This window comes from Micromonospora sp. NBS 11-29, from assembly GCF_002140155.1.
Taxonomy (GTDB): Bacteria; Actinomycetota; Actinomycetes; order Mycobacteriales; family Micromonosporaceae; genus Micromonospora.
The window spans coordinates 689,837-745,518 of the sequence record NZ_NAPR01000004.1; the positions used below are offsets into that span (position 1 = coordinate 689,837).

Below are 55,682 nucleotides of genomic sequence, written 5' to 3' on the forward strand. Positions count from 1 at the left end.
CCGTGAACCGATCGACCGCCTGCCACCCGAGGACAGGCGGTCCGCTGCCGACACCGGGTCCCCCGCTGCCGACACACCATCGCCCGCTGCCGACACAGCACCGCCCGCTGCCGACGGCGGGCCGGGCCGGGACAGACGGGCCGTGCGATCGGCCGGCGCGGCGGCGGTGCGGGCCGCGTTCCGGCGGCAGCGACGCGGCGAGCGGCTGGACGACGACGAGGTGGCCTGGCTGACCGTGCTCCTCACCCATCTGGCGGTCCGTGACCACGCCTGGTCACGGACCGACGGCCGAGACGCCGACATCAGCCTCTGGACCGACGTGCTGCGCCGGGCCGAACCGGATCTGATCGCGGCGCCGGGCACACTGCTCGCCTTCGCCGCGTGGCGGGCCGGGCACGGCGCGCTGGCCGCGGTCGCGCTGGAAAGGGTGCTCGCCACCCACCCGGAATACCCGCTCGCGGTCCTTCTCGACGACGCTCTCCGGCGAGGCCTGGCCCCATCCGAGCTGGACGGCTGGTCCGCCGCCGGTCCGGCGGTGCTGCGTCGCCGCCGGCGTCGTCCGCGCCGATGAGCGGTCACGCCGGTCACTCGGGCAGGCGGTGTGCCCCGGTGTAGACGTTCATGGTCGGTCCCCGCAGGAAGCCGACCAGCGTCATGCCGGCCTCCTCGGCCAGCTCCACGGCGAGTGTGCTGGGCGCGGAGACCGCCGCGAGCAGCGGTACGCCGGCCATCCATGCCTTCTGCGTCAGCTCGAAGCTGGCCCGTCCGGAGACCATCAGCAGGTGCCCGGCGAGTGGCAGGCGGTCCGCCCGCGCGGCCCAGCCGATCACCTTGTCCACGGCGTTGTGCCGGCCCACGTCCTCGCGCAGCACCACCAGATCGCCGTCCGCGGTGAAGAGGCCGGCAGCATGCAGCCCTCCCGTACGGTCGAAGGCGCGTTGGGCGGCGCGCAGCCGGTCAGGCAGTTCGGCCAGCAGTTCGGCGGTCACCACCAGCGGGTCCCCGTGCACGGCGAATCGCGAGCGGGTACGGACCGACTCGATGCTCGCCTTCCCGCACACCCCGCACGAGCTGGTGGTGTAGAAGTTGCGCGTCGGGTCGGTGGCGGGCTCGGGCACACCGGGGGAGAGCACCACGTCGACCACGTTGTAGGTGTTCGGAGTCTCCGCACCGGAGCAGAGCTGCGCGGTGTGCACGTCCTGCGCCGACCGGATCAGCCCCTCGGTGAGCAGGAAGCCGATCGCCAGGTCCAGGTCGTCACCGGGCGTACGCATGGTCACGGCGAGCGGCCGGCGTCGGCCCGGACCGCCCGGTCCGACCCGGATCTCCAGCGGCTCCTCCACGGCCAGCGTGTCCTGCCGACGGATCCGGGCCCGGCCGTCGTCCGCCGCCCCGAGGTCGATCCGCAGCACGCCCCGCCGGTCTGTCGCCCGTCCCATGCCGCCATCCTCCCCCGCCCGCAGCCCCACCCGCACCTCCACCCGAATGGCCGCCGCCCAGCGCCCCAGCCGCCATGCCTGCCGCCGCCCACGCCGCCATCCCTGGCGCACGCCCAGTGCCCGCGCCTGCGCTGCCGCCGCCCGAGCCGCCGTCCCTGCCGTGCGCTCAGTGCCCGCGCCTGCGCTGCCGCCGCCCGAGCCGCCATCCCTGCCGTGCGCCCAGTGCCCGCGCCTGCGCTGCCGCCGCCCGCGCCGTCCCTGGCGCCGAGGCGGAGACGTGATCAACCACCGGTTCGCCGAAGTGGCGGCAACAGAGAGCCCGCGATGCCACCACTTCGGCGAAGTGAAGTGGATCAAGCGGGGAGGCCGAGGAGAGCGGGGAGGCCGAAAAAGCGGGGCGGCCGAGGAGGCGAGGAGGCCGAGCAGCCGGTGCGCCCTCGGAGCCGGTGGGGGTGCGGTGGCCGTGGATAGGGTGGAGCGGTGACGGGGTACGCGGCGGTGCTGCTCGCCGGCGGCTCGGCCCGGCGGATGGGTGGGACGGACAAACCGGCCCGCCCGGTCGGTGGCCGACCGATGCTGCACCGGGTGCTGGGCGCGGTGGCCGACGCGGACGAACGGGTGGTGGTCGGCCCGGCGGGTCCGCTGCCCGACGGGGTCCGGTCGACGCGGGAGGAGCCGCCCGGCGGGGGCCCGGTGGCCGCCACGGCCGCCGGGTTGGGCCTGCTGCGGGCCGGTACGACCACGGTGGCCCTGCTCGCCGCCGACCTGCCCCTGTTGACGGCGGCGGCGGTGACCGAGCTGAGGCTCGCGCTCGACCGGTCGGCCGCCGGGGTGGCCTGTTTCGTCGACGGTGATGGCCGCCGGCAGCAGCTCTGCGCGGTCTGGCGGCTGCCGGCGCTGCGTACGGCTCTCGACCGGCTCGCGGTGGAGCGGGGCGGCGCGCTCGACGGGGCGCCGGTGCGCGGGCTGCTGGCCGGCACCACGGTCCGGGAGGTGACCTGGTCCGGTACCGGGCCACCGCCCTGGTTCGACTGTGACACTGACGAGGACGTACGCCGGGCGGAGGAGTGGGTGAGATGACGGTGCTGGACGACTGGGTCACCGCGGCGTGCGCGGAGTTGGGGCTGGACCCGGCCGGGGTGCCGGTGCCGGCCGTGCTCGACCTGGCGCGGGACGTGGCGCACCAGGTGCTCCGGCCGGGGGCGCCGGTCACCGCGTACCTCCTGGGGGTGGCGGTGGGTCGTGGCGCGGACCCGGCGGCGGCGGCCGCCCGGCTCAGCGCGCTGGCCGGGTCCTGGCCGGTCGACCTGGACGGGACGGTCCCGGCGGGATAGGCGTGTCCGATCCCGGTCGGGCCTGATTCGGTCGCCCGCGCCCGTGGGTAGGGTGGCGGGAACGGACGGAGGCGATCATGACGGCAGACCACCCCTCGACGCCGATCGACCAGCCTTCCGGCGGTACGCCGGAACAGCACGAGTCGATCCTGCTCGACGAGCCGACCACGGCTGATCTCCGGGCCAAGGTGACGGAGGCGTGGCGGGAGTTCGCCCGGGCGCTGGCCGACCGGCTGCGCGGGCTGCCCGCCGGCGGGCACCTGGAGGTCACGCTGGACCCGACCGCCTCGGGTACCGGGGACGCCGTCTACTCGGTGAGTGCGGATGCCGACGAGGAGGGCCGCCTGTCGGCCCGGGCGGTGGGTAACGCCACGCTCCCGCCGGGCTATCGGCTGGACCGGGGCGCGGTGGCCGACATGGTCGCGCTGGGCTGGTCGCCGCCGGGGGTGGTGTCCGGTTCCGGCGAGCAGTTCGGCCTGGACTGCGGCGTGGACGAGGCGAAGCGGTTGTCCGCGGTGCTCTCCCGCACGCTGCGGGACGTCTACGGCGCCCCGCACCCCGCCTTCCTCGTCTACCTGGTGCAGGACGCCGGGGGCGAGCCGTTGCCGGTGGAGCCGTTGGGCACCGCCCGCAGCGAGTCCGGCCCGGACCTGGACGCGGAGGCCGACCTCGACGAGGCGTTGGCCGCGGCGGCGGCGGCCCAGTCCGGTGAGAAGGACGTGCTGGCGTTGGAGGAACGCGTCCGCACGGTGGTGTCGACGATGTTGAAGTCCAACTCCGATCAGGTGCAGGTCGACTCCGACGGTGACATCAACATCCGGTCCGGCTCCGCCATGGTCTTCGTGCGGGTCCGTGACAATCCGCCGCTGGTCGACGTCTTCTCCCCGGTGTTGACCGAGGTCGAGCCGACCGAGCGGCTCTACGTGAAGCTCTCCGAGTTGACCAACCGGATGCCGATCGGCCGGCTCTACTGCGCCGACGACACGGTCTGGGCCTCCATCCCGGTGTTCGGCCGCAACTTCCAGGCCACCCACCTGATGCTGGCCGTGCAGGTGATGACCGGTCTCGCCGACGAGTTGGACGACCGGCTGCACGGCGAGTTCGGCGGCAAGCGCTTCTTCGGTGAGGGTGACAAGCCGTCCCGGGCGCAGGAGCACCGCACCGGCATGTATCTCTGACCCGCCGGCTCGGGGTCAGGTCTTCGACGGCCCGACGCCGGGGGACTCGACCAGCCGGGAGAGCACGATGGTGCTGCGGGACGAGGTGACGAAGGACTCGGCGCGCAGCCGTTCCAACGCCTCCTCCAGGTGCGAGATGTCGGCGGCGCGCAGGTGCACCAGCGCGTCCGCCTCGCCGGAGACGGTGTAGGCGCCGACCACCTCGGGGTGCCGGCGGACGGCGGCGCCGATCTGCGCCGGGGTGGTCCGGCCGGCGCAGAACAGCTCGACGAACGCCTCGGTGGTCCAGCCCACGGCGGCCGGGTCGACGACCGCAGTGAACCCGCGGATCACCCCGGTGGCGCGGAGCCGGTCCACCCGGCGCTTCACGGCGGGGGCGGAGAGTGACACCCGGCTCCCGATGTCGGCGTACGAGGCGCGAGCGTCCGCCACGAGTAGCGCAATGATTCGCTGGTCGACCGCGTCTATCTGCAACGTTCCGCCTCTGGGAAGCAATATTTTTGGCTGTTACCAAAGTTCTAGCGTACCTACTCTTGGTGACCGTGAACCAGCAGCGAGTCTCGCGAAAGCGGACATATCTCATGTGCTCTCCGGAGCGCTTCGCGGTCGAGTACGCGATCAACCCGTGGATGGACGTGACCACGGCGGTCGACGTCGACCTGGCGGTCAAGCAGTGGGAGCGGCTGCGCGAGACGCTGGTCGGGCTCGGTCACGAGGTGCACCTGCTCACGCCGGAGCCCGGGCTGCCGGACATGGTCTACGCGGCGAACGGCGCCTTCGTGGTCGACGGCACGGTCTACGGCGCCCGGTTCAAGCACGAGCAGCGGGCCGCCGAGGCCGCCGCGCACCGCGCGTTCTACGAGACGCGGGGCTGGCGGTTCATCGCACCGAGCGAGACCAACGAGGGCGAGGGCGACTTCGCGTACCTGCCGGAGGCCCACGGTGGGCTGATCCTCGCCGGTCACGGCTTCCGCACCGAGCCGGCGGCACACGCCGAGGCGCAGGAGGCGCTCGGTCGGCCGGTGGTCTCGCTGCGCCTGGTCGACCCGCGTTTCTACCACCTCGACGTGGCGCTCGCCTCGATCGACGACGAGAACGTCGTCTACTACCCGGGTGCCTTCTCCGCGGCCAGTCAGCGGGTGCTGACGCAGCTCTTCCCGGACGCGGTCGTGGCGGACGACGAGGACGCCCTCGCCTTCGGCCTGAATCTGGTCAGCGACGGGCTCAACGTGGTGCTGAACAGCGAGGCGACCCGGCTGGCGGGCACGCTGAAGGCAGCCGGCTACCACCCGGTGCCGGTGGAGTTGGCCGAGCTGAAGAAGGGCGGCGGCAGCGTGAAGTGCTGCATCGCCGAACTGCGGCACTGACCGCGGTGTGACCGGGGGCGGCCTCCCCACCGGGAGGCCGCCCCCGTCGACTCAGCCGAGCGTGGCCAGCTCGTTGATCACCACGTTCGAGAGCATGCGGCCATCGAGCTGCACCTTGCGCAGGTACCACTTCTGCTGCGGGGTACGCGGCTGGTTGAACTGCCAGGAGCCGCGCGGGCTGTCGATCTGCCCGATCTTGCCGAGCGCCAGGTTGACCTGCTGCGGGGACAGGTTCTCCCCGGCCACCCGGATCGCCTTGTCCAGCACCAGCGCGGCGTCGTACGAGGCCATCGAGTAGGTGGACGGCGAGGTGTTGAACCTCTTGCGGTACGCCGAGGCGAACACCCGGTTCGCCGTGTTGTTCAGGTCGGCCGAGTAGTTCAACGCGGTCTCGATCCCGTACTGCTCGATGAGCTGCCGCTCCCGGCCCTTCTCGCCGTCGTCGAGCTGCTCCAGCACGGTGCCCTCGGTGAGGAAGCCGGGCGCGTAGATCGGCCCCCGGTAGCCCTCGGCGTAGAGCTGCTTGACGAACTGCACCGCCTGCGCGCCGGTGTAGTGGCAGAACACGGCGTCCGGGTTGCGCCCCAGCGCCTTGCGGATCGGCCCGACGTACACGCCCTTGCCCGGGTTGGGGTAGTCCGGGGTGAAGATCGGGTCCTCGGTGAGCCGGCGGCCCTGCTCGTAGCCACGCCGCAGCCCGTCGATGACGTCCCGGCTGCCGGAGCCCTGGGTGCCGAAGATGGCGATCCGACTGGACGCGTCCAGGTTCTGCCGCAGGTACGCCCCGAGCGCCAGGCCCGGTTCGGTCAGCACGTACGAGGTGCGCCAGATGTAGACGACGCCCTGCAACGTGGCGGGGGAGGCGTTGGAGCCGACCAGCGGCACCCGCGCCTTCTCGACGGCGTCCCTGATCCCGGTCATCACGGTCGGGCTGACCACGCCGGTGAGCGCGAGCACGCCCTCCTTGAGCAGTCGGTCGACGGCCGCCTGGCCGGTCGCGGCGCTGTCGCCCTCCTCCGCCGGCACGAGCGTGACCGGGTGCCCGCCGAGTTGCTGGGCGTGCGTGGCGAGGAAGAGCTCGAAGCCGTTGGTGATCTCGTCACCGATGACCTTGTTCGGGCCGCTGCCCGGCACGATCAGTCCGATCTTGATCGGGGTGCCGGGCGCGGGTTGATCCGTGGTGTCGTCCCCGGGCCCGCAGCCCGCCGCGAGGCCGGTGGTGCCCAGTGCGGCCAGCAGTTGCAGGGCTCGCCTGCGGTTCATCCGTGCCACCGACTTCCTTCCCGCCGGGGTGGCCAAGGTGCACACCCCTTCGGCGTTCTACCTGGTCGGCGACGTTGCGTCAATGGTGGGACGATCACCGTGAAGGGACCGCAACGCCTCGACCACCCGGGGCCAGGCGGTCGAGCCGGGTGCGATCAGCCCGAAATGCTCGCACTCCGAGAGCTCCACCAGCGTGGACGTGCCCCCGGCGGCCCGGTCTGCGGCCACCCACGAGCGGCTGGTGGACACCGGCACCTGGCGGTCGAGCAGTCCGTGCACCACTACGATGCGTGTCCGGATCGGTACCAGTACCGAGGGGTCCGACACGGCGTACCGGTCGGGCACGTCCGCCGGACCGCCGCCCAGCAACGCGGCCACCGCCCCGGCGTCCAGATCGAGCCGGTACGCCTCGGCGAGGTCGGCGATCGGGGCCAGCGCGAGCACACCGCCGACCGTGTCCGGGGCGTGTGCGGCCACGTACAGCGTCAGGTGCCCGCCGGCGGAGTGGCCGATCAGGATCGGCGGGCCCGGCGCCACCCGGCCGGGCAACGCGGCGGCGGCCAGCCCCGGCAGGGCGGCGACGCCGGCGAGCACGTCGGTGAGCGTGTGCGGCCAGCCGCCGTCCGGCTGGCCGGTCCGGCGGTATTCGAGCTGGGCCACCGGATGACCGAGCGCGGCGAGTTCCGCCGCCATCGGGCCGGTGTGGGTGCGGTCGTACTCCGCCCGCCAGAACCCGCCGTGCACCACGACCACCAGCGGTCGTGGCGGCCCGTCACCGGCCGGGCGACGCAGGTCGGCGCACTGGTCCGGATGGTCGCCGTAGGCGACGGTGGCGTCCGGCGGCGGCGCCGGCCGGGTCAGCACCTCGCGCGGGTCGGTGGCCATGGGGGGACGGTAGCCTGCCCGGTCCTGGGCGCGTACCCGTGGTCGGGGTGGGGAAAGATGGGTGCCATGACCGAAGCGCACTCCGCCGGACACGACGACGAACAGGGCAACGATGGCATCCCCGGCACCGTGGTGGTGGTCGGGCCGGACGGCCGACCGGTCGGCACGGTGCAGACCGACGAGGGCAAGGGCGAGGACCCGACCCGACTGGTCGAGCAGCCGGCCAAGGTGATGCGGATCGGCAGCATGATCAAGCAGTTGCTGGAGGAGGTGAAGGCCGCCCCGCTGGACGACGCCAGCCGGCACCGGATGCGGGAGATCCACGAACGCTCGATCGTCGAGCTGAAGGAGGGCCTCGCCCCCGAGCTGCGGGACGAGCTGGAGCGGATCTCGCTGCCGTTCACCGAGCAGCAGGCGCCCAGCGAGGGCGAGTTGCGCATCGCCCACGCCCAGCTCGTCGGCTGGCTGGAGGGGCTGTTCCACGGCATCCAGGCCGCGCTGGTCGCCCAGCAGATGGCCGCCCGCGTCCAGCTTGAGCAGATGCGCTCCGGCCGGCAGGCGCTGCCCAGCGGCCCCGGCGGGGTGATCCCGGGCATGCCGGGGATGCCCGGCGGCACCGAGGGCCACACCCCCGGCCAGTACCTGTGACCCACCGGTCGGGGCGCGTCACGCGCCCCGACCGGTCAGTCCACCCCGAAGACCTTCTCCAGGTACGCGGCGACGCCGTCGTCGGTGTTCGCCCCGGTCACCTCGTCCGCGATCTCCCGTACGGCCGGGTGTGCGTTGGCCACCGCCACCGCCCGCCCCGCCCAGGTCAGCATCGGTACGTCGTTCGGCATGTCGCCGAAGGCCACCACGTCCCGCTCGTCGATGCCCAGGCGGGCCGCGTACCAGGCCAGACCGGCCGCCTTGGTCACGCCCGCGGCGGAGATCTCGATCAGCCCGCTGTACGACGAGTGGGTCGCCTCGGCCAGCCCGGCGAGCGCGCCGGCCACCACCCGGACGAACACGTCCGGGTCCTGCTCGCCGGCCCGCACCAGCAGCTTCACCGCCGGCGCGGCGAGCAGCTCCTCCGGCGACTCGACGGCCCGGATCGCCTCCGCGTCGGCGTCCCAGCGCAGCGGGTAGTGCGCCTCGTGCCGCATCTGCCGGCTGTCCACGATCTCCACCGCGAAACTCACCCCCGGCACCTCGGCACGCAGTCGCCGGGCCACCTCGGCCAGCAGCTCCGGGGCGAGCGGGTCGGCGCGCAGCACCTCGTCGGTGACCGGGTCGTACACCACCGCGCCGTTGGCACAGATCGCCGGCAGGGGCGCGTCGAGCTGGTCGTACACGAGTTTGAGCCAGCGGATCGGACGGCCGGTGACCAGCACGACCGGCGTGCCGGCGGCGACGATCCGGGCCAGCACCCCCGCGGTGCGCGGGCTGAGCATCCGGTCGTCGCGCAGCAGCGTGCCGTCGATGTCGGTGGCGACGAGCCGAGGTGGATCTCCCATCACCGGGACAGTAGTCGGTCCAGGTAGACCGCGACGCCGTCGTCGTCGTTGCGCAGGGTGATCTCGTCCGCGGCGGCGCGGACCTCCGGGTGGGCGTTCGCCACCGCCACCCGGGCCCATCCGGCCCAACCGAACATCGGCAGGTCGTTGGGCTGGTCCCCGAAGACGAGCACGTCGGCCGGATCCACCCCGAGCCGCTCGGCGACGACGCTCAGCCCGGTGGCCTTGTCCACCCCGGGTGGGCAGATCTCGACGAAGCCGAGCCCGGCCTGGGTGAGCGTGGCCGTCTCCGGCGGCACGATCCGGCGGGCCGCCGCCAGCAGTTCGTCGACGTGGTGGTCCTCGGTCCGGACGAACGCCTTGACCACGTCGCAGGAGAGACACTCCGCCCGGCTGCGCGCCTCGAAGCGGTCCGGGTAGGGCCAGCTCGGGTGGTAGTCGCCCCAGAGCGGCGCGTCGTGCTCGCCGGACGCCTCCACCATCACGGTGAGCGGGCCGACGGCGGCTTCCAGGTCGGCGAGGAGGCGGGCCAGCACCTCGGCGGGAAGGCGTTCGTCCCGCAGCACCAGCGGGCCGGCCGGGTCGCTCTGGTCGACCACCCAACCACCGCCGGCCATCACCAGGAAGTCGGCGGCGCGGATGTCGTTGCGGCTCAGTTCGGCCAGCCGGGGGCCGCGTCCGGTCGCGCCGACCACCGGGATGCCGGCGGCCCGCACCCGGTCCAGCACCCCGTGGGTGTACGCGGAGACGGTGTCGTCGCTGCGGACGAGCGTCCCGTCGAGGTCGGTGGCGATCAGCTTGGGCAGGCCCGGGCGGGTCATCGTTCCTCCTTCGCCCGCGCCGTCACGCCGGCCGACCAGGCCTCGGTGCCGCGACCATCGGACGGCGGGCAGCAACCGTATCTCGCGCCGAGGGTGCCAACCATGGCTTTCCGGCGAATCGGTCGCGAATGCCCGGGGACGCGCCGGTGGCCGGCGCGGTGCGGTCACCCGACCCGGTCAGCGGGACCGTTCGGGCCCGGCGAAGGGCACCGTGGGCTGCACCGTCAGGTCCGCCGGTGCCGGTGGCGCGTCGTCGTCGGTCAGCCGGCGTCGGCGACCGGGCCGCCCGTCGGGGGCGCCCCCGGACGGTTCGTCGGGGGTCACCTCGGCCCGTCCACCGGCCCGCCCGGCCAGGTGCAGCGCGGCCGCCAGCAGCGCGACGGCGAGGAAGGCGGTGACCAGCCCCCGCCCGTGCTCCACCGGGAGGTTCCGCTCGGTAGGGAAGACCAGGATGCGCCGGGCGAGCTGCTGGAGCGAGGCGGCGGTCGCGACCAGCACGCCCAGCATGGCCGCCGCGAGGGCCAGGCCGGCGATCCGGGCGTGGTGCCGCACCGCCGGTGCGCCGCGAAGCGCCAGCGCCAGCGCCGCCGACAACCCGAGCAGACCCACGAGGTACGCCACGCCGAAGCCGCTCGTCTCGGCGATGCCGCGGGCCAGCCGGTTCGGGGCGTCGCCGTCGCGGGCCCCGTCGGGCACCGTGAGCACCAGCCACTCGCCGACCAGCGAGGCGAGCGCGGCGACCGCGCCGAGCCCGGCGAGCACCGGCGGTAGGCGGTGGTCGCGGCCCAGGCCGGCCAGCGCCCGGCCCACCCGGCCGGGTGGGTTCGCCTCGGTGTCGGCGTCCCCCCACTCCACCACCGTGGTGCCGTCGGCACGGTCGTCCTGTCTGGGGATGGGGAGATCCTGCGACATGGGCCACCCTTCCCGTGCGCGGGCCTGCGTCGAATCATCGCACAGCCGGCACCGGTGCACCCGGCCCCGAAGGCGGGGGGAGCGGTGCGACGCGGGCCGCTTTCGGTTAGCGTCGGTGCCATGCCTATCCGTACCGCATCCGCTCGCTGGCAGGGAAACCTCACCGAGGGGTCCGGCACCGTCCGCACCGGCAAGGGCGGCCTGTCCGGCAACTACTCCTTCAAGTCCCGCTTCGAGGAGGGCGAGGGCACCAACCCCGAGGAGCTGATCGGCGCCGCGCACGCGAGCTGCTTCTCGATGGCCCTCTCCAAGCAGCTCGCCGACGCCGGCGTCACCGACACGTCGGTGGAGACCACCGCCAAGGTGCACTTCGACAAGACCGACGCCGGCATGACCGTGACCCGCATCGACCTGGAGACCGTGGGCCAGGCCCCGAGCCTCGACGAGGCCGGGTTCACCAAGCTGGCCGAGGCCGCCAAGGAAGGCTGCCCGATCTCCCGGCTGCTCTCCCCGGGCGCGGAGATCACCCTGACCGCCCGCCTGGCCTGACACCACGTACGACACGGTGGGGGCGCTCTCCGGGGCGCCCCTGCCGTCCGCCGGTGGCGAACGTGAGGAAGTGAGCGGGCCGCGTGGCCGTGGAGATGAGCCGGGACCGGTTCGAGGAACTGGTCGGCGAGGCGCTCGACGAGGTGCCCGAGGAACTGCTCGGGCTGATGAGCAACGTGGTCATCCTGGTGGAGGACGACCCACCGCCCGGCGAGGACCTGCTCGGCCTCTACGAGGGGCACGCGCTCACCGCACGCGGCTGGGACTACTCCGGCGTGCTGCCCGACCGCATCCTGATCTACCGCAACCCGATCCTGGCGATCTGCGACACCGACGAGGACGTCGNGACGAGCGCCTGCACGCCCTCGGTTGGGGTTGAGCGGCCGGTCCCCGTGGTTGCGCCCGTCCCCTAGCCTGCGGTGCAGGCACATCCCGATGCAGGAGGAAACCCCCATGCGCAGCGCGCTGTTCTCCGCGGAGAACCTTGAGAAGGAGTCCCAGCAGCCGGGCATGCGGCTGCAGAACTCCAAGATGCTGAAGATCGAGCTGAACGGCGAGGCGATGGCCCGGGTCGGGTCCATGGTCGCCTACCAGGGTCAGGTGCAGTTCCAGGCCCTCGGCTCCGGCGGCATCGGCAAGTTCATCAAGCAGCGGCTCACCGGCGAGGGCGTGCCGCTGATGAAGCTCTCCGGGCGCGGCGACGTGTTCCTGGCCGAGCTGGCCAAGGACGTGCACATCATCGACCTGGAGCCCGGCGACGCCCTGTCCATCAACGGCTCCAGCGTGCTGGCCTTCGACTCCACGCTCCAGTACGACATCAAGATGGTCAGCGGCATGGGCGTGGNACCACCAAGGGCACCCCGGTGGTGCTCAACGTGGACGCGCCGACGTACGTCGACCCGCAGGCCGCGGTCTGCTGGTCGGCCAACCTCCAGACCGGCTACCACCGGGCCGAGCAGCTCGGCCTCGGCACGCTGCTCGGGCGCAGCACCGGGGAGGCGTTCACGATGAGCTTCGCCGGTCAGGGCTTCGTCGTCGTGCAGCCCTCGGAGGAGCCGCCGGTGGCCGGCAGCGGTGCCCAGCAGCAGCAGGGCGGCCTGCTCGGCGGCCTGCTCCAGTGACCGGCCGCGCCGGGTGCGCCCTGGGGGAGCACCCGGCGCGGTCAGCTCAGCTCGCCGGCGCGTAGCCGGGCCAGCCAGGCCACCGCGTCGGCGTAGTCGGCGTCGGAGAGACCGGCCGGCGCGGGCGTCGGCCGGTTGCCGTCCGCCGTGCTCCAGCGGTGCCGGGGGTACGACCCGAGGAAACGCACGTCCGCGCAGACCCGACGCAGCCCCTGGAGCGCCTCCCCGAGGCGTACGTCGGCGACGTGCCCGGTGCAGTCGAGGAAGAACACGTAGCGCCCGAGCGCCTCACCGGTCGGGCGGGACTCGATCCGGGTCAGGTTCACCCCGCGCACGGCCAGCTCCATGAGCACCGCCAGCAGCGCGCCCACCCGGTCGTGCGCGATGTAGACCGCCAGCGAGGTGAGGTCGTCACCGGTCGGCGGCGGGGGTGGCCCGGGGCGGGACAGCAGCGCGAACCGGGTCACCGCGTCCGGGTGGTCGGCGATCTTGTCGGCGAGCACGGTCAGCCGGTGCCGGGCGGCGCCGATCGGGGCGCAGATGGCGGCGTCGTACTCGCCGGTCGCCGCGCCGGCCGCGGCGGCGCCGTTGGAGAGCACGTCGACCACGGTCGCGTCGGCCAGGTGGTCCCGCAGCCAGCCACGGCACTGGGTGGACGCCTGCGGGTGCGCCGCCACGGCGCGTACCTCGGTCGGCGTGACGCCGGGGCGGGCGGCGAGCACGAACTCCACCGGCAGGACCACCTCCCGGGTGATCACCAACGGGTCGCCCTCGGCCAGTTCGTCGAGGGTCACCCCGACCGCGCCGCCGATCGAGTTCTCCAGCGGCACCAGGGCGGCGTCCGCCTCACCGGCCCGTACGGCGTCCAGCGCCTCGCCGACGCTGCGGGCCGGTGTCCGGTCCCCCCGCTCGGCCGCGGGCACGGTGCGCAGGGCCTGCTCGGCGAAGGTGCCCTCGGGGCCCAGGTAGACGAAGCGGGTTGGTGGTGTTCCCGGCATGGCGACCAGCCTACGCACCCGGGGTGCCGTCACAGGCCAGGGCGCGCACGCCGGTCGGCGCGGTGGCCCGCACCTCGACGCCGCACACGTCCGTCCCGGCGGTCACCAGGACGGTCGCGCCGGCGCGACCGCGCGTGACCACCTGGAGTTCCTCGTGCCCGGCGACCGCCAGCACGGTGTAGTGCCAGCCCTCCGCGCAGAGCGGCCCGGTCCGGACCGTGACCCGGACGTCGCGGGGCAGCACCCCGGCGGCGCCACGCAGCAGCGCGACGATCCGGTCGCCGGAGGGCGTGCCCCGGCAGGGAACGGCGACCGGAGCGGGGGTCGGGGCGGGCCGGGTCGGCGCAACCGGGGGAGGCGAGGCGGCCGGCGTCGGGGTCACGCTCGGGGCGGGTGTGGCCGACGTCGAGGCGCGCGGGCCGGCGGTCGCCGGCTCGTGCAGCTCGGGCGGGGCGCCGCAGGCGGTGAGCGCGAACAGGGCCAGCAGCGTCAGGGGAACACGCCGGAGGTGGAACGGGATGCGGGGCACGGTGCAGTCCTCGACATCGAGGGGCGTCGACGGGGCCCGAGGGCCGAGCCCATCGTAGGAGGCGCAGCGGTCGGGGAGAAACCTGCCGTCAGAGCACCGAGAAGAAGGTGAGCGAACCGGCCACCGCGGTGCCGCTGAGCACCGGCGTGGAGATCGCGTCGACCGTCGTCCCGGCGTCGGAGCACCCCGGCCCCTGGACCCGGAGCAGGCCGCGGGCGAGCCGGCCGGAGAGGAGCGCGAGCAGCGGCGGGATCTTGTCGGTCTCCTGCTCGGTGAGCTCGCTCGGGCTGGCGGTGAAGTCGACCAGGCGCAGCCCACCCTCCAGCAGTGGCAGGCCGACCACGTCTTCCGGCGCGCCCAGGCAGAGCAGGGCGCAGCCGGACGAGGAGATCGCCACGACGGTGGTGTCGGCGTCGATCAGCAGGCACGGCTCGGCGGCCCGGGAAACCGTGCCGGACCACCGCCCGAAGTTGTCGGGCTGCTGCTCGGTCGTCGTCTCCGCCGGGGACGCGAACACGTCCGAGAGTGAGAGCTCGACGTGGGCCACCGCGCCTCCTATGTACACCGACGGTCTGTCCACGCTAGCCGGTCGGCACGCCGACCTTCCGGCCGCGCTGAGCTTCCCGACCACCGGTGCCACCCGTGGCACCGGGCGGCTCGGGGGCCGGTGGACAAGCGTCGGTGCGGTGGGAGCCCCGGATGCCGGGCGCCAGCGACGACGCGGACCGACGGGACCGGTCGGGGGCGGAGCCGCGACCGCGTGGCGTCGTCGGAGACGTTACCGGCGGGCGGCCCGCTTGTCAGCGGCCGTTCGGCCCTCGTCATACCACCGGTAGTCGGCGGATGGACGGTACGTGCCGTTGAACCACGTCGACGGCGTCTGGGCGACCCGCGAAAGTTTCTCGGCGGTGGCCGGGCTGATCCGGTTGCCCGCGGCCACGAGCATCCGGTCCAACTCCCGGTGGGTGGCCATGAGGCAGTCCTTCGGCAGGCCGTAGACGCTGATCACGCCGGAGCCGACGAACGTCAGCACCGGCGTCACCGGGATCGGCAGGCCGACCGCTTCGGAGAGCGCCTTGCTGGCCCGCTTCGCGTCGCGGCGTGCCTCGGCCACATAGGGCGGACGCTTGCCGTTGATCTGCACGACGTCGCCCGCGACCAGCACGCGGGCCCGGCCGTGGTCGGCGATGGTGACCGCGAAGAGGCCGCTGGGCCCGATCGCGAGGAACCCGGCCCGGTCCTCCCGGACGCGGTCGAACAACGCGTCGGTCGGGTCCGTCCGGGGCCAGTCGACCACGTGCCAGGCGGGACCGAGGTGGTCGAGTTGCCCCAGGGCGCGGGCCCCGGCGGCTTCCAACCTGCGGGCACCCCGATCGGCTCGACGGCGGCGTGCCCACTCCAGAGGAGTCGGTCTGGCCGGCTCGAGCACCGAGGTGGTCTCGATCCCAGGAGGCGTCCCGTGGGGCGGCAGTGCCCGACTCGGTACGGCCCGACGAGCGGGAAAGACAGTCATCGCGACCTCCGGCAAAAGGTCTCTCGAAGTTATGTCTCCACTACCCTACGTTGCACACCCGGGGGCTCGGCAAGTTGGAGCGCCGGAATGACTGTGGATGAATGCCATATTCATTCACACTTCTTGTCCGGATGGTGCGGAAGCCTGCCCTAGGCTGCGAGGGTGACGCACTACGTGGACAGCGAAGTGGCCCGGCTCGGCACGGTGCTGCTGCACCGCCCGGGGCCGGAACTCGCCCGCCTCACCCCACGCAACAACGACTCCTTGCTCTTCGACGCTATCCCATGGGTGGGACGGGCGCAGGAGGAGCACGACGCCTTCGCGGCGGCCCTGCGGTCGCGCGGGGTGGAGGTGCTCTACCTGGCCGAGCTGCTGGCCGAGACGCTCGCCGTGCCGGACGCCCGCACCGAGCTGACCGAACAGGTGCTGCGGTCTCCCCGACTCGGCGACACCCTGCGCCGACGGGTCGCCGACCACCTGGCGTACCTCGACCCGGCCGCCCTGGCCGACGTGTTCACCGCCGGGCTCGCCCACGAGGAACTGCGGATCGGCGGCGAGCGGCGCGGCGGTCTGGTCTGGACACTGATGGACCGGCACGACTTCGTCATCGACCCGCTGCCCAACCTGCTCTTCACCCGCGACTCGTCGGTGTGGATCGGCGACCGGGTCGGCGTGACCAGCCTGGCCATGCCGGCGCGGCGGCGGGAGACCACCCTGACCGACGCGATCTACCGCTACCACCCGCGCTTCGTCGGCACCGAGTTCGTCTACCACCCCGGGCTCGAACCGCTGGAGGGCGGCGACGTCCTGCTGCTCGCCCCGGGTGTGCTCGCGGTCGGCGTCGGCGAGCGCACCACCCCGGCCGGCGCCGAACGCCTCGCCCGGCAGGTCTTCGCCGCCGGGTTGGCGCACACCATCCTGGTGGTNACGTGGACGCCGTGCTGATGTACCCGAACATCGCCAGCGAGCTGTCCGCGTACACCGTGGTCGCCGGCGCGGACGGCGACGACCCACGGGTCGACGGCCCGGCGCCGTTCCTGCGGGCCGCCGCCGACGCGATGGACCTCGACCAGCTCCGGGTGATCGACACCGGCCTGGACCCGGTCACCGCCGAACGCGAGCAGTGGGACGACGGCAACAACACCCTCGCCCTCGCGCCCCGGCTCTGCGTGGGCTACGAACGCAACGTGGAAACCAACGCGCAGCTCGAACGCGCCGGCATCGAGGTGATCGCCATCGCCGGCTCGGAACTGGGCTCCGGCCGGGGCGGCCCCCGCTGCATGTCCTGCCCCCTCGTCCGGGAGCAAGGAGGGGCCCCTTCTTAACACCTACGTGTGAGAAGGTGCCCCTTCTCTACCGGAGGCGTTAACAAGGGGCCCCTCCTTACACCTCAGCGCAGGGTGAGCTGGCGGCCCAGCAGGCCCTGCCGGGAGCGGCGGCCGGCCGCGTCCAGCGGCTCCGGCTCCGCCACCGCCTCGGCGTAGCGCCCGGCGAACTCCGTGACCGGGCCCTCCCACTCGGTGGCCGGGGTGTCCTCCGGCAGGTCCCAGACCGGCGTCAGGCGACCGTGCGCCCGGAACATGCCCGCGAACCGGGTGTCGTCGCCGAGGGTCAGCGTGCCGGCCGCGGCGAGCCGGGACAGGGCGTCCAGCGCCACGTCCTCGTCCTCCGGCAGCACCCAGCGGACGTGGGCCTTCTCCGGCACCCGGCACCAGTACGCGGCCCGCGCCGACGCCAGCTTCACCGTCGGGTAGACGGCCGCGTTGGCCCGTTCCAGGGACGCCTGCACGTTCGGGTCGTCGGCGGCGCCCGGGTCGAGCCAGAACTCGAACCCCTCGTGCATGCTGATCTCCAGCGGGCCGTCCACCAGGATGTCCTGGAGGCGGGGGCCCGGTCCGGGCAGCGGCGGCACGTCCACCTGGCCGCCCGGTTCGGTACGCAGCGCGCTGAGCAGCGCGTCGGCGAGGTCCCGGGAGACGTCGCCGGACTGCTGGTGCCGCTGGAGGCCGATGAGGATCCGCCCGTCCGGCTTCGTCACCACCGGGGCGGCCATCGGCAGGACGGTGGCCAGGGTGACCGGGCGGTCGCCGTACTCCTCGACCAGTTCGGGGGTCAGCCGCAGCGGCGCGGAGGCGGCCGGCACCAGCTCGCGCAGGGCGATCCACTCCGGCTCGTCGGCCAGCCCCTCGAAGGGGCGGGGCACGAAGATGTCGCGTACCTTCTCCCGCTTCGGGGTGGCTTCGGCCCGTTGGCTCTTTCGACGCTTGCTCACGGCGAGACAGCCTAGAGGCCGGGCGGGGCGGCCGGGGGCAGGACCCGCCTCACCCGGCGGCGACCAGGTCCGGCCGGTGCGACCCGGCCGGGTCGAACTCCGCCCAGACGCTCTGGCCCAGCCCGTCCCGGTCGACGCCCCAGCGGCTGGCCAGCCCGGCGACGATGTGCAGCCCGCGCCCGTCGGCCGCGTCCGGGGTCGCCACCCGCATTCGCGGGCCGGCGCCGGCACCGCCGTCGGTGACCCGGAGCTGGACGCTCGGCCCCCGCTCGGTGGCGCGCAGCCGCCAGGCCACCCGGACCACGCCGCCCGGCAGGGCGTCGGCGTGCCGGACCGCGTTGCCGACCAGCTCGGCGAGGACCGCCACCAGGTCGGCCAGCAAGGCCGGGGGTACGACGTCGGCCAGCTCGTCGGCGAGCCGGTGCCGGGCCAGGCGCGCACCGGTCGCGTGGTGCGGCACCACCACGCACCACGACCGTTGCGCCGGACCCCTCGACACGCCGTTCCTTCCCGTGGGCGCCCGGGTCACCCCCGGGGCAGCCGCACCTCTGCGACCGTACCCCCGCCGGCCCGTGGCCGGAGGGACACCCATCCATTCTGCTGCTCCACGATCTGCCGGACGAGGTAGAGGCCAAGCCCGGCACCGCGGTAGCGCCGGCGGTCGCCCGACTCCCCCTGCCAGAACCGGTCGAAGGCCCGCTCGACGTGCTCCGGCCGGATGCCGATGCCCCGGTCGGCGACCCGGAACGAGACGGTCCGCTCGTTCGCCTCGGCGCCGATCTCGATCGGCGTGTCCGGCAGCGAGTACTTGCCGGCGTTGGTGCCCAGCTCGGTGAGGACGGTGGCCAGGCTGTGCCGGTCGCCGAGCGCCTTCGGCAGGTCGGCCGGCAGGTCGAGCACGATCCGGTGCCGCAGGTCGGCCGGCAGGTCGAGTACGGCCGCCCGCAGCGCGTCGACCAGGTCGAACGGTGCGGCCGGCTCCTCGCCGGGGCGGTTCTCGGTGGCGGCGGTGAGCAGCCGGTCGACCAGCCGGGCCAGTTCGTTGGCGCGTTGCCCGATGATCCGGGCGGCCTGTCGACGGTCGTCGTCGCTGAGCGACTCCCAGTGGTCGGTGAGCGTGTCCGCGTACCCCTTGATCACGGTGACCGGCGTGCGCAGCTCGTGGCTGGTCACCGCGATGAAGAGGTCGCGGTCGTGGTCGCGCCGCTGCTGGTCGGTGATGTCGCGGAAGGTGACCACCCGCAGCGCGTTCGGGCCGGGCAGCTCGCCGGCGGTGATCCGCAGCCAGCGGCCGTCGGGCAGGCGGTGGTCGAGCACCTGCCCGGGGGGTGGGAGCGGGAACGGCAGCGGTCGGCTCAGTGCCTCGTCCGTCGACCGGCCGGTGACCCGGGCCGCCGCCGGGTTCCAGAGCCGGACCCGGCCGTCGCGGTCCACCACCGCCAGGCCGTCGGCGAGCGCCGCCACCACCGGTCCGTCGCCGCGTACGGGGAAGCCGGACTGGTCGCCGTACATGTGCGCGATGCAGGCGGCCACGTAGCCGACGACGGCGCGCTGCGAGGCCTCCAGCGGCTCGCCCGCCGGGTAGAGCGCGTGCAGGCTGCCGACGGTCAGGCCACCGATCTCCGCCCGCGCCATGATCATCTGGTGGAGCCCTCGCGCGGCGGCCTCGTCGGCCAGCGGACCGGGGATCGCGTCGACCCGGACCACCCGCACCGGCGGGCCGGCGAGCAGGCAGACGGTGGCCGGGTCGGTGGCCGGCAGCGGGCGACCGGTCACGAACTCGGCGCTGCCGGTCGCCACGATCACCCGCCCGCCGGCCGGGGTGAATTCCACGAAGACCAGACCGGCCGCGCCGACCGCCGGCTCGACCTCGCGGAGCAGGCGGGTGAGCACGGCGAGACCGGACTCACCCGAGTTGATCATCCGGTTCACGGTCGTCTGGCCGGCGATGAGGGCGGGGTAGTCGGTGCGCTCCGGCATGCCCCGAGTGTGCCGCGCCGACCGCGCGGGGGACACCCCCGGGCGGGCGAGCGTCCACCGGACGGATCGACGAGGCTCACCGACCCAACCGGGCCAACGCGTGGGCGGGCCGGTCCGTGATCACCCCGTCCACCCCGGCGGCGAGCACCAGTTCGAGGTCCTCGGGTTCGTTCACGGTCCAGACGTAGACCGAGTTGCCGGCGGCCCGCAGCGCGGGGACGAGGTGCGGGCGGGCCCGGACCAGGTCCACCCCGGGACCGGCGATCCGACTGCCGAAGGGCAGCCGGCCCAGCCGCAGCCAAGGGGGCAGCACCTCCAGCAGCAGCACCGTGGGCAGCTCCGGCGCCAGCTCACGGACCCGGCGTACGGCCAGCGGGGAGAAGGACATCACGGTCACCCGGACCGGGTCGTCCGGGCCGGGCTCGGCGAGACCGTGACGACGCAGCAGGGCCACCAGCCGGCGTTCCACCTCACCCCGGTAGCGCGACGGGTGCTTGGTCTCGATCAGCAGCCGGACCGGCCGCCCGGCGGCGAGCACCGCGTCGAGCAGCCGCTCCAGCGTGAGCAGCCGGGTGTGCGACTCGTCCAGCGTCTCGACCGTCGCGGCGGCCCGGTGCCAGGAGCCGAAGTCGAGCGCCTCCAGCTCGGCGAGCGTACGGGCGCTGACCAGCCCGTGGCCGTTGCTGGTGCGGTCCAGCCGGCGGTCGTGCACGCAGACCAGATGGCCGTCACGGGTCAGCCGGACGTCGCACTCCAGTCCGTCCGCGCCCTCGTCCAGGGCGCGCAGGTAGGCGGCGAGGGTGTGCTCCGGCAGGTCGTACGAGGAGCCGCGGTGGGCGAAGACCAGGGGGGCGGTCATGACCGGTTACGTGCCTCAGACGACCCGACCGGGCTGCCCGTCGTCGGTGACCACCGGGCGGCCGGCGGCGGCCCAGTCACCCATCCCGCCTTCGACGTTGCGCACCTGCTCCCAGCCGTTGCGCAGCAGGTAGGCCACCACCTGCCCGGAGCGGCCGCCGGAGCGGCAGATCACCGCCACGTCGCGGTCGTCGGGCACCTCGGCGAGTCGGGCCGGCAACTCGGTCATCGGCAGGTGGTGGGCGGCCGGCGCGTGGCCGGCGGTCCACTCGTCGTCCTCGCGGACGTCGAGCAGGTAGACGTCGTCGGGCACGGCCGACGCGGGCACGCTGGGAAGCTGGGCTCCGAACACGGTCACCAAGCCTAGCCGCCCGGTCGGCTCTACAGCCGGTTGACCCAGCCGGGGTTCGCGGTGGCCCACTGCGGCACCCGGGTGTCCCGCACGGCGGTGAACAGCCCGTGGCCGCCGTCGTCGAGCACCACGTACGACACCTGGTCGATGGTCTGCGGGTAGGAGGGCACCCGGACCCCACGCAGGGCGTCCGCCGGCAGCGCGCGGAGCGCGAAGACCAGTTCGTCCAGGGGTACGCCGTTGGTGTCCACGGTCAGCGCCCCGCCGACCGTGCGCAGCACCCGGTCCAGCTTCACCGGATCTCCGCGCAGGTCCGTCTCACCGGCCCGGTCGAGCACCGCCCGGAGCATCTGCTGCTGGTGCCGCTGCCGGTCGTAGTCGCCGTTCGGCAGGTCGTAGCGCTGCCGCACGTAGTCGAGCGTCCGGGCACCGTCCATCTGCTGGCAGCCCGGGTCGAACCGGGTGCCGGTGTGGATCGAGCGGACCGGCGTGTCGACGCACATGCGGATGCCGCCGAGTTGGTCGATCACCTGGGTGAAGCCGGAGAAGTCGATCAGCGCCGCGCCGTCGAAGCGGAGCCCGGTGAGTCGGGCGAGGGTCGCGCTGAGCAGCCGGGCCCCGCCGGGGCCACCGCCGCCGTGCTCGTACGCGGCGTTCACCTTGTCCTGGCCGCCGGGGAACCCGGGCGCCGCCGGGACGGCCACCAGCAGGTCCCGCGGCACGGAGATCAGGTACGCCTGCCGCATCCCGGCCGGTACGTGGACGATCAGGATGGTGTCGGAGCGTTGGTCCTCGGGGTTCGCGCCGGGTCGGTGGTCGGAGCCGATCAGCAGATAGTTGAGCGCTCCGTCCAGGTCCGTCCGTTTCTTCCGGGCGGTCCGGTCGAGCAACTGCTCCTTGGCCACCGTGCGGTCGTAGCGGTGGGTCAGCCAGTGCAGCCCGGCCACGCCGAGCGCGGCGACCAGGACCAGGGTCAGCCCGGCGCCGAGCAGGAACCGGGGCCAGCGGGCGGGTCGGGCCCGCCCGCGTCGGTTCCGTGCTGGTCTGGACGTGACGATCCCCCCGTGGCCGTGACATGAGACCCGCTCACGTCAGGCTACGGGGGGACCAGCGGTCACCGGGTCATTTCCGGGTGGAGAGGACGGTCGGGTTGGCCACGATGAAGTCGGCCAGCTTGTCGTTCTTGACCGCCTCGAACATCTGCATCGACGTCTCGTTGAACTGCTCGAACTGCTTGTCCTCGGTCGAGCTGTAGGTCCCGCCGTTGGTGCGCAGCGTGACCAGGTCGTTTCCGCTGAGGTTCTTGAGGGTGAAGATGAAGTCGGCGACCGGCACGCCGCCGGTGTCCAGGACGAACGCCTTGCCGGCGGCCTTCATCAGCGAGTTCAGCTTGATCGGGTTGGTCAGCATGCCACCCTCGGTGGCCTTCTTCGCCATCGCCTTGATCAGCTGCTGCTGGTTCTGCTGCCGGTCGTAGTCGCTGTTGGGCAGGCCGTAACGCTGGCGGGAGTAGTCGAGCGCCTCCCAGCCCTCCATCTCCTTGCAGCCCTTCTTGTGCACCACCGTCTTGTAGGGCTTGCCGGTCTTCTTGGCGTCGGCGTTCCACATCGGCTTGCCGTCCACGAACGACATGTGGTGCGACGGGACCTCGTGGCTCACGCAGATGCGTACGGTGCCGAGCGCGTCGATGACGTTCTTGAAGCCGCCGAAGTTGATGATCGCGGCGCCGTCGAAGCTGATCCCGGTCATCGACTTGATCGTCTTGGCCATCAGCTGGGCGCCGCCCTCCCAACCGCCGCCGTTCTGCGCGCCGTGGAAGAAGGCGGCATTGATCTTCTCGGTGCCGCCCTTGTAGCCGTTCTTGCTGAACGCGGGGATGCGGGCCTGGGTGTCCCGGGGGATCGAGATCAGGTACGCCTGGTCGTGGCTGGCCGGGATGTGCAGGATGATGATCGTGTCGGACCGGACGTCGTCGGCGGCCCAACGGGCCCGGGCGTCCACGCCGAGCAGCAGCATGTCGATCGGACCGTCCAGGCTGTTGCCGCCCTCGGCGTCGCTCTTGCCGGCCTCGCCGAGCAGGTTGCGCTGGGCGATGTTGTTGGTCGCCTGGCCGATCACGGCCTTGCTGCCGACGATCGCGACGCCGCTGGTCACCATCAGCACCGCGCCGAGCACCAGCGTGAGCTTCGCCCAGAGCGGGTCCTTGCGCTTGGTGCGCTTCTTCTTTCCACCCCCACCGGGGCCACGGCCACCCGGACCGGGCTGTGTGGGGATGACCGGGGGGACCCGCCCGGAAGATCCGGGTGCCGGTGAGTGCGGGCGACGGCTGGTCTGAACCGACATGCGTACTCCAGCTCGGTGATCGGGGGCGGGACCACTTTACGTACCTGTTCCCGTTCTCGCGACCTCTTGAAGCGGCCAATCCCGTCAATCCCGGCCGATGTCCTCTACTTGTGGCCGAACGGGCGAGGGCAAGGGCCCGGTCGGAGGTTGGCCCGGGCGGCCCGACCGGTGTGGTCAGCCGCCGGCGGTGTCGCCCGGTCCCTTCTGGTTGGTCCGCACCCAGTCGGCCATCTTGTCGCCGGCGATGGCCTGGTACATCGCCAGCGCCTTCTCCCGGTCGGAGACCACCACCGACTGGCCGTCGATGGTCTGGCCGCCGAGGTGGGGGCTGGTGACGAACGTCAGGTTCTCCCCGCGCAGGCTGCGGAACTGCACCGCCATGTCGGTCAACGAGAATCCCTGGTCGACCGTGACGGCGGCGGTCACCGCCTTGAGGAAGTCGTTCAACTTCTTCGGGTTGGTCAGGGTCCCGGAGCTCGCCGCCTTGTCCATCAGCGCCCGCAGGAACTCCTGCTGGTGGCGCATCCGGGCGAAGTCGCCGTCCGGGAACTGCTTGCGCTGCCGGATCCAGTCCAGCGCCTCGGCGCCGTTCATGTGGTTCACGCCCTTGGTGAACGTCCGGTACGGCTTGTGGATCGAGGTGGTGTTCCGTTCCACCTTCAGGTCGACCCCGCCCAGCGCGTCGGTGACGTCCTTGAAACCGGCGAAGTCGATGGCCATGACGTGGTCGATCCGTACGTCGGTGAAGCACTCCACGGTCTTCACCGCGAGCGGCAGGCCGCCGAACGCGAACGCCGCGTTGATCTTGTTGCGCGAACCGGAATCGCAGGCGGCGCCCGCGTTCTCCGGGATCGGCACGTACAGGTCGCGCGGAACGGAAACCAGGTAGGCGCTCTTGTGGTCGGCCGGGATGTGCATGACGATCACGGTGTCGGCCCGCCACTTGCCGGCACCGTCGACCGGGGCGTCCGGATCCCGCGAGTCGCTGCCCACGAGCAGGATGTTGAACGCGCCGTCGACCTTCTTCGCCGGCCGTCCCCCGGTGATCTCCGAGAACGGGTCGGTGCGGGCCAGGTCGTCGTCGAGGTTGCGGGCGTAGAACCAGGCGCCGACGCCGCCGAGCAGCGCCAGCACCAGCACCGCGACACCGGCCACCAGGCCGATGCGGCCCCAGCGCGGACGCGGCCCTCGGCGGCCCGGCCCGCCCGATCCACCACCCGGCCCGCCGGGGCCGACCGGCCCACCGGGCACACCCGAGCGGGGTGCCTCGTCAGCCGACGGGTACCAGCGGGTTTCGGTGGCGCGGGCGCGCGGGGGTGTGCCCCGGCCGGAGCCGGGAACCGAGGCGCGGCCCGCACCCCGGTTCAGGGGGCGGGGGAGCGGGACGCCGGCAGACGAGGTCGCTGACATGTAACCGAGGGTAGGTCGGCCGTTCCACCGCCGCTCCCAGGCGCGCTCCGGAGTCGGCCGGCTGCCGGCCGGGGTCAGTACCCCAGTCGCCCGCGGAAGTACTCGATCGTGCGTCGGAGGCCGTCCTCGGGCGTCACGGCCGGCTCGTATCCGAGCAGCTCGCGGGCGAGCGTCAGATCGGGACGCCGCATCTCCGGGTCGTCCGAGGCGCGGGTGATGTAACTCACCTCGGAGGTGCTTCCGGTGAGTGACACGATCGTCTCGGCCAGTTGCCGCATCGACATCTCGTGCTCGGTGCCGCAGTTGATCGGGCCGGTCTGGGTCGAGTCGAGCAGCAGCAGGATGCCGCGCACGAGGTCGTCCACGTAGCAGATCGAGCGGGTCTGGTTGCCGGTGCCGTGCACGGTGATCGGCTCGCCGCGCAGCGCCTGGGAGATGAACGTCGGAATGGCCCGGCCGTCGTCCGGGCGCATCCGCGGGCCGTACGTGTTGAAGATCCGCACGATCGCGGTGTCCGTGCCCCGGCTGCGGTGGTACGCCATGGTGGCCGCCTCGGAGAAGCGCTTCGCCTCGTCGTAGACGCTCCGGATGCCGATCGGGTTGACGTTGCCCCAGTACGTCTCGCGCTGCGGGTGCTCCTTCGGGTCCCCGTACGCCTCGGAGGTGGAGGCCATCAGGAACCGCGCACCGTCGGCGGTGGCCCGCTCCAGCAGCGCCAGCGTGGCCACCGAACCGACCCGGAGGATCTCCACCGGCAGCTTCTCGAAGTCGGTCGGGCTGGCCGGGGACGCCATGTGCAGGATCGCGTCGAACCGCTCGGCCAGCGCCGGGTGATCGGTCGGCAGGCCGTCGGAGATGTCCGCCTCGACCAGCGTGAAGGTCGGCTTCTCCAGCAGATGGGCCACGTTGTCCTTGGAGCCGGTGACGAAGTTGTCCAGCACCACCACCGTGCACTCCCGCTCGACCAGTCGGTCGACCAGGTGGGACGGGACGAAGCCGGCGCCGCCGGTGACGAGGATGCGGTGTCCGGCACCAAACCGCGGGGGAACCTTCATGCCCGCCACCCTATAGGGGTAAGGCGGGGCCCCCTGTTAACGCCTTCGGTAGAGGAGGGGGCCCCGCTTAACACCCACCTCTCAGTGCGCGCCGGCGCCGGTGAGCGCACGCACCTCCAGCTCGGCGTACTTCTCGTCGTCACGTTCCTTTGACAGGATCGTGCCGAGCCAGCCGCACAGGAAGCCGATCGGGATGGAGATGATGCCCGGGTTCGACAGCGGGAACCAGTGCCAGTCGTGGTCGGGGAACATGGCCGTCTCCGCCCCGGAGACGACCGGGGAGAAGAAGACCAGCGCCACGGCGGAGATGAGACCGCCGTAGATCGCCCAGACCGCGCCCGAGGTGTTGAACCGCTTCCAGAACAGGCTGTAGAGGATCGCCGGCAGGTTGCCGGAGGCGGCGACCGCGAACGCCAGCGCGACCAGGAACGCCACGTTCAGGTTCTGCGCGAAGATCGACAGTACGATCGACACCGCGCCGATCACCAGCGCGGAGATCCGGGCGACGTTCACCTCCTGCCGCTCCGACGTCTGCCCCCGCTTGATGACGTTGGCGTAGAAGTCGTGCGCCAGGCTCGACGACGACGCCAGGGTCAGCCCGGCTACCACGGCGAGGATCGTGGCGAACGCGACCGCCGCGATGATCGCCAGCAGTGTCGCGCCGCCCAGGCTCCCACCGAAGAAGTCCACGCCCAGCGCCTCGGCGAGCTGCGGCGCGGCCGTGTTGCCGGCCTTGTCCTGCGCCTTGATCGCCTCTCCGCCGACGATTGCCGCCGCACCGAAGCCGAGGGCCAGGGTGAGCAGGTAGAACGCGCCGATGATGCCGATCGCCCAGAGCACGCTCTTGCGGGCCGCCCGCGCGGTCGGCACGGTGTAGAAGCGGATCAGGATGTGCGGCAGGCCGGCGGTGCCGAGGACCAGCGCGATGCCGAGCGAGAGCAGGTCCATCTTGCTGTAGAACGTCTTCAACGCGTCACCGGGTGTCTCCACGCCGTAGCGCAACCCGGGTTCGAGGAACGCCGCTCCCTTGCCCGAGGCGTCGGCCGCGTCGCCGAGCAGCGAGGACAGGTTGAACTTGTACTTCGCGAGCACCAGCAGCGTCATCACCAGCGCACCGCTCATCAGCAGGAACGCCTTGACGATCTGGACGTACGTGGTGCCCTTCATGCCGCCGACCGTCACGTAGATGATCATCAGGGCGCCGACCAGGATGATGGTGGCGACCTTGGCGGTGTCGGCGTCCATGCCCAGGAACGTGGTCCCCGGCTTGATGCCGAGCAGCAGCGCCACCAGGGCGCCTGCGCCGACCATCTGGGCCAGCAGGTAGAAGATCGACACGGTGATGGTGGAGACCGCCGCCGCGGTCCGGACCGGCCGCTGCCGCATCCGGAACGCCAGTACGTCCGCCATCGTGTACCGGCCGGAGTTGCGCAGCAGTTCGGCGACGAGCAGCAGCGCCACCAGCCAGGCGACCAGGAAGCCGATCGAGTAGAGGAAGCCGTCGTACCCGTACAGGGCGATGATGCCGGCGATGCCCAGGAAGGACGCGGCCGACATGTAGTCGCCGCCGATCGCCATGCCGTTCTGGAAGCCGGAGAAGGAACGGCCGCCGGCGTAGAAGTCGGTGGCGGTCTTCGTCTGCCGGCTCGCCCAGACGGTGATCGCGAGCGTGATCGCCACGAAGACCAGGAACAGCGTGATGGTGAGGTTCCGGGCGGTGGTGCTGCCCGCCTCAGCCGCGAGGACCGTGTTCATGGGTCACCTCCCCGATCTCGGCGCGGATCCGGTCGGCGACCGGGTCGATCCGCCGGTTGGCGTACCGCGAGTAGAGCCAGGCGATGACGAACGTGGAGACGAACTGGAGCAGGCCGAAGACCAGGGCGACGTTGATGTTGCCGACCAGCTTCGTGCCCATGAAACCCCGCGCGTACGCGGAGAGGATGACGTAGAGCGCGTACCACAGGAAGAACGCGACGGTCATCGGGAAGACGAAGCCGCGCAGCGCGCGCCGCAACCCGGCGAACTCGTCCGACCGTTGGACGGCGAGGTACCGTTCCGCCGCCGACTCGGCCGGTGCGGACGCGGGTGTGTCCGTGGACATCTGTGGATCACCACCTTCGCAGGCGTGGGGGATTTCCGCGCACGCTAGGAGCGCGGAACCCGGCGCGAAAGCCCCATCCGGCCGCTGGTAGCCCCCTGCGCCCAACGGCACCCACCCTGCGCCCAGTGACCCACATCACTCCGCTAACCGGTCACCCACCTCGTGATTGTGCCGGCGGATGAGGTGATTGACGCCGGCCATGGTGGAGGCGATCACCGTGATGAGGACTGCCATCGGTAGCGGCTGGCCGTCGAAGTGCCGCATCGCCGTGTTGGTGAGCAGAGGGTCGGGGATGAGCCATCCGGCGATGAAGCCGGTGAATCCGATGCCGATGATGACGACGGGTCGGTGGCGACGGACCGCGAAGGCGGCTCCGACGGCGACGATCGCGGCGGTGAGGATCCCGATGACCATCGGCACGGCGTCAGGAACGTAGACGCCGTGACGTCCCCATTCTCCGGTGCCTTTCCAGGCGAGGGTTCCGAGCGGGACGAGGGCCCACCAGAACAGGCGCGGCCGGGGCGCGGTCCACCGCTCGCGGCCGGCGAGCGCGAGCAAAACGAAGATCAAGACCGGTGCGGCGTACGCGAAGAGTTGTCCGCCGGGGTTGATTCCCACGCCGGCGCCCCTGAGCACGTCGATGACGAACCAGCCAACGGTGAGGGTCAGGAATATGGCCTGCAGGGCGAGGGCGGTCCGGGTCGCGCCGCATAGCCAGGCGATCAGCGGTGCGAGGGGCAGCAGGCCGAGGACGACTATCTGCGGCCAACCGGAGATGATCCCCGGCATGTCGCTGGCGAGGGCGGCGCCGGTGAACAGGTCCAGGGTGGCGCCGACGGGCTGGGTGCCGGCGGCGACGAGCAGTGCACTGAGTCCGGTGGTGAGGGCCGCGGTGGTGACGGGCGTGGTGAGTCGCAGCCGGATCGCCAGTGCGATGAGATTCCATGTCTCGTGCCGGCTCGGGTGTCGCCGGCCGTGGTCGAGGTCCAGCAGCAGTCCGAGCAGTTCCTCGCCGCGGGCGGCACGGTGCGTGGCTGGTAGCAGGCGTAGCAGCCATCGATACCGTCGCTCCAGCGGGCTCACGCCCGGGTTCATCCGCTGGTTCCGAGGCGCGGGGCGGTGCGGGCGGCACGCTTGTTGAGGCGCTCCTCGGCGAGTCGAGCCGCGGCGGCCATCCGCTGGCTCTCAGCGCGGATGGCGTCCGCCCCCGCGTCGGTCAGTCGATAGAAACGGCGTAGCCGGCCTTTTGCCACCTCGTCATGGTCGGGGGCGATGAGTCCTTGGGTGACGAGGCGGTCGAGGGCCCCGTAGAGGGTGCCGGCGCGTAACCGGATCCTGCCGCCGGTCATCTCGTCGACCTCCGTCACCACGGCGTATCCATGGCGGGGTTGGTCGGCCAGAGCGGAGAGGATCAGGAACGTCTGCTCACTGATGTCCATGCACGATATATATCGCACCGCGATGCATATGGCAATGCCGGCGGGTCTAGTTGGTCAGATCGTGGTAGCGGCCTCGGTAGTGCAGCAGGGGAGGGGTGTCCTCGGTCAGGTCGACCGTCTCGATGGTGGCCTCGACCAGCAGGCCCCAGCCGTACTCCCGAGCGGTGTCGAGCCGGCAACCCGCCCAGCCGCCCGCGTCCGTGGGCACCGGGCCGTAGGGCGTCTCGGTCCAGGCGTCCAGCGCGAACAGGCCGCCGGGCGAGGGGAACAGGCCGGCGAAGCGGTCGGCGAGTTGCCGGTGGCGCGGGCCGAGCGGGGCGACCGCGAACCGTCCGGCCTCCTCGACCGCCGCCCACAGCTCCGACTCCGGGTCGACCAGGCCGAGCAGCCGGTCCGGCTCCCCCTCGGCCACCAGCGTGGAGGAGACGGTGAGCCCCGCCGGGCCGGGCGCGGTCCAGAGCGTCACCGGGGCGGCCAGCCGGCCACGCAGCCGGCGGACCGGCGAGCGCTGCCCGGCCGGCACCGCGAACGGATCGGTGTGGTGGATCTCGGCACCCGGCTCATGATTCACGTGAAACATTGTGCCGCCCCGGCCCCGGGCCCAGCCGAGGAAGCGCTCGTGCAGGCCGGTGGTGTCGCCGAGCTGGGTGTGCGCCTCGGCGAGCAGCCCGCCCAGATGAAACAGCAGCGCACCTCCAGCAGGCGTCGCTCGGCTGACCCGCCTACCCTGCGGGGCATGGCTCTCGTACCTCCGCAGAAGCTCGCCGAAGAGCGAGTGGTCAGCGCCGACGCCGTCCTCGGCGGTCAGGTCGACCTGCGCGCCTATCCGTACCGTCACCTGATGGTCGCCGCCCGGAACGCCTGGGGTCGCCCCGGGTTCCGGCCGCTGATGGAGGCGGTGGAGCACCTGTCGAACTACGGCTGGGAACTGGTCAATGTGACGAGCGTCGGCGACGGCCACGTCGTGTACGCCGCCATGCGTCGCATCGCCTGACGCGCGGGCGCATCCGCGTAGATCGAATGCCACTTCGCCGAAGTGGTCGCATCGAACCGCTGAGGAAGGCACCACTTCCCCGAAATGGTGCCATGATCACCCGCCCGCGGGGGGCAGCGAACGGCGGGCGGCGGCCAGCACCTCCGGGTCGGCGCAGCCGGCCGCGTACCCGGCGATCCGGCGGCGGATGTCCCACCCCAACAGCCGGACGCCGATCCACTCGGCCAGCGGGCGCAGCAGCGCCGGCCGGCAGCGGAAGTTGTACCGCCAGGTGGCCACCGTGGTGCCCGGCTCCGGGCCGGGCGCGAAGCGCCAACCGCCGCCGAACCGCTCGAAGAACCACGGACCCCGGACCATCTTCATGCCCACGTTCGTTGGCGGCGCCCAGGAGACGTACTCACTGACCATCGTCAGGCCGTGCCGGGAGCGGGTGAACGTGCGCACACCGCGCCCCGGGCGGGTCGCGCCGTCCTCGAAGTGCTGCTCGCGGACGAACGGGTCCCAGCGGTAGCGGACCGGGGCGACGGTCTGGGACACGGCGAACGCCAGCTCCGGCGGAACCGGGACGGTAGCGACCGCCTCGACGACCGGCATCAGCGCGTCGGGGTGACGGCGGCCAGCAGTTCCGGCTGCCGGCGGTCCAGCGCGTCCCCGGCCAGGTACGCGCCGAGCAGCGCCGCTCCCGCCCCGTAGGCCAGGCCGGCCGGCAGCGCCAGCCACAGCCAGACGTCGCCGAGCAGGGCCGCGGCCACCACGAACGGCACCGCCGCCACCGTCGCGGACACCATCGAGACCAGCGTGTACAAACTCTTCGCGATCCCCGCGCCGGTGTTCATGGCGAACGGGTTGCTCGTCTCCGGCAGCGAGTAGGCGCCGAGCACCGACACGAACCCGTTGATCGCCAGCCCGCAGCCGTACGCGGCGAACAACGCGCCGGCCATCGCGCCCAGCCATTCGGGTCGCCCGAGGAGGAATGCCAGCACGACCACGATCACGGCGAGGATCGGCACCACGTAGAGCGAGAACGCCGTCATCCGGGCCCGCAGCTCCACCCGCCCCGGCACGCCCGCGACGACGTTCGCCGCGTACGCGCTGCCGTCGAAGCCGAACTGGTTGGCCAGCGTCACCGACGCGAGCACCCCGACGAAGGCCATGGAAATGCTGACCAGCACCGGGGACGCGTCGGCGGCGGACTCCCCGAACGTCGTCCCGCCCTCGACGGCGAACGACGCGCCACCGAGGTTGACCATCACCGGCACGAACACGCCGACCACCGCGACCGTGATCAGGTTCGCCCGCCGCCGGGCATCCCGCCACCAGTAGCGGCACTCCCGGGCGACCAGCGCGCCGAACCGGTCCCGCCGCACCCAACCGACCGCGCGGGGGAAGAGCTGCGCGGCCGCGCCGCCGACCACGCCGCGCGGGGCGCGGGCCGGCCCGGCGCTCGCCGCGCCCACCATGGCCGACTCCAGCGACCGCGACCACCAGAGCAGGAGTACGCCGACCGTGGCGGCCGTGATCAGCAACTTCACCACCGCCACGACGGGCCGTCCCTGCGCCACGTCGACGCCCACCGTCCAGGGCGCGCCGAACGGCGTCCAGCCGATCACCCGGGCCACCCCGGTCAGCCGGTCCCAGTCGGCCTGGCGCACCGCGGCGACCACGAACAACTGCAACGGCCCGAGCATCGCGGCCAGCACCGCGAGCAGCACGGCGGCCAGGTCGCGTACCCGACGGGACCGCAACATGGTGGCGAACGCGCTGGTCAACGCACGGGCCCCAGCCACGCAGACCAGCAGCCCACCGACCACGCCGAGCGCGCCGACCAGCGCGGCCGACCACCCACCGAGCGCACCGGCGGTGACCACCAGCCCGGCCGCCGTGATCGCCGTGGCCAGCACCGGCACGCTGACCAGGGCGGCGGCGAGCAGCCCGGTGACCAGCGTGCGGCGGGAGAGCGGGAGCAGCGCGAAGCGGGCCGGGTCCAGCGTCTCGTCCACGCCGAAGAAGACCAGCGGCAGGAGCAGCCAACCGAGCGTCAGCAGGGCACCGCCGAAGGCAGCGGTCATCAGCGCGTACCGGGTCTCGTCGGCGAGGCCCGGCGCGGCCAGCAGGATGAACCCCGTCGCGGCGAACCAGAGCGCGAATAGCACGCCCAGCACGAACAGCCCGATCCGCCACGCCTGGCCGCGGAAGTTGTTGCCGAGCACCCGCAGCTTGAGCCGGACGAAGTGTCGGGGCGAGACGGCCCGGACGGGCCGCTCGGGGGCGGTCACCGGGACAGCCACGACAGCTCCTGGCCCGTCGCCGTCCGGCCGCCGACGACCTCGACGAAGACCTCCTCCAGCGACCGCTCGCCGCGTACCTCCGCCAGCGTGCCCACCCGCTTGATCCGGCCGTCGGCGAGGATCGCCACATGCGAGCAGAGCCGCTCGACCACCTCCATGACGTGACTGGAGAAGATCACCGTGCCGCCGCCGGTCACGTACCGGTGCAGGATGTCGCGGATCAGCGCCGCCGAGACCGGGTCGACCGCCTCGAACGGCTCGTCGAGCACCAGCAGTCGCGGACCGTGCAGCAGCGCGCAGGCCAGGCCGATCTTCTTCTTCATGCCGGCCGAGTAGTCGACCACCAGCGTACGGCCGGCGTCGCTGAGCGCCAGCACGTCGAGCAGCTCCGTCGCCCGCTGGTCGACCACCGCCGGGTCCATGCCGCGCAACAGACCGTGGTACGCCAGCAGCTCCGCCCCGCTCAACCGGTCGAACAGCCGCACGCCGTCCGGCATCACGCCGAGCAGGCTCTTCGCGCGGACCGGATCGGCCCAGACGTCGTACCCCAGCACCCGGGCCTCGCCGGCGTCGGGCCGCAGGAGGCCGACGGCCATGGAGAGGGTCGTGGTCTTGCCGGCCCCGTTCGGGCCGAGCAGGCCGTAGAACGAGCCGGTCGGCACGGCCAGGTCGACGCCCGCCACCGCGATCTTGGTGTCGAAGCGCTTGGCCAGGCCACGGAGGGAGAGGGCCGGGGGCTGATCCGTCATGGTCCGACGGTAGCCCGCCCCGGCCAGCACGCGCTCCCGCGCCCACGCCGAGGTGTTAAGCGGGGGCCCCTCCTATACCGGAGGCGTTAACAGGGTCCCCTTCCTTACAAGCGGAGGGATTCGGGGGTGTGCAGGCGGAGCATGGTGGCGCCGACGTCGCGGGGCAGTCGCCGCCGGCTCGCCATCGAGACCACCACCATCACCGTGAACGCCAACGGCACCGTCCACGCCGCCGGCTGGGTGGTGAGCGTCGCCGGCCAACCGGTCAGCGGCGGCCCGAGCACGGTGAGCAGCACCGCGCCGATCGCCGCGCCGCCGCCGACCAGCACCCCGGCGGCGGCGCCCAGGTCGGTCAGGCCGCGCCACCAGATGCCGAGCACCAGCAGCGGGCAGAAGCTGGACGCGGCGACCGCGAACGCCAGCCCGACGACCTGCGAGACGTCCAGCCCGGAGACGTTCAAGGCGAGCACCGCCGGCACCGCGCCGGCGATCACCGTGGCGAGTCGGAAACCGCGGACCGAGCCTCGGCCTAGCACATCCGTGGAGATCACCCCGGCGACGCTGGTGAGCAGGCCGGACGAGGTGGAGAGGAAGGCCGCGAACGCCCCGGCGGCGACCAGCGCGGCGAGCAGCCGGCCGGTGGTGCCGTCGCCGAGCGCCGCGCCGGGCAGCAGCACCACCACCGCGTCGGTCTGACCGGTGACCAGCAGGTGTGGGGTGTAGATCCGGCCCAGCACGCCGTAGATCGTGGGCAGCAGGTAGAAGACGCCGACCAGGGCCAGCACCACCAGCGTGGTGCGCCGGGCGGCGGCCCCGTCGGGGTTGGTGTAGAAGCGCACCAGTACGTGCGGCAGCCCCATCGTGCCCAGGAACGTGGCCAGGATCAGCGAGTACGTCGCGAACAGGCTGCGGTCGTCGTCGCCCGCGGTGTCCGGCAGCAGCCATTCGGTGGCGCCGATCGCCGCGCCGGACACCTCCGGCACCGGGTCACCGGCGGCGAAGTCGAGTCGGTCGCCGGGGCGTACCTCCCGCACGTCGCCGTCGGGCAGGGTGAGCGTCGCGCGGTGCTCGACCACCACGGTGGTCGCGGTCCGGAACGCCGGCCCGTCGGGCGGAGTCACCGCCGGGCGGGCGTCGGCCTGCCACTGCAACGCCAGGAAGATCGCGGGTACGGCGAGCGCGGTGAGCTTCAGCCAGTATTGGAACGCCTGCACGAAGGTGATCGCCCGCATGCCGCCCAGCGCCACGTTCGCGGTCACCACCACGGCCACCAGGAGCGCCCCGACCGGGTAGGGCGACCCGGTCAACGTGGCCAGCGTCAGCCCCGCGCCCTGCAACTGCGGCACCAGGTACAACCAGCCGATGAAGATCACGAAGACGGTGGCGATGGTGCGCAGCCGGCGCGAGCCCAGCCGCACCTCGCAGAAATCCGGCAGCGTGAACGCGCCGGAGCGGCGCAGCGGGGCGGCCACGAACAGCAGCAACGCCAGGTAGCCGGCGGCGAAACCGACCGGGTACCAGAGCACGTCGACGCCGTACTTGAGGATCAGCCCGGCCACGCCGAGGAAGCTCGCGGCCGACAGGTACTCCCCGCCGATCGCGGCCGCGTTCCAGGTCGGGCTGACCGCGCGGGAGGCGACCAGGAAGTCGGACGTGGTGCGGGCCAGCCGCAAACCGTAGAAGCCGATGCCGACGGTGACCAGCGTGACCGCGACGATCGCCGGGACCACGTACCCGTTGGTCATCAGCGTTCCGGCCGCTGGACCAGGTCGACGAAGTCCTGCTCGTTGCGTTCGGCCAGCCGCACGTACGCCCAGCCGACCACGATCAGGAACGGGAAGGAGGCCACCCCGAGCAGCAGCCACGGCAGGTTGACCCCGAGCACGGTGACCCGGCCGACCGACGGCGCGATGGCGAACAGCCACGGCAGCCCGCCCAGCCCGATCAGCACCAGCAGGCTCAGCCGCAGCGCGAGCGAGAGTTGGGCGCGCATCAGCCCCTGCACCAGGGCCTCGCCGACCCGGGTCTGCTGGGCCAGCTCGGAGCGGGTGCGGTCGGCCCGGCTGCCCGAGCGGGAGACCTCGGCCAGCACGATCCGGGTCCGCTGCGGCGCGCGGGGGCCGGGGACGGCGGGCGCCTCGACGGGCCGTCCCGCCGGCTGCTGTTCGTCGGCTGCGGTCATCCCCGGCAGTCTCGCCTGCCCGGCGCGAATGTCAAGCGCAGCGGGGACAGCCCTGTGCACAACCTGTGGATAACCGCTCATACCTGTGGACAACCCGGTGGATGAACCCGGAGTCGTTGTGGACGATCGAACGGAATGTCAGGGTGAGCCGGTAGAGAGGAGGTGTGACAGTGACCAGCCCGGCACGACCTGGCAGCGGTGACGCCTGGACGGTGGACGACCTCCAGGACCTCCCCGAGGACGGCCAGGACTACGAGATCTTCGACGGGAGCCTGCTCGTGTCCCCACACGCGGACGTCCGCCACGGGGCGATCGCCAACCGCCTCCGCCGGCTCCTCGACCGGCAGGCACCGGCCGGCCTGCTCGTCGGGCAGGACGTCGGGGTCAGCGCGAAACGCTCGTCCTACTTCGTACCCGACGTCTTCGTCGCACACGAGGACGCCTTGGAGCGGGGCGGCGCGGCGCTCGCTCCCGCCGACGTGCTGCTCGTGGTCGAGGTCGTCTCCCCCGGCAATGCCGGCCGCGACCTGGTGCTCAAGCGTCACGAATACGGTGTGGCGGGCATTGGGCGATACTGGCTCGTGGAGCCGCGCAAGCAGACCGTGACCGTGCTGGAGAACGTCGGCGCAGGCTACCGTGAGTCGGCCGTCCTCTCCGTCGCCGACGTCTACCGCACCGATCACCCGTTCCCGCTCGTCCTGCCGGTCGCCGACATCTTCTGAACACCGCCGAGCGCGCAACGGGGGCCGGTCCCGACGGAACCGGCCCCCTTGCGTGTCGTGATCAGTTGGTCGGGACCACCAGGTCCACGGTGAGCGTGCCGGTGGCCGGCACGACGAACAAGGCCAACTTGCGGGTGCCGTCCGGGTTGGTCACCAGGTAGCGGCCGGAGTAGTCCCGGTCGCCGGACCGGACGTCGTAGGTGAAGTAGACGCGCTGCTTGCCGGTGACCCGCAGGGTGAACCGGCCGTCCGACATCCAGCCCGCCCCGGCGATGTCACCGGTGTCGGCGCTGCGCGCGATCACGTAGCCGCTGGCGGACGGCGGGCCGCCCTGGAGCGTGAACGTGCCGGTCACCGTGCTGCCCGGCCGCATGGCGGTGTCGTGGGTCGCGGTGCCCCCGGCGGTCACCGTCACCGGGGTGGCGGTGAAGCGGCTGACCGCGTCACCGGACCAGTGAGCGGCGTGCGGGTTGCCGCTGAACACCACCGGCCAGGCGTACGGGCCGAGCCGGTCGAGCGTGTAGCGCCCCTGCGCGTCGGTGGTCGCGTCGTCGACGCCGACGCCGGGGTGGCCGGTGAGCACCGAGACGTCGACCGAAGCCGCTGGTGCGCCGGTGGTCGCGTCGGTGACCGTACCGGTGATCCGGCCGGCCGGGTCGAGGCGCACCTGCGGGCCGGCGGTCACCGTGCCGACGGTGGCGGCGACGGTCGCGGCCTGCCGTTCGTCACCGGTGCCGCCCTCGGCACCCACCCACTGCCGGCCGTAACCGGCGGTGCCCGGGGTGGCGAAGAGCCGGTAGGTGCCGGCGGCCAGCGGGCCGACCCGGATCCGGCCGGCCCGGTCGCTGCAGTTCCCGTGCCCGTCCCGAAGCGCGGCCTGCTTGGGCAGGAAGGCGTCGACGCAGACGTCGGCGACCGGCCTGCCGGTGGCCCGGTCCACGATCGTGGTGCTGATGACCGCGCCCGGACGCAGCTTCGGAGCCACCTCGGTGGTCTGGCCGGCCACCACCTTCACCTTGCTGAGCTGACGGTTGAAGTGCAGGCCATCCGGTGCGTAGACGTAGAAGTCGTGCCGGCCCTGGGGCAGCCCGGTGAGGGTGACGACACCGGTGCCCCCGCTGCACGTCTCGTCGGAGCTGACGCAGAAGTCGGCCACCGGGGCGCCGCTGACCGAGTCGACGGCGGCGATCCGGACGGAGCCGGTGCCGAGCAGGGCGTCGGTGATCCGGGTGCGTTGGCCGCCCTGGACGACCACGAGGTTCGCGTCCTCGTAGTCGAGCTTGCCCCGGTAGTACTGCATCCGGTCGCCGGACTCGAACCGCACCTTGTACGACCCGGCCAGCAGCGCCGGCACGGTGAACGTGCCGTCCGCCCCGGTCCGGGTGTCGGCCCCGCCGTACATGTTGGCGGTGTTGACGGACACGTCGGCGTTGGCGAGCGGCTGGCCAGCCGTGGTGGTGAACCGGCCGCTGAGGCTGCCCACTCCGAGCACCGTCTCGTCGACCGTGGTCTCGGCGTCGGCGGTCACCTCGTACCGGCCGGCATCGACCTCGTCGATCTTCCCGGGGGCGTACTGGGTCTGGTAGGAGCCCTCGATCGGCTGGAAGGAGAGGGTGTACGTGCCGGGCGTCGCGGCGATCCGGTACCGACCGTCCTCGTCGGTCGACCCGTACGCCTGCTCGTAGTCGTCGATCTTGGTGGCGTTGACGGAGAGCCAGGACACCGGTGCGCCGGAGGCCGTGGTGATCCGCCCGGTGAGCACACCCGTCGCGCGGAGCTGGTCGTCGGCGGTGGCGGTCCCGCCGCTGCTGACCGTCACCGGCTCGGCGTCCCACACCTGTGCCTTCTGCCGGTAGTACTGGGCCGGCAGGTCGACAGGATGGAATCCGACGAGGTAGCGCCCGCCGGCCAGGCCGCCGACCGACCACCGGCCGTCCGCGTCGGTGGTGGTCCAGCCGGCGGTCGCGTAGGTGTCGCTGTTCAACACCTCGACCTGGGCGTCGGCCGCGCCGACGCCCGTGCTGGTGGTCAGCCGTCCGCTGACCGTGCCGGTGGCCGCGGCCTGCGCCGGGGTGACCCCGGGCAGGACGACGGCACCGGTGACGACGGCCGCCAGGGCGGCCCGACGTACGAGGGAAAAACGCATCTGCGTCCCAACGTGAGGGTGGTGGGGCGCCCCCGCGCAGGCTTCGCCCACACCGACCCCCGCGCCCCGTCCGGGATCGGCTCGGTCAGGATAGGGGGCGGGTGTGACGTTCGTCGATCAGCTTGTCGACGCCGGGCGTCAGCGGCTCCAGTCCTGCTTGGCGGCGCGCACCAGCTTGTCCTTCAACTCCCGGGTGTGCCGACGGCTCACCGGCAGTTCGCTCCCGTCGATCACCACCACGTAGCCGGAGTTGACCAGCCGCAGCTCCGCGATCAGCCGCAGTTGCACCAGGTAGGAGCGGTGGATCCGGACGAAGCCCGCGTCGGCCCAGCGCTCCGCGAGCGTGGCCAGCGACACCCGGACCAGGTGCGAGCCGTCCGCGGTGTGCAGCCGGGCGTAGTCGCCCTGCGCCTCCACCCAGCGCACCGCCGAACGGGGCAGCATCCGGGTGGTGCCGGCCAGCTCGATCGGGATGGTCGGATCCTCCTCCGCCCGGGCCAGCGCCGCCGGGTGCGACGGCACCACCCGCGAACCCGTCACCCGGCGCAGCGACTCGGCCAGCCGCTCGGCGCGGACCGGCTTGCGGACGTAGTCCGTGGCGCCCAGGTCGAATGCGTCGGCCGCGCCGTCGTCGTACGCGGTGACGAAGACGATCGCCGGCGGCCGGGCGAACCGGCGCAGCACCCGGGCCAGCTCCATGCCGTCCAGGCCGGGCATCCGGATGTCGAGGAAGACCACGTCCACGTCGTCGTCCCGGAGCACCCGCAGCGCCTCGGTCGCGTCGCCGGCCGTGTGCAACCGGGCCACCCGGGGATCGGCGCGCAGGTGGTAGGCCAGCTCGTCGAGAGCCGGCGGCTCGTCGTCCACCGCCAGCACCCGGAGGAATCCGGAGACCGTCACCGCGCCGACCCGGCTCGCTCGCTCCGCTCGCTCACGATGTAACCCGGACGCCGGGATGGAACTTCGGCACCCGCATGCTCACCTTCGTACCCGAGCCCAGGCCGGTCTCCACGACCAGGCCGAACCGGTCGCCGAAGGCCGACCGCAGCCGCTCGTCGACGTTGGAGAGGCCGACATGCTGCCCCGGGTCGTCGGTCGGGTCGCTGCCCGCGCCGGACACCTCGGCGATGCCGGCGGTCAGCGTCGTCGGATCCATCCCCACCCCGTCGTCCTCCACCGTGATGTGACACTCCGCGCCCGCGTCCCGGGCCTCGATGCTCACCATGCCGGTGCCCGGCTTGCGGGACAACCCGTGCCGGACCGCGTTCTCGACCAGTGGCTGGAGGCAGAGGAACGGCAACGTCACCGGTAGCACCTCGGGGGCGATCTGGAGGCGCACCTGGAGGCGTTCGCCGAAGCGGGCCCGCTCGATGGTCAGGTACCGGTCGATCGAGCGCAGCTCCTCGGCCAGCGTGGTGAACTCGCCGTGCGCCCGGAAGGAATAGCGGGTGAACTCGGCGAACTCCAGGATCAGCTCCCGGGCCCGTTCCGGGTCGGTGCGCACGAACGAGCCGATCGCGGTCAGCGCGTTGTAGATGAAGTGCGGGCTGATCTGGGCGCGCAGCGCCCGCACCTCGGCCCGCGCCAGCCGCTCCCGGGACGAGTCCAGTTCGGCCAGGGCGAGCTGGTCGCCGGCCCAGTGCGCGGTTTCCAGGGTGGCCTGCACCAGGCCCGGCGCCGGCCGTTCGCCGGCCACCGCGACCAGCGCGCCGACCACCCGGCCGTCCGCGCTCAGCGGTGCCACCACCGCGCCGCGTACCGGACAGTCGACCAGGTCGCAGTGCAGTTCCGACTCGTGCAGCACGGTGGAGCGCCCGCTGTCGACCACCCGCCGGGCCGCCGCGACCAGTTGGTCGCCGTGGTGCGCGCCGCCCCCGTCGATGGCGAGCAGCGACTCCCGGTCCGTCAGCGCCAGCCCGGCCGCACCCACCAGGGCCCGCAGATGGCGTACGGCCTTCGCCGCGCCCGCCGCGCTCAGGCCGGCGCGCAGCGGCTCGGCGGCCAGCCCGGCGGTGTGCAGCACCTCGTACGTGGCCCGCTGGGTGGCCGTGGCGATGCCCCGTCGGGCGCGCAGCCGCAGCACCGCCCAGAGTGCCGCGGCCAGCGCGGTCACCAGCGAGACGACCGCGACGACGGACGAGAGGTTGCCCACCGGCCGAACGTTAGTACGCGCCCTTGCGGGCCAGCACCACCCCGACGGTCCGCCACAGGATGCTCAGGTCGTACGTCAACGACCAGTTGTCGACGTAGTAGAGGTCGAGCCGGACCGCCTCGTCCCAGGAGAGGTCGGAGCGGCCGGAGACCTGCCACAGCCCGGTCATGCCCGGGCGCACCAGCAGCCGGCGTCGCACGTCGCCCAGGAAGTCGCCGTCGTCGGCGGGCAGCGGACGCGGGCCGACCAGCGACATCTCGCCCCAGAGCACGTTGATCAACTGAGGCAGCTCGTCCAGCGACGAGGCCCGCAGGAAACGGCCCACCGGGAAGACCCGGGGATCCTGCTTCATCTTGAACAACATGCCGTCGGTCTCGTTCTGGTCGACCAGGCCGGCCAGCCGTTCCTCGGCATCCACGTACATGGTGCGGAACTTCCAGACCCGGAAGGTACGCCCCTCGTGCCCGACCCGGGGCTGCCGGAAGAAGACCGGCCCGGTGTCGGAGATCCGGATGGCGAGCGCGATCGCGGCGAAGAGCGGGGACAGCAGCAGCAGCCCCAGCCCGGCGGCGGCCCGGTCCATCAGGCTCTTGACCAGCAGCGCCGGCCCGGAGAGGGTCGGCTCCTCGACGTGCAGCAGCGGCAGGCCCTCGATCGGCCGGATGTGCACCCGGGGGCCGGCGATGTCGGTGAGCTGGGGCGCGACCACCAGGTCGACGCCGGAGCCCTCCAACTGCCAGGCCAGCCGGCGCAGTTCGCCCGGCTCGGCGCTGGCCGAGCCGCAGACCGCGATGGTGTCCCCGCCGACCTCACGGACCAGGGCCAGCACGTCGCGGCCGGCGTACACAGGTACCGGCGTCTCCAGGCCCCGGGCGGCGGCGTACCCGTCGGTGAGGTGGATGGCCACCGGGACCAGGCCGACGCCCGGGTTGCGGGTGACGGTGGTGTAGACCTCCAGGCACTCCGGCAGCGTGCCGACCAGCACCATCCGGTGCCCGGCCTGACCGGCGCGGCGGCGCAGCGCGTGCAGGCCGCCCCGCGCGGTCATCCGGCCGAGCAGGATCAGCACGAGGGCGCCGAGCAGTGCGAAGCCGACCGTCCAGCGGGAGAGCGAGTAGGTCTTGGTGGCGAAGGCGATGAAGGAGACGGTGGCGGCGACCGCCACACCGGCTCGGATGACCCGCTTGAACTCGTCCGGCCCGAGACCCAGGTAGCGCCGGTCGTAGGCCCGGTTGCCCCACAGGAACAGCACCCAGCCGAGCGGCAGGAGCAGGAACGCCACGGTGTAGAACCACGCCTGGGGCGAGTTGCGGAAACCGGAGGTGGCCTGCTCGAAGATCTGCACGGCCAGGAAGCTGGCCAGTGCCGCCGCGCCGAAGTCGATGAGTAGCAGGATCGCGATGTAGGGGCGGTGCCACCGGGAGACGCGGCGCCGGGCGCGGGCCCACGCCGACCGGGGAACGCCGTTGTGGGACGGCGGTGTCGGCGGCTGGATCTCAAAGCTGTCGACGTGCCGCACGCTCTTGCTCCGGCCTGTGTCGGTTACCGGGCGCTGGAGGCTTGTCGTCACCTCAACCCATGTCCTCCCGCATGACCCGCGCCCTCACTCGCCGTGAGGACCCGGGTCGCTCACCGTCCCAGTCTTCCACGCGTTCGGGGAGATCTGGCCGGCTCCGAGTCAGTTGTGAAGCCGGGGACCGAGCCACTATACCGGTGGATGCCGGCTCGGGTAGAGGCGCGGAGTGGGACCTTCCGCGATCCCCGGTCGATTCCGCTCAGTAGTCGCCGGGTGTGGTTACTCACCGTACGAGACGGGACAACCGACGGTCAGCGAGCGGCTTGCCGCCGGTCTGACAGGTGGGGCAGTACTGAAGGCTCGAATCGGCGAACGAGACCTCGCGCACCGTGTCGCCGCAGACCGGACAGGGCAGTCCCTTCCGGGCGTGCACCCGCAGGCCGGAACGCTTCTCCCCCTTCAGCTCCGCGGCGCGCTGCCCCATCGACCGCCGTACCGCGTCGCCGAGCACCGTCCGGGTCGCCGCGTGCAGGACGGCGAGCTGCTCGTCGGTGAGCCGGTCGGTGATCGCGAACGGGGAGAGCCGCGCCGTGTGCAGGATCTCATCCGAGTACGCGTTGCCGACGCCGGCCAGCACCGCCTGATCGGTCAGCACGCCCTTGACCTGACCCCGGCGGCTGCGTAGCCGCTCGGCGAAGGTGGGCAGGTCGGCCGCCAGCGCGTCCGGCCCCAGCTTCGCCACGCCGGGCACCTGGGCCGGGTCGGTGACCAGATAGGCGGCCAGCTTCTTCTGGGTGCCCGCCTCGGTCAGGTCGAAGCCGGAGCCGTCGTCGAGGCGTACCCGCACCGCGATCGGGCCCTTGCCGGGCCGCAGCGGCACCGTTGACGGAAACGCCTCCCGGTAGTGCAGCCAACCCGCCCGGGCCAGGTGGACCACCAGGTGCAGGCTCTCGTCGAACCGGACGTCGAGGAACTTGCCGTACCGGCCCGCACCGGTGAGCGTCCGCCCGGCGACCGCGCTCGGCGGCGGGTCGTACGTCTTCAGCGCGTTGATCGCGGCGACCTCGAACCGCTCCACCCGCCGGCCCACCGCCCGCTCACGCAGGTAACCGGCGAGCGCTTCCACCTCCGGTAGTTCAGGCACGCCCCAACGGTAGCCTTCTTTCCCGTGAAGATTGTGGTGGCGCACAACCGGTACCGGGAAGCTCAGCCCTCCGGCGAGAACACCATCGTCGACGCGGAGATCGCCCAGCTCACCGCGGCCGGCGTGGAGGTGCTGCCGTTCCTGCGCAGCTCCGACGAGATCCCCTCGATGTCCAAGCCGGCCAAGGCGCTGCTGCCGATCTCGCCGATCTGGGCCCCGAAGGCCCAGCACGACCTCGACCGTCTGCTCACCGAGCACCGGCCGGACGCGTTGCACCTGCACAACCCGTACCCTCTGCTCTCGCCCTGGGTGGTGCGGACCGCGCACCGGCGCGGCGTGCCGGTGGTGCAGACGGTGCACAACTACCGGCAGGTCTGCTCCTCCGGCCTCTACTTCCGCGACGGCGTGATCTGCCAGGACTGCCGCGGCCGCGCGCTGGGCGTGCCGGCGATCGTGCACCGCTGCTACCGCGACTCCCGGGCGCAGAGCGCCCTGATGGCTGCCACGCTGGCCGTGCACCGCCCGACCTGGCGCTCGGTGGACCGCTACGTCGCGCTGACCACGGCGGTCGCCGACCACCTGCGCGACTACGGCATCCCGGACGAGCGGATCGTGGTCAAGCCCAACGCGGTGCCCGACCCGGGCACTCCCGCGCCCCCCGGGGACGGCTTCCTGTTCATGGGCCGGCTCAGCCCGGAGAAGGGCCTCGACCTGCTGCTCACCGCGTGGCGCCGGCACCCGGTGGGCGCGCTCGGCCCGCTGCGCATCGCCGGCGACGGCGAGCTGCGCCCGCTGGCCGAGGCGGCCGCCGCCGACCGGCCCGACGTGCGCTACCTGGGCCAGCTCGACCGCCCCGGGGTACGCGCCGCGCTGGCCGAGAGCGCCGTGGTACTGGCCACGTCCACCTGGCACGACGTGCTCCCCACCGTGATCATCGAGGCGCTGGCCGCCGGCCGGCCGGTGCTCGGCACCGCACTCGGCGGCATCCCGTACCTGGTCGGCGCGGACACCCCGCGCGAGCCCGCCGGCACCGGCCCGGCCGAGGTGGCCACCGCGGCGCCCGGCGAGGGCCGGGTGCCGCTGCCGACCGGGGTACGGCGAGGCGAGGCCGGCTGGGTGGTGGCGCCGGAGGCCGACGCGCTTGCCGCCGCGCTGCCGCTGGCCTCGTCCGAGGCGGCGGCGCTGGCGGGGGCGGCGAGGAGCCGCTATGAGCGCACGTTCCACCCCGACGTGATCACCAAGCGCCTGATCGACGTCTACACCGGCCTGGCCGGCGCGGGGAGCCGGACGTCCCGTTGAGCGGCGCGGGTGAGCCCACCACGGTGGGTGACCCTAGGGCCTACCCTGCCCAACAATTACGGAGAGTCGCGGCTCGCCCCGTGATCGTTCCGGGCTGGTTCCACCCTTGGAGCGCTGGCCTGGGCAGACATAGCCGGCCTCGCCAGGGCCGGGCTTGCCCTCCCGTCCCCTTTGCTCTGCAGCCAATCACGCAGCAGGAACGATCCGTGACTGCTGCGCCGATAGGTGCAGAGCAAAGGGCGCCACTGGTCGACAGGCGCTGCGCCCAGAACGATACGCAGAGTAGCGGCGATCAAGGTCTGTTGACCGAGGAGGTCCGGGATTCTGCGGCAGCCCTTCCTTCCGGAATCCGAACGCTGGACGCGTTGCATGTGGCGAGTGCGCAGGCCCTCGGTGAGGCGCTCGACGCACTGGTCACATACGACAAGCGAATGGCGGACATAGCAGCGTCGGTGGGCTTACCGGTCGCGTCTCCTGGCGCCAACTGAGCCACGTCGCTGACGGGAGTGGCGGCCCATACGCCATTCCGGTCAGGTGGATCATGGCGTTGCTTTACAGACTTGGCCGTCCGGGCTGGTCGTGCCGCACGGCCAGCGGGCGCGGGCTTGCCGAGCGGGCCGGCGGTTCGGCTTGTTGAGCGACGCGGATGACGTCGCGGGCCGCGGTCGCCACCGAACATTCCGGGATGCGGCAGACCCGACAGCGGCCGTCCGAGTGGGATCGGTGGTCACGGAGGACCGCTCGGGCGGTGAGGATCAGCCGGTTGCGGATCTGGGCCAACGACAGGAACGGCCCGGTCATGGTCAACTCACCCCGAGGGCGGCGGCGAGCTGAACGATCGTGGCCGGAGCGCGCGGGTCCCGGGCCGCCTGGGCGAGCACCTCCCGGGCGACCGGCCGCTGGCGTACCTCAGCGGGTGCCAACCGGTCCGCGTCGACCAGCACCCGGCCGGCGCTGGCCGGGTCGTCGGCCTGGAGGTAGGCGCGGGCCGCGTCGACCAGGTGCGCCGCGCGGTGTTCCACCGGTAGCCAGCGCCAGGCGTCCCGCCGGGTCGTCTGCTCGTGCCAGACGATCGCTTCGTTCGCGTCGCCCAGGTCGAGCGCGGCGGCGGCGCGGGCCAGGTCGACCGCCGTCGGCCCGAACGCGGTCCGGTGATGGTCATGGCCTTCACCCACCCGGGCGGCCATGCCGGCGGCCTCGTCGATGAGGTCGGCGGTGGCGTGCTCGTCGCCCCGACGCGCCGCCGCCAGCGCGGCCTGCACCAGCAGCGTCCCGCACAACGACAATTCGCCGGGAGCGCCGCCCGCCGGATCGGGCGGGGCGATCCGGTACGCGGCGGCCAACGTGGCGGACTGCGCCTCCCGCGCCCGCCCCGAGGCGCGGAACACCTGACCGAGCTGCACCGTAGCAGCGGCCACCGACACGGGATCGCCGGTCGCGGCAGCCATGGCCCGGTCCGCGGCCAGCCAGCCCAGCTCGGCCTCGCCGAGCTTCACCAGCAGCGACGCGGTGAGCCGGTACGCCTCCAGCAGCAGCGGGCGTCCCCACCCGTCGTCGACGACGCGCGGCCCGCCGGCCAGCAGCCCCGGCACGACGGCGGCCACCTGCGGATACCGGGCATGCTGGAACATCACCCAGGCATGCTCGACGTCCCGGGCCAGCCGGTCCGCCGGCAACACCGGGCCGCGACCCGGCGGCCCGATCTGGTACGCCGAAAGGGCCGCCCGGATGCGATCCACGCACTCGGCCCGCTCGGTGATCGCGGCGGGTTGAGCGTCCCGGCCGAGCAACACGGCGGTGTCGATCCGCAGCACAGCGGCGATCTCCCGCAGAGTCGACACCTTGTCCAGCGACCGGACACCCCGCTCGATTTTGTCGACCCAGGACTTCGACCGACCGAGCCGATCGGCGAACACCTGCTGCGACAACTTCCGCCGGCCCCGCCAGTACGCCACCCGCCGGCCGACCGGCAGCAGCTCACTGCTGCTGCTCACGCCGCCACCGCCGGTCCGGCACCGCCCGGGTCGTCTCCTCGGCGGGTATCCGCTCCGCCTCGGCTTGGGCGAGCAGCCGCTGTCGGGCGGCCTCCCGTTCCGCCCCCTGGACCTGCTCGCCCCGGTCTTCGTGCTCGCGCTTCCGTCGCGGCGTCACGACCAGCACCCCGCTCGGTGCGCCCCAGCGAGCGTCAACAACGGCTGTTCCCGCAGGTGGGACGCCCTAGCCACGCCGACGGCTCGTGAGATGCCCGCCCGGCTTCGCGTCGGGATGAAGCGGTCGAGCAGGCTCACCCGACGACGCGGGAACGGCAGGAGCCTGCGCAGCAGAGCGAGGCGTGTCGCATGTCGAGTCACGGGACCTCCCAGGCGTAGTGATTTACATGCCGAGAGTGACAAACGAGAATCGACAAGTCTAGTCTTCCATGGAAAATATCTTTGGATGAGTACTCCTCGCTGATGCTCCTTGATCTCCGAGGTGGAGGGGAGAACACTGGCGATGTTCGCGACCCTGGAGGCGGAAGTGGCGAGAGCAAGCGGCCCGACGATCGCGCGCTGGCAGCTCGGCCGGGAGTTGCGGCGGCTGCGTGAGGCGGCCGGCGTCTCACACAAAGAGGTCGCTGCCGAGCTGGGCTGCTCGGAGTCGAAGATCTATAAGCTTGAATCAGGGGTAGTCGGCGTCAGCCGGGCTGACGTGATCGTGATGCTGACCCGTTACAACGTCAGCGACGACCGGCTACGGCAAACCGTCCTCGACCTTCAGCGCCAAGGCAAGGAACGGGGCTGGTGGGCGAAGTTCGGGCAGCTTCCGAACCCCTACAGCATGTACATCGGGCTGGAGTCCGCAGCGACGGCCGTGCGGAACTTCGAGTTGGCCGTCGTGCCGGGACTGCTTCAGACCGAGGATTACGCCTACGCGATAACGAACGCGGCATGGCCGGGCCAGAGTGAGGAAGCGCGCCGCCGGGTTGAGGTGCGCATGACCAGACAGGCTTGTCTGACCGAAGACCCGGTGCTCAAGTTCTGGGGAATCCTCGACGAAGGCGTGCTGCGCCGTCAGACCGGTGGCCCGGACGTGATGCGCGCCCAGCTCCGCCATCTCGTTGAGATGAGCGACCGGCCGAACGTCGAGCTTCAGGTATTGCCGTTCAGCGAAGGGTGGCATCCCGGCACGGTGGGCTCCTTCTCGATCCTGGAGTTCCCCGAGGACATCCACAGCCCAGTCGTGTACGTGGTGAGTCAGGCGGGAGACGCCTATCTCGAACGTGAGGACGACTTGCGGCGCGTTACGCTTTCCTACACCCACTTGCACGCGGCGGCGCTCAGCGTCAACAAGTCCCGCGACCTGATCGCCGCCATCGCCAAGGAGATGACGTAGGGAGAGCCGCGCAATGGACAGGGCACCCGCAGTGTGGCGCAAGAGCAGTCGAAGCGACGCCAACGGTCAGTGTGTCGAGGTGGCCGACCTCCGCGATGGGGTCGCCGTTCGAGACAGCAAGGACAAGAGCGGCCCCACGTTGGCATTCGACGCCCGGGGATGGCGTACATTCATCGATTTTCTTAAGAGCAACTAGCGCGGCGACCGAGGAGCGTCACCGGGCCTGGCCTCCGGCTGCCTGATCGTCGGTCCCTGCCCATCGGCTCAGGTGCCGAGCGACGATGTCTCGTACCTGACGGCGCAGGTCCGTGTGCCCGACCTCGCTGATCCCCTCGGCCTCGAAGACCGCATCGGTGAAGCTGTCCACCTCGCCCGGAGGGGACTGGCGGAGCCGTTGGTTCTCCGCGGGTGACAGGCAGAAGCCCAGCTTGATGCACAGTTCGTCGAGGAGCCGTCGAACTTCAGACTCCCGGTCGTCGGGTTGGCCCATGCGGGACAGCGTGACGACTCCCGCCGCCGGGTGCCAACCCGATTAGGGGTGGCCAGTTCGGCCGTGAGGCGAGTCGTTCACGCCATCAGGTTGGTAGCGACGCCGAGATGCCCCGCCGCTGGCCAGCCCGAGGGACCGGGCGGCCGTCAGGCCCGGGGAGGGCGTCGGCTCACATGATCGCCGGCGATCCCGCCGACTCCACCAACTTCTGTACGAGCTTCCATACGCCGGTGGACGGGTTCGACCTCGGCGGATTTCCCGTTTCGCTCATGCTGCGTGTCGAGTGCCATTGCGCGGCGCACCGCGTCGGCCTGGCGACCGTCCAGCTTGCGGCAATCCAGGCTCTTCTCGTACCCCGGTTGGTGCTGCCGGAGCGTGCACCCGATCGGTGACAGCCCGCGCGAGGCGGCTCGGCGGTGTTAAGAAGGGGCCCCGCCTATACCGGAAGCGTTAATAAGGTGCCCCTCCTTACAGGGAGGCGCGGGCGGAGAAGGCGATGCTGGCGAGCAGGAAGCCGCCGTTGACGATGGTGAACGCCACCACCACCCAGAAGGCCAGCGCGGGCGCGAACATCAGCACCAGCCCGGCCACGAAGATCACCGCGCCGTAGTCCCGAACCAGCTTCACCACCCGGACCGGAAGCGACGTGGACGTGACCATGCTGGCCGCGTTCGGGCCGGCCTGCATCACCGAGGTCACCAGGTTGACCATCCAGGTGCCGGCGAAGACCGCCACCAGCCACACGGGCGTGGACGGTCGCTGCGCCACCGCCGTGGCGGACAGCGCGGCCACCAGCGCGATCTGGGCGGCCACGTCACAGAGCACATCGACCCGGGCACCCGCCGCGCTGCCCTGCCCGGTCACCCGGGCGAGCTGCCCGTCGGCGCAGTCCAGCGCGTACGCGATCTGCCAGCCGACCAGCGCGACCAGCCCGACCACCCAGGCNCCAGCCCCAGCACCAGGTTGGCCAGCGTCAACGCGGTCGGGCGCAGCCCCAGCCGTTGCGCGACGAGCGCGAACGCCGCCCCGATCCACTGGCTGATCGACTCGCTGAACAGGCCGCCGCCCCGGTTGACCCGGTGGAAGTCGGCGACGGTGGGACGGGGCTCAGCCAAGGTGGTCGCGGAGGGCACCGGCGTAGTCTGCCAGTCGCTCCCGGGTCTCGGAAGCCGACATCGCCAGGTGTTCAAGGATGGTGTAGCGGTCCGGCCGGGTGGCCGGCGCGAACTGCACCGCCTCCACGAACTGGTGGTCGGTCAGCTCCACCTCGGCCGGCAGCCGGGGCAGCCCGTGTCGGGCCAGGCAGGCGGACATCTCGGCGAACCGGCGCTCGTCGCCGCGCAGGAACGTGCAGAACAACGCGCCGAGGCCGGCCAGCTCGCCGTGTGAGGCGGTGCCGGGGAAGAGCGCGTCGATCGCGTGCATGATCTCGTGGCAGCCGCCGCTGCACGGGCGGCTGGTGCCCTCGATGGCCATCGCCAGGCCGCTGGAGATCAGCGCGTCGGCCAGCACCGTCACGAACGCGTCGTCGGTCATGTCGCCCGGGTGGTTGAGCACCGCCTCCGCGCCGGCACGCGACAGCGATGCCGCCAGCCCGTCGAACGCCTCGCCGCGCACCTCGCGGGCCAGCTCCCAGTCGGCCAGTGCGCTGATGTTGCTGACCACGTCGCCGATGCCGGCGCGATTGTGCCGCTCCGGCCCGGCCTCCACGAAGTCCAGGTCGACGATCACGGCGATCGGGATGTGCACCCCGTAGGAGCCCTTCAGGCCCTCGGTGATCAGACTCGCCACCGGGGAGGCGATGCCGTCGTTGGCCAGGGCCGTCGCCACCGACACCATCGGCAGCCCACGCCGGGTGGCCGCGTACTTCGCCACGTCGATGGTCTTGCCGCCGCCGATGCCGACCACCGCGTCGTACGACCGGGCGCGCAGCTTGCCGCCCAGTTCGTCGGCGGCGTCCAGGGTGCCCCCGGCCACGGTGAACACGTCCGCCGACCGCAGCGACGGCCGGAGCAACTCGGCGATCTTCTCGCCCTGCCCCGGCCCGACCACCACGGCGACGTCGCCACCGGCGGAGATCCGCCCGTCGGAGAGGATCGACGCGAGGTCCGCCACCGCGCCCCGCCGCACGTCGATGTGCAGCGGGGTGAGGACGCTACGGGCTAGTAGCGGCACGCGATCTCCCGCGCCCGGGCCAGGTCGTCGTGGTTGTCGACCTCGACCCAGGAGACGTCACCGATCGGCGCCGCCCGCACCTCGCCGCCCCGGTCCGCGAACTCCTGGTAGCCGTCCTCGTAGTAGAGGTTCGGGTCGCGCCGCCAGGTCGCCTCCAGGGCGTCGGCGAGCGCGTCGGCCACCTGCGGTTCGATCAGCGTCGCGCCGATGTACTCGCCGTACGCCTCGCCCGGGTCCATCAGCTTGGTGATCCGGGTGAGCTGGCCGGCGGCGTCGAAGGTGGTCTTCATCTCCTCCTCGGCCAACGGCTTGAGCGTGTCGACGGCCAGCAGGATGCCGGGGCCGCGCTCGGCCAGCAGCGTCTTCTCCACGCTCACCGGGTGCACGGTGTCGCCGTTGACCAGCAGCACACCCCGGGAGAAGTGCTCCCGGGCCAGCCAGAGCGAGTACGCGTTGTTCCACTCCTCGGCCTTGTCGTTGTCGACCAGGGTGATCGTGACGCCGTACTTCTCCGCCAACTCGGCCTGCCGCTGCCGCACCGCGTCGGCCGCGTAACCGATCACGATCACGACCTCGGTCAACCCCACCTCGGCGAGGTTGCGCAGCGCGATGTCGAGGATGGTGGTCTCCCCGTCGACCGGCACCAGGGCCTTGGGCAGGGTGTCGGTGTACGGCCGCAGCCGGCGCCCCGCACCGGCGGCGAGCACCATCCCGATCATGCCGACACGCTCCTCTTCTCGACCGGATTCCACGAGGCGAGGATATCGCCGGCTCCTCGGGGGCCGTGGCTCAGCCCGTGATCATCAGAGCCCGATCGAGCGCAGCGCGGCGAACCCGTCCTCCGCGATCCGCCGGATCAGCCCGTCGTTGACGTCCCGGTGCTCGTCCAGGAGGTCGACGTCCCGCTCCGCCAGCCAGCGGTACTCGGTGTGCTTGCCGGCCTCCAGCCGGGGCCGGCTCAGGTCGCCGTCCACCCGGACCAGGAAGTCCGTCTCGACCCGGGCGAGCCCGTCGTCGGCCGTGTAGCGATATTCGCCGACCAGGCCGAGCACGTACGACACGGCCCAGCCCGTCTCCTCGGTCACCTCCCGACGCAGCGCGTCGTCGATCTCCTCACCCGGCTCCAGGTGGCCGCCGACGATGTCCCAGCAGTTGGGGAAGAGGCGCCGCTCGGGGGACCGGCGCTGGATGAAGATGCGGCCGTCGTCGTCGACGATCAGCGCGCCGGCGCAGCGGAGAGGCTCGGTGGACACCCTCCGACAGTAGCCATCCGCGCTGCCGGACGCGATGAGCCTGTTAAGCGGGGCCCCTTCCTATGCCGGAGGCGTTAAGCGGGGCCCCTTCCTTACATACGCGATGGCCCGGCCGATATCGGCCGGGCCATCAACTCGTGCGGGTGTGCCGCCCCCGTCAGGGGCCGACGAAGACCGCGGTGCCGCGCCAGTCCACGTCGTCGACGCCGGGACCGCTGCGCACCGTGGCGGAGCCGGTCGGCACGCCGTCCGACCACGCCATCGTCGACAGGTTGCCGGTGCTCCGGGAGACGACGTAGAGGTTGTCGCCGTCCAGGAAGAGGCCGTTCGCGTCGGCGAACCCGGTGGTGCCGGCGACCGTGTTCCGCTCCGCGCCGACGGTGCCGCTGTCCGGCGAGAACCCGCGCCAGAACAGCGCGCTCTGGCCGGCCAGCGAGTAGTAGACCCGGCCGCTCTTGTAGAACATCGCCGTCACGTTGGGCAGCTCGGCGGCGAAGTTGACCGTCATGCCCACGTAGGTCTGGCCCTCCGGCGCGGAGCCGGTGACGACCGTGTCCCACTTGGCGTCGTGGTACGGGTCCAGCTTCTTCGGGGTGCCGAACTCGGTNCGACCCAGAACGCGCCCTTGACGCCGGACCAGCGGGTGTCGTCCGTGTTGGGTACGGACGACGCGTTGCCGACCGCGCTCGCGCCGTCGTACGTCCGCCTGGTGATGCTGTCCACCGTGGTGGCCGGCGGCACCGGCGGCAGCTTGACGATCTCGATGCCCTGGATCACCGGGTTCTCCAGGACCCGACCGAAGTCGATGTCGATGTTGCCGTCGCTGGTCACCGCGAAGGCCCGCATGGTGCCCTTGTCGGTGGCGCCGATCGAGGCGATCGCGTCGAAGCTGCTCAGCTTCTGCACGCCGTCGATGCTGACGTTGAACTTGCGCTTGCCCGCGGTGGCCGTGCCGGCCCACCGGTTGGCCAGGTAGAGGCGCACCTGCACCGGGGTGCCGGCCGGGACCGGGAAGTCCCACTGCATGTCCGGGGCGGTCGACTGGTCCCACCGCTCGCTGCTGAACAGCGCGGTCGGCGTGCCGGCCGGCACGGTGCCGTCCACCGTCGCGTCCGTCGTGTAGGTCGAGGGCGTGCTGCCCTCGTTGTGGTAGGTGCTCGGCGCGTCCATGCTGTCGGCGGCCCAGGCCGGACCGCTCGGCGCGGCGAGCTGGGCGCCACCGGCGTTGACCCGGTAGAGCACGTCCGCCGCGTCCGGCGTCGGCGCGGTCTTGACGATCTCGATGCCCTGGATGAGCGGGTTCTCCAGCACCCGGCCGAAGTCGATGTCGACCACGCCGTCGCTGACCACCGAGAAGGACCTCATGGTGCCGCGGTCGGTTCCGCCGGCGGCGGCGACCGCGTCGAAGTCGTTCAGCTTGAGTACGCCGTCGATGCTGACGTCGAACTTGCGCTTGCCGACCGTGCCGGTCTTGGCGTACCGGTTGGCCAGGTAGAGGCGGACGTCGACGCGGGTGCCGGCGGCCACCGGGATGTCCCACTGCATGTCCGGCGCGGCCGCCTCGTCCCACCGCTCGGTGTTGAACAGCGTCGCCGGGGTGCTCGCCGGGACCGTGGCGTCGAACGTGGCGTTGGTGGTGTACGCCGAGGGGGTGTTGCCGGCGTTGTGGTACGGGCTGGGTGAGGCGGCGGTGTCGGCCGCCCAGTCCGGCCCGCCGTCGGTCGCCGGGATGGCCGGGCCGCCCGCGTTGACCCGGTAGAGCACCTCGGTCTGCGCCGCCCGGCCGGCCTGGTAGACCTTGCCGGGGAGGCCCTTGGTGCTGGTGGCGTGCGGCGCGGTGCCGCCGTCCAGCGGGAAGAAGGCGATGCGCTTGCGCTGGTAGTCGAGGTTGCCGATCCACTCCTGGTCGCTGCCGAGCCAGAGGCCCTGCGGCGTGACCAGCATCTCGGTGACGCCGTAGCCGCGCGGGTGCCGGCCCGGGTTCCACGCCAGCGGCAGGCCGCTCACCGGGTCGAGCGCCGCGATGCTGGCCCGGGGCACCGCGCCGGGGCCGGCCTTGTCGCGGGCGGTCGGGTTGTTCATCCAGCGGAAGTGACCGCCGACGTAGATCGCCTTCTCGCTGATGCCCACCGAGAGGAAGGTGTCGCCGCCGCTGAAGTTGGTCCAGGTCGGCTTCTGGCCGTCGCCGGTGGCGTCGGTCTCCCAGCGCGCCGCCGAGTCGCACAGCGTGCCCGGGTAGGACGCGCCGGTGCTCACCACGACGAAGTACTTGCCGTCGGGGGAGAACTGCACGTCGCGGACCCAGGAGTCGAACGCGGTGTACTTGCAGGCCCCCGAGTAGCCGTCGGTGTTCCAGTCGGCGATCGTGGCGGACGTGCTGCCGAGGTTGATCCGGACGATCTGGTCGTGGACGACCCCGTCGGCCTTCTTGAAGTTGCCGATGACGACGAGGTGCTTGCCGTCCGGCGACACGGCCAGCTTCTCGACGCCGACGGCGGCCGAGGCGCCCCCGTTGGTGCTGGTCCAGTTGTGGTGCTCGGTGAGCGACACGGTCAGGTAGTCGTCCACCGCGCCGGTGGTCGCGTTCAGCGAGACCAGCCCGTTGCGGGTGGTGCTGCCGGCGACCGTGGTGAAGTTGCCGCCCACCAGCAGGCGGTCGCCGACCAGCAGGACGTCGCTGACCACGCCGTCGAAGGCGGCGTTCTTGAACCCGTCGACCGGCGTGCCGTCCGCGACGTTCAGCAGCGCGAGCTTGCGGAAGTTCTTGTCGCCGACCTTGTTGAACCGGCCGGCGACGTAGACCGTGCCCGGCGTCGGGCCGGCCACCAGAGCGTTCACGTCGCCGTCGAGCACCGGAGCGAACGCGTTGTCGATCTTGCCGGTGGCCTTGTCGAAGGCGAGCAGGGCGCGGCGGGTCACCGGGGTGGGCGACGAACCGCGGTTCTGTGCGCTCGTGAACGAGCCGCCGACGATCACCTTGCTGCCGGCGTCCAGGATGGCCAGCACGTTGCCGTCGTTGATGTTCGGCGTCTTCTCCGAGGGCACCTCGCCGACCAGCGTGCTGTGGTCGGGAGCGGCCGTGACCGCGGGCGCGGCGAGCGCCGGCACCGGTGTGAACAGAGTGGCGATGCCGAGTACGGCAGCGCCGAAGGCGGACACCGAGCGGTGTCTCAGGATCGAGGAAGCCACAGGCTACTCCGGGGGGAAACGTCGGAGGCGCTGCGATCGTGGTCGGTGCCGACGCAAGGTGGGCGTCGCACGACCGACCGCAGACGTGAGAGCAATACCTTCTCGCATTCGGGCGTCGCCCGTCCACCCGGAACCGGCCTTTTTGGCCGAGGAAGCGCCCCGGGTCGCACGAACAGACGAGGCAAGATCACCCAGCGGAGTCGGAGGATGGCGCGGAGGTGGGGGTCAGGGGCGGCAGTGGCACATCGAAGTACGGATCGGTGGCCAGCTCCCGGAACACCGCCGCGCTCGCCGGATCGTCGTCGAAGGTGGTGTCGTACACCGGTTTCGTCGCCCGGCCGGAGAAGTAGATCGCCGCCTTGATCTGCGGGTGCCGCTTCAGGTAGGACCGGACCTCGCGCAGCCAGTCGGCCCGCTGACCGGGCCGGCCCTTGTCGGTGGGGCCGAACTCACCGATCACCACCGGTCGCGGATGCTCACTGGCGAAGGCCATGAAGTGGTCCATCCGCTCGGAGAAGCTCACCCACTCGGGCCCCGGATAGACGTCCGCGCAGAGCCAGTCCACCTGGTCGTCGCCGGGATAGTAGGCGGCGGCCTCCCGCTCCGACGAGGCGAAGCCGTCCGCGTGCGGACACCAGACCCAGCCCGCGTTGGTGACGCCGACCTCGGTGAAGATGGCGCGGATGTGCTTCCAGGCGGCGACGTAGTCCTCAGGCGAGTGGACGCTGGCCCGCAGGTTGGGCCGGTCCATCTCCCAGCGGTAGCGCAGCAGCACCGGGATACCGAACGCCTTCAC

The 55,682-nt window shown here is 72.2% G+C and carries 57 protein-coding genes and 4 pseudogenes (1 of these 61 cut by a window edge); 16 read left to right on the forward strand and 45 right to left on the reverse strand.

Annotated features, from left to right (window positions below; all coding sequences use genetic code 11):
• The coding region (locus B1205_RS31020) for a DUF4192 domain-containing protein (protein ID WP_254909769.1) at positions 1-571 on the forward strand (571 nt) is incomplete at its 5' end.
• A gap of 13 nt (positions 572-584) precedes the next feature.
• On the opposite strand, the gene fdhD is transcribed toward B1205_RS31020, so the two are convergent.
• A complete protein-coding gene (fdhD, locus tag B1205_RS07285; RefSeq protein WP_089154862.1) occupies positions 585-1,439 on the reverse strand; it encodes a formate dehydrogenase accessory sulfurtransferase FdhD in 855 nt (284 codons plus the stop codon).
• Between the two features lie 480 nt (positions 1,440-1,919).
• Here fdhD and mobA point away from each other — a divergent pair, with 480 nt between their 5' ends.
• The 3 genes from mobA to B1205_RS07300 all read left to right on the forward strand — a co-directional run bounded on the left by mobA (position 1,920) and on the right by B1205_RS07300 (position 3,951).
• Positions 1,920-2,519 (forward strand): molybdenum cofactor guanylyltransferase, encoded by a 600-nt coding sequence (gene mobA / locus B1205_RS07290; RefSeq protein WP_089154863.1) that lies wholly within the window; start codon positions 1,920-1,922, stop codon positions 2,517-2,519.
• Positions 2,516-2,773, forward strand: a complete 258-nt coding sequence (locus B1205_RS07295) for a DUF6457 domain-containing protein (protein ID WP_089154864.1) — start codon at positions 2,516-2,518, stop codon at positions 2,771-2,773. Before mobA ends, B1205_RS07295 begins: the two co-directional genes overlap by 4 nt.
• A 77-nt stretch (positions 2,774-2,850) precedes the next feature.
• Positions 2,851-3,951 carry a T3SS (YopN, CesT) and YbjN peptide-binding chaperone 1 gene (locus B1205_RS07300; RefSeq protein WP_089154865.1) on the forward strand — a complete coding sequence of 367 codons (1,101 nt, stop codon included), beginning with the start codon at positions 2,851-2,853 and terminating at the stop codon, positions 3,949-3,951.
• Positions 3,952-3,966: 15 nt separating this feature from the next.
• Here the strand turns inward: B1205_RS07300 and B1205_RS07305 are convergent, their stop codons facing one another.
• Positions 3,967-4,425 carry an Lrp/AsnC family transcriptional regulator gene (locus tag B1205_RS07305; protein ID WP_089154866.1) on the reverse strand — a complete coding sequence of 153 codons (459 nt, stop codon included), beginning with the start codon at positions 4,423-4,425 and terminating at the stop codon, positions 3,967-3,969.
• Between the two features lie 59 nt (positions 4,426-4,484).
• On the opposite strand from B1205_RS07305, the gene ddaH reads away from it, so the two are divergent.
• Complete coding sequence (gene ddaH / locus B1205_RS07310; RefSeq protein ID WP_176308455.1) at positions 4,485-5,318, forward strand: dimethylargininase; 834 nt, start codon at positions 4,485-4,487, stop codon at positions 5,316-5,318.
• 51 nt (positions 5,319-5,369) lie between these two features.
• Here ddaH and B1205_RS07315 read toward each other — a convergent pair whose 3' ends face one another.
• Both B1205_RS07315 and B1205_RS07320 read right to left on the reverse strand, forming a co-directional pair.
• Positions 5,370-6,590, reverse strand: coding sequence for an ABC transporter substrate-binding protein (locus tag B1205_RS07315; RefSeq protein ID WP_089154868.1), 1,221 nt, complete (start codon positions 6,588-6,590; stop codon positions 5,370-5,372).
• Between the two features lie 48 nt (positions 6,591-6,638).
• Positions 6,639-7,466, reverse strand: coding sequence for an alpha/beta hydrolase family protein (locus B1205_RS07320; RefSeq protein WP_089154869.1), 828 nt, complete (start codon positions 7,464-7,466; stop codon positions 6,639-6,641).
• 57 nt (positions 7,467-7,523) lie between these two features.
• On the opposite strand from B1205_RS07320, the gene B1205_RS07325 reads away from it, so the two are divergent.
• Positions 7,524-8,114 (forward strand): bacterial proteasome activator family protein, encoded by a 591-nt coding sequence (locus B1205_RS07325; RefSeq protein WP_089154870.1) that lies wholly within the window; start codon positions 7,524-7,526, stop codon positions 8,112-8,114.
• A gap of 35 nt (positions 8,115-8,149) precedes the next feature.
• On the opposite strand, the gene B1205_RS07330 is transcribed toward B1205_RS07325, so the two are convergent.
• From B1205_RS07330 to B1205_RS07340, 3 genes are all read right to left on the reverse strand, one after another.
• A complete protein-coding gene (locus B1205_RS07330) occupies positions 8,150-8,962 on the reverse strand; it encodes an HAD family hydrolase (protein ID WP_089154979.1) in 813 nt (270 codons plus the stop codon).
• On the reverse strand, positions 8,962-9,783 hold the full coding sequence (locus tag B1205_RS07335; RefSeq protein WP_089154871.1) for an HAD family hydrolase: 822 nt from the start codon (positions 9,781-9,783) through the stop codon (positions 8,962-8,964). The genes B1205_RS07330 and B1205_RS07335 overlap by 1 nt, the downstream gene beginning before the upstream one ends.
• Before the next feature lie 177 nt (positions 9,784-9,960).
• Positions 9,961-10,695 carry a hypothetical protein gene (locus tag B1205_RS07340; RefSeq protein ID WP_089154872.1) on the reverse strand — a complete coding sequence of 245 codons (735 nt, stop codon included), beginning with the start codon at positions 10,693-10,695 and terminating at the stop codon, positions 9,961-9,963.
• A 120-nt stretch (positions 10,696-10,815) separates the two neighbouring features.
• Here B1205_RS07340 and B1205_RS07345 point away from each other — a divergent pair, with 120 nt between their 5' ends.
• The 3 genes and pseudogenes from B1205_RS07345 (at position 10,816) to B1205_RS07355 (ending at position 12,365) form a co-directional block, all read left to right on the forward strand.
• Positions 10,816-11,244 (forward strand): OsmC family protein, encoded by a 429-nt coding sequence (locus B1205_RS07345; RefSeq protein ID WP_089154873.1) that lies wholly within the window; start codon positions 10,816-10,818, stop codon positions 11,242-11,244.
• An 89-nt stretch (positions 11,245-11,333) separates the two neighbouring features.
• A pseudogene (locus B1205_RS07350) lies at positions 11,334-11,623 on the forward strand (metallopeptidase family protein).
• A 74-nt stretch (positions 11,624-11,697) separates the two neighbouring features.
• Positions 11,698-12,365 (forward strand): annotated as a pseudogene (locus B1205_RS07355) (AIM24 family protein).
• Positions 12,366-12,406: 41 nt separating this feature from the next.
• Here the strand turns inward: B1205_RS07355 and pheA are convergent.
• The 4 genes from pheA to B1205_RS07375 form a co-directional block, all read right to left on the reverse strand.
• A complete protein-coding gene (pheA, locus tag B1205_RS07360; RefSeq protein WP_089154874.1) occupies positions 12,407-13,363 on the reverse strand; it encodes a prephenate dehydratase in 957 nt (318 codons plus the stop codon).
• A gap of 10 nt (positions 13,364-13,373) precedes the next feature.
• Positions 13,374-13,892, reverse strand: coding sequence for a hypothetical protein (locus tag B1205_RS07365; RefSeq protein WP_089154875.1), 519 nt, complete (start codon positions 13,890-13,892; stop codon positions 13,374-13,376).
• Between the two features lie 88 nt (positions 13,893-13,980).
• Positions 13,981-14,439, reverse strand: coding sequence for a hypothetical protein (locus B1205_RS07370; RefSeq protein WP_089154876.1), 459 nt, complete (start codon positions 14,437-14,439; stop codon positions 13,981-13,983).
• A 231-nt stretch (positions 14,440-14,670) separates the two neighbouring features.
• Positions 14,671-15,405: a hypothetical protein gene (locus tag B1205_RS07375; protein ID WP_089154980.1), complete on the reverse strand. Its 735-nt coding sequence runs from the start codon at positions 15,403-15,405 to the stop codon at positions 14,671-14,673.
• Between the two features lie 162 nt (positions 15,406-15,567).
• Between B1205_RS07375 and B1205_RS07380 the strand changes: the two are divergent.
• A pseudogene (locus B1205_RS07380) lies at positions 15,568-16,730 on the forward strand (arginine deiminase family protein).
• 65 nt (positions 16,731-16,795) lie between these two features.
• Here the strand turns inward: B1205_RS07380 and B1205_RS07385 are convergent.
• The 14 genes from B1205_RS07385 to B1205_RS07450 all read right to left on the reverse strand — a co-directional run bounded on the left by B1205_RS07385 (position 16,796) and on the right by B1205_RS07450 (position 29,903).
• On the reverse strand, positions 16,796-17,677 hold the full coding sequence (locus B1205_RS07385; RefSeq protein ID WP_089154877.1) for a DUF5926 family protein: 882 nt from the start codon (positions 17,675-17,677) through the stop codon (positions 16,796-16,798).
• 49 nt (positions 17,678-17,726) lie between these two features.
• Entirely contained in the window at positions 17,727-18,143 is a 417-nt protein-coding gene (locus B1205_RS07390) for an ATP-binding protein (RefSeq protein ID WP_254909787.1), read from the reverse strand.
• Positions 18,144-18,202: 59 nt separating this feature from the next.
• Positions 18,203-19,657: a sensor histidine kinase gene (locus B1205_RS07395; RefSeq protein ID WP_089154879.1), complete on the reverse strand. Its 1,455-nt coding sequence runs from the start codon at positions 19,655-19,657 to the stop codon at positions 18,203-18,205.
• A gap of 76 nt (positions 19,658-19,733) precedes the next feature.
• Entirely contained in the window at positions 19,734-20,516 is a 783-nt protein-coding gene (locus tag B1205_RS07400; protein WP_089154880.1) for a glycerophosphodiester phosphodiesterase, read from the reverse strand.
• A gap of 15 nt (positions 20,517-20,531) precedes the next feature.
• Positions 20,532-20,867, reverse strand: a complete 336-nt coding sequence (locus tag B1205_RS07405) for a rhodanese-like domain-containing protein (RefSeq protein ID WP_089154981.1) — start codon at positions 20,865-20,867, stop codon at positions 20,532-20,534.
• 29 nt (positions 20,868-20,896) lie between these two features.
• Complete coding sequence (locus tag B1205_RS07410; RefSeq protein ID WP_254909770.1) at positions 20,897-21,814, reverse strand: LCP family protein; 918 nt, start codon at positions 21,812-21,814, stop codon at positions 20,897-20,899.
• A gap of 175 nt (positions 21,815-21,989) precedes the next feature.
• Positions 21,990-23,210: an LCP family protein gene (locus B1205_RS07415; protein ID WP_089154881.1), complete on the reverse strand. Its 1,221-nt coding sequence runs from the start codon at positions 23,208-23,210 to the stop codon at positions 21,990-21,992.
• 174 nt (positions 23,211-23,384) lie between these two features.
• Positions 23,385-24,620, reverse strand: coding sequence for an LCP family protein (locus tag B1205_RS07420; RefSeq protein WP_089154882.1), 1,236 nt, complete (start codon positions 24,618-24,620; stop codon positions 23,385-23,387).
• Between the two features lie 74 nt (positions 24,621-24,694).
• Complete coding sequence (locus tag B1205_RS07425) at positions 24,695-25,675, reverse strand: NAD-dependent epimerase/dehydratase family protein (protein ID WP_089154983.1); 981 nt, start codon at positions 25,673-25,675, stop codon at positions 24,695-24,697.
• Positions 25,676-25,756: 81 nt separating this feature from the next.
• On the reverse strand, positions 25,757-27,430 hold the full coding sequence (locus tag B1205_RS07430) for a solute symporter family protein (RefSeq protein ID WP_089154883.1): 1,674 nt from the start codon (positions 27,428-27,430) through the stop codon (positions 25,757-25,759).
• Positions 27,408-27,776, reverse strand: coding sequence for a DUF485 domain-containing protein (locus B1205_RS07435; protein WP_089154884.1), 369 nt, complete (start codon positions 27,774-27,776; stop codon positions 27,408-27,410). Before B1205_RS07435 ends, B1205_RS07430 begins: the two co-directional genes overlap by 23 nt.
• Before the next feature lie 135 nt (positions 27,777-27,911).
• Complete coding sequence (locus B1205_RS07440) at positions 27,912-28,859, reverse strand: hypothetical protein (RefSeq protein ID WP_089154885.1); 948 nt, start codon at positions 28,857-28,859, stop codon at positions 27,912-27,914.
• A gap of 8 nt (positions 28,860-28,867) precedes the next feature.
• Positions 28,868-29,215: a PadR family transcriptional regulator gene (locus B1205_RS07445; RefSeq protein ID WP_089154886.1), complete on the reverse strand. Its 348-nt coding sequence runs from the start codon at positions 29,213-29,215 to the stop codon at positions 28,868-28,870.
• Positions 29,216-29,261: 46 nt separating this feature from the next.
• The gene (locus B1205_RS07450) at positions 29,262-29,903 is read right to left on the reverse strand and encodes a flavin reductase family protein (protein ID WP_176308484.1); all 642 of its coding nucleotides are present in this window, start codon (positions 29,901-29,903) and stop codon (positions 29,262-29,264) included.
• Positions 29,904-30,056: 153 nt separating this feature from the next.
• On the opposite strand from B1205_RS07450, the gene B1205_RS31025 reads away from it, so the two are divergent.
• Complete coding sequence (locus B1205_RS31025; RefSeq protein ID WP_254909771.1) at positions 30,057-30,209, forward strand: hypothetical protein; 153 nt, start codon at positions 30,057-30,059, stop codon at positions 30,207-30,209.
• A gap of 96 nt (positions 30,210-30,305) precedes the next feature.
• Here the strand turns inward: B1205_RS31025 and B1205_RS07460 are convergent, their stop codons facing one another.
• The 5 genes from B1205_RS07460 to B1205_RS07480 form a co-directional block, all read right to left on the reverse strand.
• Positions 30,306-30,803, reverse strand: a complete 498-nt coding sequence (locus tag B1205_RS07460) for a type II toxin-antitoxin system RatA family toxin (protein ID WP_089154889.1) — start codon at positions 30,801-30,803, stop codon at positions 30,306-30,308.
• Positions 30,803-32,497, reverse strand: a complete 1,695-nt coding sequence (locus B1205_RS07465) for an ABC transporter permease (RefSeq protein WP_089154890.1) — start codon at positions 32,495-32,497, stop codon at positions 30,803-30,805. The genes B1205_RS07460 and B1205_RS07465 overlap by 1 nt, the downstream gene beginning before the upstream one ends.
• Positions 32,482-33,246, reverse strand: coding sequence for an ABC transporter ATP-binding protein (locus B1205_RS07470; protein WP_089154984.1), 765 nt, complete (start codon positions 33,244-33,246; stop codon positions 32,482-32,484). Before B1205_RS07470 ends, B1205_RS07465 begins: the two co-directional genes overlap by 16 nt.
• Before the next feature lie 104 nt (positions 33,247-33,350).
• Positions 33,351-34,991 carry a sodium/solute symporter gene (locus B1205_RS07475; protein ID WP_089154891.1) on the reverse strand — a complete coding sequence of 547 codons (1,641 nt, stop codon included), beginning with the start codon at positions 34,989-34,991 and terminating at the stop codon, positions 33,351-33,353.
• On the reverse strand, positions 34,991-35,428 hold the full coding sequence (locus B1205_RS07480) for a hypothetical protein (RefSeq protein ID WP_089154892.1): 438 nt from the start codon (positions 35,426-35,428) through the stop codon (positions 34,991-34,993). The genes B1205_RS07475 and B1205_RS07480 overlap by 1 nt, the downstream gene beginning before the upstream one ends.
• A 170-nt stretch (positions 35,429-35,598) precedes the next feature.
• On the opposite strand from B1205_RS07480, the gene B1205_RS07485 reads away from it, so the two are divergent.
• Positions 35,599-36,150 (forward strand): Uma2 family endonuclease, encoded by a 552-nt coding sequence (locus tag B1205_RS07485; protein WP_176308457.1) that lies wholly within the window; start codon positions 35,599-35,601, stop codon positions 36,148-36,150.
• 61 nt (positions 36,151-36,211) lie between these two features.
• On the opposite strand, the gene B1205_RS07490 is transcribed toward B1205_RS07485, so the two are convergent.
• The 5 genes from B1205_RS07490 to B1205_RS07510 form a co-directional block, all read right to left on the reverse strand.
• Positions 36,212-38,296, reverse strand: a complete 2,085-nt coding sequence (locus B1205_RS07490) for a carboxypeptidase regulatory-like domain-containing protein (RefSeq protein ID WP_089154894.1) — start codon at positions 38,294-38,296, stop codon at positions 36,212-36,214.
• A gap of 138 nt (positions 38,297-38,434) precedes the next feature.
• Positions 38,435-39,196, reverse strand: a complete 762-nt coding sequence (locus B1205_RS07495; RefSeq protein ID WP_089154895.1) for a LytR/AlgR family response regulator transcription factor — start codon at positions 39,194-39,196, stop codon at positions 38,435-38,437.
• Positions 39,197-39,227: 31 nt separating this feature from the next.
• Entirely contained in the window at positions 39,228-40,448 is a 1,221-nt protein-coding gene (locus tag B1205_RS07500; protein WP_089154896.1) for a sensor histidine kinase, read from the reverse strand.
• A gap of 10 nt (positions 40,449-40,458) precedes the next feature.
• Positions 40,459-41,967, reverse strand: a complete 1,509-nt coding sequence (locus B1205_RS07505; protein ID WP_089154897.1) for a sugar transferase — start codon at positions 41,965-41,967, stop codon at positions 40,459-40,461.
• Positions 41,968-42,247: 280 nt separating this feature from the next.
• Positions 42,248-43,108 (reverse strand): Fpg/Nei family DNA glycosylase, encoded by an 861-nt coding sequence (locus B1205_RS07510; RefSeq protein WP_089154898.1) that lies wholly within the window; start codon positions 43,106-43,108, stop codon positions 42,248-42,250.
• Positions 43,109-43,132: 24 nt separating this feature from the next.
• On the opposite strand from B1205_RS07510, the gene B1205_RS07515 reads away from it, so the two are divergent.
• Entirely contained in the window at positions 43,133-44,407 is a 1,275-nt protein-coding gene (locus B1205_RS07515; RefSeq protein ID WP_089154899.1) for a glycosyltransferase, read from the forward strand.
• Between the two features lie 803 nt (positions 44,408-45,210).
• Here the strand turns inward: B1205_RS07515 and B1205_RS07530 are convergent.
• Together B1205_RS07530 and B1205_RS29565 are read right to left on the reverse strand one after the other, a co-directional pair.
• A complete protein-coding gene (locus tag B1205_RS07530; protein WP_254909772.1) occupies positions 45,211-46,401 on the reverse strand; it encodes a helix-turn-helix domain-containing protein in 1,191 nt (396 codons plus the stop codon).
• Positions 46,385-46,558 carry a hypothetical protein gene (locus B1205_RS29565; protein WP_176308458.1) on the reverse strand — a complete coding sequence of 58 codons (174 nt, stop codon included), beginning with the start codon at positions 46,556-46,558 and terminating at the stop codon, positions 46,385-46,387. Before B1205_RS29565 ends, B1205_RS07530 begins: the two co-directional genes overlap by 17 nt.
• Before the next feature lie 342 nt (positions 46,559-46,900).
• Here B1205_RS29565 and B1205_RS07540 point away from each other — a divergent pair, with 342 nt between their 5' ends.
• Both B1205_RS07540 and B1205_RS07545 read left to right on the forward strand, forming a co-directional pair.
• Entirely contained in the window at positions 46,901-47,779 is an 879-nt protein-coding gene (locus B1205_RS07540; protein ID WP_254909773.1) for a helix-turn-helix domain-containing protein, read from the forward strand.
• 13 nt (positions 47,780-47,792) lie between these two features.
• Positions 47,793-47,975: a DUF397 domain-containing protein gene (locus B1205_RS07545; RefSeq protein WP_089154902.1), complete on the forward strand. Its 183-nt coding sequence runs from the start codon at positions 47,793-47,795 to the stop codon at positions 47,973-47,975.
• Positions 47,976-47,993: 18 nt separating this feature from the next.
• Here B1205_RS07545 and B1205_RS07550 read toward each other — a convergent pair whose 3' ends face one another.
• Positions 47,994-48,269, reverse strand: coding sequence for a hypothetical protein (locus B1205_RS07550; RefSeq protein ID WP_089154903.1), 276 nt, complete (start codon positions 48,267-48,269; stop codon positions 47,994-47,996).
• A 173-nt stretch (positions 48,270-48,442) separates the two neighbouring features.
• Between B1205_RS07550 and B1205_RS07555 the strand changes: the two genes are divergently transcribed.
• Positions 48,443-48,661 (forward strand): hypothetical protein, encoded by a 219-nt coding sequence (locus B1205_RS07555; RefSeq protein ID WP_089154904.1) that lies wholly within the window; start codon positions 48,443-48,445, stop codon positions 48,659-48,661.
• 76 nt (positions 48,662-48,737) lie between these two features.
• Here the strand turns inward: B1205_RS07555 and B1205_RS07560 are convergent.
• The 7 genes and pseudogenes from B1205_RS07560 to B1205_RS07585 form a co-directional block, all read right to left on the reverse strand.
• Positions 48,738-49,402: pseudogene (locus B1205_RS07560) on the reverse strand (CDP-alcohol phosphatidyltransferase family protein).
• Positions 49,377-50,444 carry an iron-containing alcohol dehydrogenase family protein gene (locus tag B1205_RS07565; RefSeq protein WP_089154905.1) on the reverse strand — a complete coding sequence of 356 codons (1,068 nt, stop codon included), beginning with the start codon at positions 50,442-50,444 and terminating at the stop codon, positions 49,377-49,379. The pseudogene B1205_RS07560 and the gene B1205_RS07565 overlap by 26 nt, the downstream one beginning before the upstream one ends.
• A complete protein-coding gene (locus B1205_RS07570; RefSeq protein WP_089154906.1) occupies positions 50,432-51,163 on the reverse strand; it encodes a phosphocholine cytidylyltransferase family protein in 732 nt (243 codons plus the stop codon). The genes B1205_RS07565 and B1205_RS07570 overlap by 13 nt, the downstream gene beginning before the upstream one ends.
• 84 nt (positions 51,164-51,247) lie before the next feature.
• Entirely contained in the window at positions 51,248-51,697 is a 450-nt protein-coding gene (locus B1205_RS07575; protein ID WP_176308459.1) for an NUDIX hydrolase, read from the reverse strand.
• Positions 51,698-51,854: 157 nt separating this feature from the next.
• Positions 51,855-52,205, reverse strand: coding sequence for a hypothetical protein (locus tag B1205_RS33305; RefSeq protein WP_254909774.1), 351 nt, complete (start codon positions 52,203-52,205; stop codon positions 51,855-51,857).
• Positions 52,202-53,779, reverse strand: coding sequence for a malectin domain-containing carbohydrate-binding protein (locus tag B1205_RS33310; RefSeq protein ID WP_441338456.1), 1,578 nt, complete (start codon positions 53,777-53,779; stop codon positions 52,202-52,204). The genes B1205_RS33305 and B1205_RS33310 overlap by 4 nt, the downstream gene beginning before the upstream one ends.
• A 1,294-nt stretch (positions 53,780-55,073) precedes the next feature.
• Positions 55,074-55,682: the 3' portion of a glycoside hydrolase family 26 protein gene (locus B1205_RS07585; protein ID WP_089154908.1), read on the reverse strand. It continues 435 nt past the right edge of the window; 609 of the gene's 1,044 nt are visible here — the last part of the coding sequence; its start codon lies off the right edge, out of view; it ends in the stop codon at positions 55,074-55,076.

Bases quoted from the DNA above. Each gene is read 5' to 3' on its own strand.
- fdhD (WP_089154862.1), bottom strand. From the start codon at position 1,439: ATGGGACGGGCGACAGACCGGCGGGGCGTGCTGCGGATCGACCTCGGG.
- B1205_RS07295 (WP_089154864.1), top strand. From the start codon at position 2,516: ATGACGGTGCTGGACGACTGGGTCACCGCGGCGTGCGCGGAGTTGGGG.
- B1205_RS07300 (WP_089154865.1), top strand. From the start codon at position 2,851: ATGACGGCAGACCACCCCTCGACGCCGATCGACCAGCCTTCCGGCGGT.
- B1205_RS07320 (WP_089154869.1), bottom strand. From the start codon at position 7,466: ATGGCCACCGACCCGCGCGAGGTGCTGACCCGGCCGGCGCCGCCGCCG.
- B1205_RS07325 (WP_089154870.1), top strand. From the start codon at position 7,524: ATGGGTGCCATGACCGAAGCGCACTCCGCCGGACACGACGACGAACAG.
- B1205_RS07330 (WP_089154979.1), bottom strand. From the start codon at position 8,962: ATGGGAGATCCACCTCGGCTCGTCGCCACCGACATCGACGGCACGCTG.
- B1205_RS07335 (WP_089154871.1), bottom strand. From the start codon at position 9,783: ATGACCCGCCCGGGCCTGCCCAAGCTGATCGCCACCGACCTCGACGGG.
- B1205_RS07340 (WP_089154872.1), bottom strand. From the start codon at position 10,695: ATGTCGCAGGATCTCCCCATCCCCAGACAGGACGACCGTGCCGACGGC.
- B1205_RS07345 (WP_089154873.1), top strand. From the start codon at position 10,816: ATGCCTATCCGTACCGCATCCGCTCGCTGGCAGGGAAACCTCACCGAG.
- pheA (WP_089154874.1), bottom strand. From the start codon at position 13,363: ATGCCGGGAACACCACCAACCCGCTTCGTCTACCTGGGCCCCGAGGGC.
- B1205_RS07375 (WP_089154980.1), bottom strand. From the start codon at position 15,405: ATGACTGTCTTTCCCGCTCGTCGGGCCGTACCGAGTCGGGCACTGCCG.
- B1205_RS07395 (WP_089154879.1), bottom strand. From the start codon at position 19,657: ATGCCGGAGCGCACCGACTACCCCGCCCTCATCGCCGGCCAGACGACC.
- B1205_RS07400 (WP_089154880.1), bottom strand. From the start codon at position 20,516: ATGACCGCCCCCCTGGTCTTCGCCCACCGCGGCTCCTCGTACGACCTG.
- B1205_RS07415 (WP_089154881.1), bottom strand. From the start codon at position 23,210: ATGTCGGTTCAGACCAGCCGTCGCCCGCACTCACCGGCACCCGGATCT.
- B1205_RS07420 (WP_089154882.1), bottom strand. From the start codon at position 24,620: ATGTCAGCGACCTCGTCTGCCGGCGTCCCGCTCCCCCGCCCCCTGAAC.
- B1205_RS07425 (WP_089154983.1), bottom strand. From the start codon at position 25,675: ATGAAGGTTCCCCCGCGGTTTGGTGCCGGACACCGCATCCTCGTCACC.
- B1205_RS07430 (WP_089154883.1), bottom strand. From the start codon at position 27,430: ATGAACACGGTCCTCGCGGCTGAGGCGGGCAGCACCACCGCCCGGAAC.
- B1205_RS07435 (WP_089154884.1), bottom strand. From the start codon at position 27,776: ATGTCCACGGACACACCCGCGTCCGCACCGGCCGAGTCGGCGGCGGAA.
- B1205_RS07445 (WP_089154886.1), bottom strand. From the start codon at position 29,215: ATGGACATCAGTGAGCAGACGTTCCTGATCCTCTCCGCTCTGGCCGAC.
- B1205_RS31025 (WP_254909771.1), top strand. From the start codon at position 30,057: ATGGTCGCCGCCCGGAACGCCTGGGGTCGCCCCGGGTTCCGGCCGCTG.
- B1205_RS07460 (WP_089154889.1), bottom strand. From the start codon at position 30,803: ATGCCGGTCGTCGAGGCGGTCGCTACCGTCCCGGTTCCGCCGGAGCTG.
- B1205_RS07470 (WP_089154984.1), bottom strand. From the start codon at position 33,246: ATGACGGATCAGCCCCCGGCCCTCTCCCTCCGTGGCCTGGCCAAGCGC.
- B1205_RS07475 (WP_089154891.1), bottom strand. From the start codon at position 34,991: ATGACCAACGGGTACGTGGTCCCGGCGATCGTCGCGGTCACGCTGGTC.
- B1205_RS07480 (WP_089154892.1), bottom strand. From the start codon at position 35,428: ATGACCGCAGCCGACGAACAGCAGCCGGCGGGACGGCCCGTCGAGGCG.
- B1205_RS07490 (WP_089154894.1), bottom strand. From the start codon at position 38,296: ATGCGTTTTTCCCTCGTACGTCGGGCCGCCCTGGCGGCCGTCGTCACC.
- B1205_RS07540 (WP_254909773.1), top strand. From the start codon at position 46,901: ATGTTCGCGACCCTGGAGGCGGAAGTGGCGAGAGCAAGCGGCCCGACG.
- B1205_RS07545 (WP_089154902.1), top strand. From the start codon at position 47,793: ATGGACAGGGCACCCGCAGTGTGGCGCAAGAGCAGTCGAAGCGACGCC.
- B1205_RS07550 (WP_089154903.1), bottom strand. From the start codon at position 48,269: ATGGGCCAACCCGACGACCGGGAGTCTGAAGTTCGACGGCTCCTCGAC.
- B1205_RS07555 (WP_089154904.1), top strand. From the start codon at position 48,443: ATGATCGCCGGCGATCCCGCCGACTCCACCAACTTCTGTACGAGCTTC.
- B1205_RS07570 (WP_089154906.1), bottom strand. From the start codon at position 51,163: ATGATCGGGATGGTGCTCGCCGCCGGTGCGGGGCGCCGGCTGCGGCCG.
- B1205_RS33305 (WP_254909774.1), bottom strand. From the start codon at position 52,205: ATGACGGTCAACTTCGCCGCCGAGCTGCCCAACGTGACGGCGATGTTC.